Source organism: Streptomyces sp. NPDC025833 (genome assembly GCF_055558055.1).
This window is the reverse complement of record NZ_JBVHNF010000008.1, coordinates 238,495-294,814: the sequence shown is the minus strand read 5'-3', so window position 1 is coordinate 294,814 and position 56,320 is coordinate 238,495. Positions and strand designations below refer to the sequence as shown.

The 56,320-nt window shown below is 73.5% G+C and carries 50 protein-coding genes and 2 tRNA genes (2 of these 52 running past the window's edge); 23 read left to right on the top strand and 29 right to left on the bottom strand.

Features of this window, described 5'->3' with window-relative positions; translation table 11 throughout:
- Nucleotides 1-1,477: the 5' portion of a protein kinase domain-containing protein gene (locus ACZ4K2_RS16610; protein WP_467468348.1), read on the bottom strand. Its footprint begins 215 nt before the window's first position; only the first 1,477 of its 1,692 coding nucleotides appear in the window; its start codon is at nt 1,475-1,477; its stop codon lies beyond the left edge, outside the window.
- A gap of 332 nt (nt 1,478-1,809) precedes the next feature.
- Here ACZ4K2_RS16610 and ACZ4K2_RS16605 point away from each other — a divergent pair, with 332 nt between their 5' ends.
- Nucleotides 1,810-3,438: a protein kinase domain-containing protein gene (locus ACZ4K2_RS16605; protein WP_467468350.1), complete on the top strand. Its 1,629-nt coding sequence runs from the start codon at nt 1,810-1,812 to the stop codon at nt 3,436-3,438.
- A gap of 292 nt (nt 3,439-3,730) precedes the next feature.
- Here the strand turns inward: ACZ4K2_RS16605 and ACZ4K2_RS16600 are convergent, their stop codons facing one another.
- A complete protein-coding gene (locus ACZ4K2_RS16600; protein ID WP_467468352.1) occupies nt 3,731-4,273 on the bottom strand; it encodes a bacterial proteasome activator family protein in 543 nt (180 codons plus the stop codon).
- Nucleotides 4,274-4,446: 173 nt separating this feature from the next.
- Between ACZ4K2_RS16600 and ACZ4K2_RS16595 the strand changes: the two genes are divergently transcribed.
- A complete protein-coding gene (locus ACZ4K2_RS16595) occupies nt 4,447-5,163 on the top strand; it encodes a hypothetical protein (RefSeq protein WP_467468354.1) in 717 nt (238 codons plus the stop codon).
- 37 nt (nt 5,164-5,200) lie between these two features.
- Here ACZ4K2_RS16595 and ACZ4K2_RS16590 read toward each other — a convergent pair whose 3' ends face one another.
- The 7 genes from ACZ4K2_RS16590 to pdhA are packed head-to-tail and all read right to left on the bottom strand — an operon-like array spanning nt 5,201 to nt 13,302.
- A complete protein-coding gene (locus tag ACZ4K2_RS16590; RefSeq protein WP_467468356.1) occupies nt 5,201-6,181 on the bottom strand; it encodes an NAD(P)H-quinone oxidoreductase in 981 nt (326 codons plus the stop codon).
- Nucleotides 6,182-6,210: 29 nt separating this feature from the next.
- Nucleotides 6,211-7,308, bottom strand: coding sequence for a potassium channel family protein (locus ACZ4K2_RS16585; RefSeq protein WP_467468358.1), 1,098 nt, complete (start codon nt 7,306-7,308; stop codon nt 6,211-6,213).
- Nucleotides 7,305-8,717: a molybdopterin molybdotransferase MoeA gene (locus ACZ4K2_RS16580; RefSeq protein ID WP_467468360.1), complete on the bottom strand. Its 1,413-nt coding sequence runs from the start codon at nt 8,715-8,717 to the stop codon at nt 7,305-7,307. Before ACZ4K2_RS16580 ends, ACZ4K2_RS16585 begins: the two co-directional genes overlap by 4 nt.
- Nucleotides 8,714-9,619, bottom strand: coding sequence for an NTP transferase domain-containing protein (locus ACZ4K2_RS16575; RefSeq protein WP_467468362.1), 906 nt, complete (start codon nt 9,617-9,619; stop codon nt 8,714-8,716). The genes ACZ4K2_RS16580 and ACZ4K2_RS16575 overlap by 4 nt, the downstream gene beginning before the upstream one ends.
- Nucleotides 9,620-9,665: 46 nt before the next feature.
- Nucleotides 9,666-11,147 carry a dihydrolipoamide acetyltransferase family protein gene (locus ACZ4K2_RS16570; protein WP_467468364.1) on the bottom strand — a complete coding sequence of 494 codons (1,482 nt, stop codon included), beginning with the start codon at nt 11,145-11,147 and terminating at the stop codon, nt 9,666-9,668.
- Nucleotides 11,147-12,151 carry an alpha-ketoacid dehydrogenase subunit beta gene (locus ACZ4K2_RS16565; RefSeq protein ID WP_467468366.1) on the bottom strand — a complete coding sequence of 335 codons (1,005 nt, stop codon included), beginning with the start codon at nt 12,149-12,151 and terminating at the stop codon, nt 11,147-11,149. Before ACZ4K2_RS16565 ends, ACZ4K2_RS16570 begins: the two co-directional genes overlap by 1 nt.
- A complete protein-coding gene (gene pdhA / locus ACZ4K2_RS16560; RefSeq protein WP_467468368.1) occupies nt 12,148-13,302 on the bottom strand; it encodes a pyruvate dehydrogenase (acetyl-transferring) E1 component subunit alpha in 1,155 nt (384 codons plus the stop codon). The genes ACZ4K2_RS16565 and pdhA overlap by 4 nt, the downstream gene beginning before the upstream one ends.
- A 175-nt stretch (nt 13,303-13,477) precedes the next feature.
- Here pdhA and ACZ4K2_RS16555 point away from each other — a divergent pair, with 175 nt between their 5' ends.
- Nucleotides 13,478-13,978: an Lrp/AsnC family transcriptional regulator gene (locus tag ACZ4K2_RS16555; RefSeq protein WP_467468370.1), complete on the top strand. Its 501-nt coding sequence runs from the start codon at nt 13,478-13,480 to the stop codon at nt 13,976-13,978.
- A 1-nt stretch (nt 13,979) separates the two neighbouring features.
- Here the strand turns inward: ACZ4K2_RS16555 and ACZ4K2_RS16550 are convergent, their stop codons facing one another.
- The gene (locus ACZ4K2_RS16550) at nt 13,980-14,567 is read right to left on the bottom strand and encodes a TetR/AcrR family transcriptional regulator (RefSeq protein WP_467468372.1); all 588 of its coding nucleotides are present in this window, start codon (nt 14,565-14,567) and stop codon (nt 13,980-13,982) included.
- Complete coding sequence (locus tag ACZ4K2_RS16545) at nt 14,564-16,078, bottom strand: 3-hydroxyacyl-CoA dehydrogenase (RefSeq protein ID WP_467468374.1); 1,515 nt, start codon at nt 16,076-16,078, stop codon at nt 14,564-14,566. Before ACZ4K2_RS16545 ends, ACZ4K2_RS16550 begins: the two co-directional genes overlap by 4 nt.
- Nucleotides 16,079-16,225: 147 nt before the next feature.
- Between ACZ4K2_RS16545 and paaN the strand changes: the two genes are divergently transcribed.
- Entirely contained in the window at nt 16,226-17,917 is a 1,692-nt protein-coding gene (paaN, locus tag ACZ4K2_RS16540) for a phenylacetic acid degradation protein PaaN (protein ID WP_467468376.1), read from the top strand.
- Here the strand turns inward: paaN and ACZ4K2_RS16535 are convergent.
- The 3 genes from ACZ4K2_RS16535 to ACZ4K2_RS16525 are packed head-to-tail and all read right to left on the bottom strand — an operon-like array spanning nt 17,914 to nt 20,638.
- Nucleotides 17,914-18,651, bottom strand: coding sequence for a TrmH family RNA methyltransferase (locus ACZ4K2_RS16535; RefSeq protein WP_467468378.1), 738 nt, complete (start codon nt 18,649-18,651; stop codon nt 17,914-17,916). The genes paaN and ACZ4K2_RS16535 overlap by 4 nt on opposite strands.
- Entirely contained in the window at nt 18,648-19,862 is a 1,215-nt protein-coding gene (locus tag ACZ4K2_RS16530) for an HTTM domain-containing protein (protein WP_467468379.1), read from the bottom strand. Before ACZ4K2_RS16530 ends, ACZ4K2_RS16535 begins: the two co-directional genes overlap by 4 nt.
- Nucleotides 19,859-20,638: a DUF5819 family protein gene (locus ACZ4K2_RS16525; protein WP_467468381.1), complete on the bottom strand. Its 780-nt coding sequence runs from the start codon at nt 20,636-20,638 to the stop codon at nt 19,859-19,861. The genes ACZ4K2_RS16530 and ACZ4K2_RS16525 overlap by 4 nt, the downstream gene beginning before the upstream one ends.
- 395 nt (nt 20,639-21,033) lie before the next feature.
- Between ACZ4K2_RS16525 and paaA the strand changes: the two genes are divergently transcribed.
- Genes paaA through ACZ4K2_RS16495 form a run of 6 tightly spaced genes read left to right on the top strand, consistent with a single transcriptional unit; the run spans nt 21,034 to nt 24,877 of the window.
- A complete protein-coding gene (paaA, locus tag ACZ4K2_RS16520; protein ID WP_467468382.1) occupies nt 21,034-22,050 on the top strand; it encodes a 1,2-phenylacetyl-CoA epoxidase subunit PaaA in 1,017 nt (338 codons plus the stop codon).
- Nucleotides 22,047-22,334, top strand: a complete 288-nt coding sequence (paaB, locus tag ACZ4K2_RS16515) for a 1,2-phenylacetyl-CoA epoxidase subunit PaaB (RefSeq protein WP_014673816.1) — start codon at nt 22,047-22,049, stop codon at nt 22,332-22,334. Before paaA ends, paaB begins: the two co-directional genes overlap by 4 nt.
- Nucleotides 22,335-22,360: 26 nt before the next feature.
- Nucleotides 22,361-23,062, top strand: coding sequence for a 1,2-phenylacetyl-CoA epoxidase subunit PaaC (gene paaC, locus ACZ4K2_RS16510; protein WP_467468818.1), 702 nt, complete (start codon nt 22,361-22,363; stop codon nt 23,060-23,062).
- Entirely contained in the window at nt 23,056-23,589 is a 534-nt protein-coding gene (gene paaD / locus ACZ4K2_RS16505; protein WP_467468385.1) for a 1,2-phenylacetyl-CoA epoxidase subunit PaaD, read from the top strand. Before paaC ends, paaD begins: the two co-directional genes overlap by 7 nt.
- Nucleotides 23,589-24,653, top strand: a complete 1,065-nt coding sequence (locus ACZ4K2_RS16500) for a 2Fe-2S iron-sulfur cluster-binding protein (protein ID WP_467468387.1) — start codon at nt 23,589-23,591, stop codon at nt 24,651-24,653. Before paaD ends, ACZ4K2_RS16500 begins: the two co-directional genes overlap by 1 nt.
- A gap of 59 nt (nt 24,654-24,712) precedes the next feature.
- The gene (locus ACZ4K2_RS16495; RefSeq protein WP_467468389.1) at nt 24,713-24,877 is read left to right on the top strand and encodes a hypothetical protein; all 165 of its coding nucleotides are present in this window, start codon (nt 24,713-24,715) and stop codon (nt 24,875-24,877) included.
- Between the two features lie 25 nt (nt 24,878-24,902).
- Here ACZ4K2_RS16495 and ACZ4K2_RS16490 read toward each other — a convergent pair whose 3' ends face one another.
- The 4 genes from ACZ4K2_RS16490 to ACZ4K2_RS16475 all read right to left on the bottom strand — a co-directional run bounded on the left by ACZ4K2_RS16490 (nt 24,903) and on the right by ACZ4K2_RS16475 (nt 28,504).
- On the bottom strand, nt 24,903-25,232 hold the full coding sequence (locus tag ACZ4K2_RS16490; protein ID WP_467468820.1) for a rhodanese-like domain-containing protein: 330 nt from the start codon (nt 25,230-25,232) through the stop codon (nt 24,903-24,905).
- A 71-nt stretch (nt 25,233-25,303) separates the two neighbouring features.
- Nucleotides 25,304-26,116: a hypothetical protein gene (locus tag ACZ4K2_RS16485; RefSeq protein WP_467468391.1), complete on the bottom strand. Its 813-nt coding sequence runs from the start codon at nt 26,114-26,116 to the stop codon at nt 25,304-25,306.
- Nucleotides 26,117-26,467: 351 nt separating this feature from the next.
- Nucleotides 26,468-27,907 (bottom strand): DUF2252 domain-containing protein, encoded by a 1,440-nt coding sequence (locus tag ACZ4K2_RS16480; protein WP_467468393.1) that lies wholly within the window; start codon nt 27,905-27,907, stop codon nt 26,468-26,470.
- A gap of 513 nt (nt 27,908-28,420) precedes the next feature.
- Nucleotides 28,421-28,504 (bottom strand) — tRNA-Leu (locus ACZ4K2_RS16475).
- A gap of 469 nt (nt 28,505-28,973) precedes the next feature.
- On the opposite strand from ACZ4K2_RS16475, the gene ACZ4K2_RS16470 reads away from it, so the two are divergent.
- The 6 genes from ACZ4K2_RS16470 to pknB all read left to right on the top strand — a co-directional run bounded on the left by ACZ4K2_RS16470 (nt 28,974) and on the right by pknB (nt 37,342).
- Complete coding sequence (locus tag ACZ4K2_RS16470; RefSeq protein WP_467468395.1) at nt 28,974-29,840, top strand: FhaA domain-containing protein; 867 nt, start codon at nt 28,974-28,976, stop codon at nt 29,838-29,840.
- A 10-nt stretch (nt 29,841-29,850) separates the two neighbouring features.
- A complete protein-coding gene (locus ACZ4K2_RS16465) occupies nt 29,851-30,381 on the top strand; it encodes an FHA domain-containing protein FhaB/FipA (protein ID WP_467468397.1) in 531 nt (176 codons plus the stop codon).
- A gap of 140 nt (nt 30,382-30,521) precedes the next feature.
- Nucleotides 30,522-32,156: a Stp1/IreP family PP2C-type Ser/Thr phosphatase gene (locus ACZ4K2_RS16460; RefSeq protein ID WP_467468822.1), complete on the top strand. Its 1,635-nt coding sequence runs from the start codon at nt 30,522-30,524 to the stop codon at nt 32,154-32,156.
- A gap of 27 nt (nt 32,157-32,183) precedes the next feature.
- Complete coding sequence (locus tag ACZ4K2_RS16455; protein ID WP_467468399.1) at nt 32,184-33,635, top strand: FtsW/RodA/SpoVE family cell cycle protein; 1,452 nt, start codon at nt 32,184-32,186, stop codon at nt 33,633-33,635.
- The gene (locus ACZ4K2_RS16450) at nt 33,632-35,116 is read left to right on the top strand and encodes a peptidoglycan D,D-transpeptidase FtsI family protein (protein ID WP_467468401.1); all 1,485 of its coding nucleotides are present in this window, start codon (nt 33,632-33,634) and stop codon (nt 35,114-35,116) included. Before ACZ4K2_RS16455 ends, ACZ4K2_RS16450 begins: the two co-directional genes overlap by 4 nt.
- A 195-nt stretch (nt 35,117-35,311) precedes the next feature.
- Complete coding sequence (pknB, locus tag ACZ4K2_RS16445; RefSeq protein ID WP_467468403.1) at nt 35,312-37,342, top strand: Stk1 family PASTA domain-containing Ser/Thr kinase; 2,031 nt, start codon at nt 35,312-35,314, stop codon at nt 37,340-37,342.
- Nucleotides 37,343-37,438: 96 nt separating this feature from the next.
- Here pknB and ACZ4K2_RS16440 read toward each other — a convergent pair whose 3' ends face one another.
- From ACZ4K2_RS16440 to ACZ4K2_RS16420, 5 genes are all read right to left on the bottom strand, one after another.
- A complete protein-coding gene (locus ACZ4K2_RS16440) occupies nt 37,439-38,197 on the bottom strand; it encodes a class E sortase (RefSeq protein ID WP_467468405.1) in 759 nt (252 codons plus the stop codon).
- Between the two features lie 27 nt (nt 38,198-38,224).
- On the bottom strand, nt 38,225-39,532 hold the full coding sequence (locus ACZ4K2_RS16435) for a class E sortase (protein WP_467468407.1): 1,308 nt from the start codon (nt 39,530-39,532) through the stop codon (nt 38,225-38,227).
- Nucleotides 39,529-40,167: an aminodeoxychorismate/anthranilate synthase component II gene (locus ACZ4K2_RS16430; RefSeq protein ID WP_467468408.1), complete on the bottom strand. Its 639-nt coding sequence runs from the start codon at nt 40,165-40,167 to the stop codon at nt 39,529-39,531. The genes ACZ4K2_RS16435 and ACZ4K2_RS16430 overlap by 4 nt, the downstream gene beginning before the upstream one ends.
- Nucleotides 40,164-40,325: a hypothetical protein gene (locus ACZ4K2_RS16425; RefSeq protein ID WP_121787865.1), complete on the bottom strand. Its 162-nt coding sequence runs from the start codon at nt 40,323-40,325 to the stop codon at nt 40,164-40,166. The genes ACZ4K2_RS16430 and ACZ4K2_RS16425 overlap by 4 nt, the downstream gene beginning before the upstream one ends.
- 255 nt (nt 40,326-40,580) lie before the next feature.
- A complete protein-coding gene (locus ACZ4K2_RS16420; RefSeq protein WP_467468411.1) occupies nt 40,581-41,363 on the bottom strand; it encodes a DUF881 domain-containing protein in 783 nt (260 codons plus the stop codon).
- A gap of 152 nt (nt 41,364-41,515) precedes the next feature.
- Here ACZ4K2_RS16420 and crgA point away from each other — a divergent pair, with 152 nt between their 5' ends.
- Nucleotides 41,516-41,770: a cell division protein CrgA gene (gene crgA, locus ACZ4K2_RS16415; protein ID WP_467468413.1), complete on the top strand. Its 255-nt coding sequence runs from the start codon at nt 41,516-41,518 to the stop codon at nt 41,768-41,770.
- A 272-nt stretch (nt 41,771-42,042) separates the two neighbouring features.
- Here the strand turns inward: crgA and ACZ4K2_RS16410 are convergent, their stop codons facing one another.
- Together ACZ4K2_RS16410 and ACZ4K2_RS16405 are read right to left on the bottom strand one after the other, a co-directional pair.
- A complete protein-coding gene (locus ACZ4K2_RS16410) occupies nt 42,043-42,930 on the bottom strand; it encodes a rhomboid family intramembrane serine protease (RefSeq protein WP_467468415.1) in 888 nt (295 codons plus the stop codon).
- A 229-nt stretch (nt 42,931-43,159) separates the two neighbouring features.
- Nucleotides 43,160-43,699, bottom strand: a complete 540-nt coding sequence (locus ACZ4K2_RS16405; protein ID WP_467468417.1) for a peptidylprolyl isomerase — start codon at nt 43,697-43,699, stop codon at nt 43,160-43,162.
- Nucleotides 43,700-43,973: 274 nt separating this feature from the next.
- Here ACZ4K2_RS16405 and ACZ4K2_RS16400 point away from each other — a divergent pair, with 274 nt between their 5' ends.
- Nucleotides 43,974-44,675, top strand: coding sequence for a DUF5324 family protein (locus ACZ4K2_RS16400; RefSeq protein WP_467468419.1), 702 nt, complete (start codon nt 43,974-43,976; stop codon nt 44,673-44,675).
- 505 nt (nt 44,676-45,180) lie between these two features.
- On the opposite strand, the gene ACZ4K2_RS16395 is transcribed toward ACZ4K2_RS16400, so the two are convergent.
- Nucleotides 45,181-45,253 (bottom strand) — tRNA-Ala (locus ACZ4K2_RS16395).
- 183 nt (nt 45,254-45,436) lie between these two features.
- On the opposite strand from ACZ4K2_RS16395, the gene ACZ4K2_RS16390 reads away from it, so the two are divergent.
- Together ACZ4K2_RS16390 and ACZ4K2_RS16385 are read left to right on the top strand one after the other, a co-directional pair.
- Nucleotides 45,437-45,985, top strand: coding sequence for a helix-turn-helix domain-containing protein (locus ACZ4K2_RS16390; RefSeq protein WP_467468421.1), 549 nt, complete (start codon nt 45,437-45,439; stop codon nt 45,983-45,985).
- Nucleotides 45,986-46,119: 134 nt separating this feature from the next.
- Complete coding sequence (locus tag ACZ4K2_RS16385; protein ID WP_467468423.1) at nt 46,120-47,706, top strand: serine/threonine-protein kinase; 1,587 nt, start codon at nt 46,120-46,122, stop codon at nt 47,704-47,706.
- 31 nt (nt 47,707-47,737) lie between these two features.
- On the opposite strand, the gene ACZ4K2_RS16380 is transcribed toward ACZ4K2_RS16385, so the two are convergent.
- A complete protein-coding gene (locus tag ACZ4K2_RS16380) occupies nt 47,738-49,018 on the bottom strand; it encodes a hypothetical protein (RefSeq protein ID WP_467468425.1) in 1,281 nt (426 codons plus the stop codon).
- 318 nt (nt 49,019-49,336) lie between these two features.
- Nucleotides 49,337-49,465 carry a DLW-39 family protein gene (locus tag ACZ4K2_RS16375; protein WP_003999697.1) on the bottom strand — a complete coding sequence of 43 codons (129 nt, stop codon included), beginning with the start codon at nt 49,463-49,465 and terminating at the stop codon, nt 49,337-49,339.
- 347 nt (nt 49,466-49,812) lie between these two features.
- On the opposite strand from ACZ4K2_RS16375, the gene ACZ4K2_RS16370 reads away from it, so the two are divergent.
- From ACZ4K2_RS16370 to ACZ4K2_RS16360, 3 genes are all read left to right on the top strand, one after another.
- Entirely contained in the window at nt 49,813-50,154 is a 342-nt protein-coding gene (locus ACZ4K2_RS16370; RefSeq protein WP_467468427.1) for a DUF6344 domain-containing protein, read from the top strand.
- Between the two features lie 219 nt (nt 50,155-50,373).
- Complete coding sequence (locus ACZ4K2_RS16365; RefSeq protein WP_467468824.1) at nt 50,374-51,165, top strand: glycosyltransferase family 2 protein; 792 nt, start codon at nt 50,374-50,376, stop codon at nt 51,163-51,165.
- A gap of 488 nt (nt 51,166-51,653) precedes the next feature.
- Complete coding sequence (locus ACZ4K2_RS16360; RefSeq protein WP_467468429.1) at nt 51,654-56,024, top strand: nSTAND1 domain-containing NTPase; 4,371 nt, start codon at nt 51,654-51,656, stop codon at nt 56,022-56,024.
- Between the two features lie 147 nt (nt 56,025-56,171).
- On the opposite strand, the gene ACZ4K2_RS16355 is transcribed toward ACZ4K2_RS16360, so the two are convergent.
- Nucleotides 56,172-56,320, bottom strand: partial view of a VOC family protein gene (locus ACZ4K2_RS16355; protein WP_467468431.1) — the 3' portion only. It continues 241 nt past the right edge of the window; only the last 149 of its 390 coding nucleotides appear in the window; its start codon lies off the right edge, out of view; it ends in the stop codon at nt 56,172-56,174.

Here is a 56,320-nt window from a genome sequence, read left to right as displayed (position 1 = left end):
ACTGCGTGGGCTGCGGGTCCGTCGGCTCGTCGGTCGGCGTCGACGGGGCCGTCTGCGACTGGGTGTACGAGGGCTGGGTCGCCGGGGGCCAGTCGGAGCCGGAGCCGGTGCCGGTGTCGGAGCTGCCGGTGTGCTGCCCGGTGTCGGTGGGCTGCTTGGTGTCCTCGGTGGACGGGCTGCTGGAGGGCGACTCGGGCTTCGTGCTCCTGGAGTGCGTCGTCGTCGGCTTGGTGTCGGTGCCGTCGCCACCGCCGCCGCCCGAGCCGTTCATCGCCAGCGCCACACCGCCCGCGATCGCGACGACCGCGAGGACGGCGAGGATCCAGAGCTTGCCGCGCCCGCTGCCCTTGTTGCCGTGCCCCTCGAAGCCGCCGTCGTCGCCGCCGCCGTAGCCCGCGGGCAGGATCGGCTGCGGGATCTGCGCGGTGCCGCCCGCGTCCATGGGGTGCGGCATGACGGTCGTCCCGGCGAAGCCGCCGGCCGGGGTGTGCCGGCCGTCGTGCGCCTGCACCGGGCCGGTGTTCCAGGTGCCGCTGTGGCCGCCCTGCTCGTACAGCATCTGCAGGCCGTACTGGACCAGGCCGCGCATCTCCTCGGCCGTCTGGAACCGGTCGTCGGGCTCCTTGGCGAGGGACCGCATCACCAGGCCGTCCAGCTCCGGCGGGCAGGTCCCGTCGACCACCTGCGACGGCGGCACCGGCATGTCCTGGACGTGCTGGTAGACCACCGACAGCGGGGTCTCGCCGGTGAAGGGGGGCCGCAGCGCGAGGAGTTCGTACAGCAGGCAGCCGGTCGCGTACAGGTCGGAGCGGTGGTCGACGGCCTTGCCGAGCGCCTGCTCGGGGGAGAGGTACTGCGGGGTGCCCATGACCATGCCGGTCTGGGTCATGGTCGTGGACGCGCCGTGCAGGGCGCGGGCGATGCCGAAGTCCATCACCTTGACGGCGCCGCTGTCGGTGATGATCACGTTCGCCGGCTTGATGTCGCGGTGCACGATGCCGTGCTGGTGCGAGTAGGCGAGCGCCTCCAGCACACCGGAGACGATGATCAGGGCCTGCTCGGGGCCCGGCGCCTCGGCGTTCAGCAGCAGGTCGCGGATGGTGCGGCCCTCGACCAGCTCCATGACGATGTACGGCACGGCCTGGCCGCCCACCGTGTCCTCGCCGGAGTCGTACACGGCGACGATGGCATGGTGGTTGAGGCCCGCGACGGACTGTGCCTCGCGGGTGAAGCGCGCCTTGGAGACCGGGTCCTCCGCCAGGTCGGCGCGGAGCAGCTTGACCGCGACCGTGCGGCCCAGGCGGACGTCCTCGGCCGCGAACACCTCGGCCATGCCGCCGCGGCCCAGCCGGTGCGTGAGCCGGTACCGGCCGTCGCCGACGAGCCCGCCGTTGCCCCACAGTTCCGGCCCGTCTGACATGCCGCCGCCAGTCGCCTCGGGGTCGGACGGGCCCTGAGAGCGCTGCGTCTGTGCCATCAGTCCTCGCCGTCGTTTAAGCCCGCGGTGCGCGCGGTGTTGTCACGGTCTCCGTCGGCCACGCTACAGCCTCCGTGGGCGCCGCCGGTTCGGAACGGCCCCCGGGACGGACCGGCCATGAAACCCGCAGCACGCGCTGTCGTGCAAATTCCGTGTGCTGGTCGTACGCACCCGGTAACGCTTGCGCGACGCTTCTTGCGCGTACGGTCACGGAACGGGCACCGAGCTTGACGTGTCGGTGCCCTCGGGCAGACTTGGCCGGTAATGACACATTCGATCAAGGCCTGTTTCGCGGGATGACGGCGCCTGACGGTCAGTGGGGGACGCGGGAGATGAGCCAGGACGGCGCACACGGCCGGTACGCGGGGCAGGCGCTGGCCGGTGGCCGCTACCAGCTTCGCGACTTGCTGGGCGAGGGCGGCATGGCCTCGGTGCACCTGGCGTACGACGCGGTGCTGGACCGTCAGGTCGCGATCAAGACCCTGCACACCGAGCTCGGCCGGGAGCCGGCCTTCCGGGAGCGCTTCCGGCGTGAGGCGCAGGCCGTGGCCAAGCTCACGCACACCAACATCGTCTCCGTCTTCGACAGCGGCGAGGACGAGCTGAACGGCATGGCGACGCCGTACATCGTCATGGAGTACGTCGAGGGCCGGCCGCTGGGCTCGGTCCTGGAGCAGGACATCCGGCAGTACGGCGCGATGCCCGCCGACAAGGCCCTGAAGGTCACCGCCGACGTGCTCGCGGCCCTGGAGATCAGCCACGAGATGGGGCTGGTCCACCGCGACATCAAGCCGGGCAACGTGATGACGACCAAGCGCGGCGTGGTCAAGGTCATGGACTTCGGCATCGCCCGCGCCATGCAGTCCGGCGTCACCTCCATGACCCAGACCGGCATGGTCGTCGGCACCCCGCAGTACCTCTCGCCCGAGCAGGCCCTCGGCCGCGGTGTGGACGCCCGCTCCGACCTGTACTCGGTCGGCATCATGCTGTTCCAGCTCGTCACCGGGCGGCTGCCGTTCGACGCCGACTCCCCGCTGGCGATCGCGTACGCCCACGTGCAGGAGGAGGCGGTCGCGCCCTCCTCCGTGAACCGCGCGCTGCCGCCCGCCGTGGACGCGCTGGTCGCCCGCGCGCTGAAGAAGAACCCGAACGAGCGCTTCCCGACCGCCGAGGCCATGCGCACCGAGTGCCTGCGCGTCGCGGCCTCCCTCCAGGCGGGGGCGCCGAGCATCGTGCCGGGCGCCGGACCGCAGCAGAGCGGCTCGGGGGTCGGCTCCGCGGTGTTCCCGCCGGTCGGCCAGGCACCCCAGCACCCGCAGGGGCAGGTGCGGACGCCGTACCAGCCGACCCCCGCACCGAGCCCGTACGGCGTCCCGACGCCCGCCCCGGCCTACGGCTACCCGCAGCAGGGCGGCTACCAGACGCCTCCCGCCGGGTACGGCCCGCAGACCGCGCCCGGCACCCCGCCGCCGTACACGATCGCCCCGCAGCAGGCCGGGCGCGCCCAGGGCGGCGGCGGCAGGAAGCCGGCGGTCATCGGCTCGGTGGCGGTCGCGGCCATCGTGGTCGCCGGGATCGTCGTCGCGCTGGCCCTCAAGAACACCGGCGGCGGCACCGAGGCCGGTGGCGGCGGCACCAGCGCCTCGTCGTCCACGACCCCGCAGTCGGGCTACCGCGGGCCGGACCACACCCGGCGGATCGACAAGGAGAAGTGCACCGATCCGCAGGAGTCGTGGAAGGACCCGGAGAAGGCGGAGATGCCCGACCTGCGGTACAAGGACATCGACTCGGTCAAGCAGTGCCTCCAGGCCGCGGGCTGGAAGTGGGACATCAAGCGCCAGGCCGACAACACCTGGGGGGACGGGACCGTCCTGAACCAGTTCCCCGCCCAGGGCACCGACATCGACCCCGACGACCCGGGCAGCATCCAGCTCAGCGTGTCGACGGGCAACCCCGAGTGAGACGCGCCCGCGTGCCCACGCCGTAGCCCCCGCCCGGCGGTCGCGGCTCTCCGGCAGGGGACCGGCGCGTCCCTCCACCCGGGGATCGGGTACGGCTCTCCGCCCGAGGGGCGGGTACGGCTCTCCGCCCGAGAGGCGGGTACGGCTCTCCGCCCGAGAGGCGGGTACGGCCGGGGCCCGGCGGTATCCCGCCGGGCCCTCTCGTGTGTCGTGGTCTGTGGGAATCTGTCCGGGTGCGGAGCCGCGGCCGGGGCGGCCGGGCGGGCCGCCCCCGGGTACCGCGGCGGGCCGCCTACAGGTACGGGCCGCCCGAGCGGCCGCCCGTCTGGTGGTCGTCCCCGCCGTCGGGGCCGGCGACGCCCGGCGGCAGCGCCCGGCGCATCTGCTCGAGCTGGGCCCGCGCCGCCATCTGCTGGGCGAACAGCGTCGTCTGGATCCCGTGGAAGAGACCCTCCAGCCAGCCCACGAGCTGCGCCTGCGCGATCCTCAGCTCCGCGTCGCTCGGCGTGCCCTCGTCGGTGAACGGCAGGGACAGCCGCTCCAGTTCCCCGACCAGTTCCGGCGCCAGGCCGTCCTCCAGCTCCTTCACGGAGCTGGCGTGGATCTCCTTCAGCCGCACCCGGCTGGCCTCGTCGAGAGGAGCCGCACGCACCTCCTCCAGAAGCTGCTTGATCATGCTGCCGATCCGCATGACCTTGGCCGGCTGTTCCACCTGCTCCGTCACCGGAATCTCACGGGAGTCCTCCTCCCCGCCCCCGCCGAGCGCCATCCCGTCCTGACCCACGACGAGGATCTGGGGATTCTCGGGCGACCGTTCGTTCCTCGGCATCTCCATGCCGTCATTGTCTCGCACGCCGGTCCCCGCCACCGTGGTGCCCCCTCATAGAGCCGGTCCGCCGGTTAGACCCGACGGCGTAATCCGGAATGCCCGGCGCCACGCGGAATGTGAGGCTTGTTCCCGTCCGTCATCCGCAGGTCACGACATCTGGGCTCCGGGAGGTCACCGACGTGACTCCACGCCTGCGACACACGCTCCGCCGGCTGGGGCTGCTGACCGTCCTGACGGCGGCGGCCCTGCCGGTGGACGGCACCGCCCTCGCGTACGGCGCGACGGCCGCCTACACCGCCGGGCCGGACCCGGTCCGCGCGCCCGGCCCGGGACACGGGGACGATTGGTGGGAGCCCACGCGGCCCGCGTCCCCGCAACACCGGGACCCACCGCACGAGGCGCCGCGGCACCCGGCCCCGGGCCGCGGGCACCCGGATCGGGAGCACCCGGAGCACGACGGGCCGAGCCCGGTGCCGTCGGCCTCCGCCGGCCTGCCGAGCGAGGACTCCGCGGCCCTCGTCCCGGTGCCCTCCGACTCCGCCTCGGCGTCGATCCGCCCCTCCCGCTCGCTCGCCTCCCCGTCGCCCTCCCGGGCGGGCAGTCAGGCCGGTGAGGGACGGATGCGGCCGGGCCGGGCGGAGGGATACGCGTCCGGGGTGGAGGGCGACGACGAGGCCGCCGCCCCCGCCGCGCGGCCGGCGGAACCGGAGACGACGGACCTGCCCACCGACCCCGCCACCCCGGCTCCGACCCCGTCCCGCACGGCCCGGCAGGCGGCCCGGCAGGACGAGGCCGCGGAGCCCGCCCTGCGGATCCTCCCGCTGGGCAGCGGCCTGGTCCTCATCGGACTGGGGCTGGGGCTGGCGATGCTCGGCCTGCGGCTGCGCCGGAGCTGACCGCCGGACCGGCCACCGCCCGGCACCGGCCGCGCCGCTACTCCGCCACCAGCAGCACCTTGCCGATGTGCCCGCTCGCCTCCACCAGCCGGTGCCCCTCGGCCGCCTCGCGCATCGGCAGCTCGCGGTCCACGATCGGGCGGACCCGCCCCTCGGCGAGCAGGGGCCACACGTGCTCGCGCACGGCGGCGACGATGGCCGCCTTCTCGCCCAGCGGCCGGGCGCGCAGCGAGGTCGCGCTGATCGCGGCCCGCTTGTTCAGCAGAGCGCCGATGTTCAGCTCGCCCTTCGCCCCGCCCTGCATGCCGATGATCGCCAGGCGCCCGTTGACGGCGAGGGCCTCGACGTTGCGGTCCAGGTACTTGGCGCCCATGTTGTCCAGGATGACGTCGGCCCCCGCGCCGTCCGTGGCCCGCTTGATCTCGGCGACGAAGTCCTGCTCGCGGTAGTTGACGAGCGTGTCCGCGCCCAGCTCGGCGCAGTAGTCCAGCTTCTCCTTCGTGCCGGCGGTCACCGCGACCCTGGCACCGGCCGCCTTGGCGAGCTGGACGGCCATCGTGCCGATGCCGCTGGAGCCGCCGTGCACCAGCAGCGTCTCGCCGGGACGCAGGTGGGCGACCATGAACACGTTGGACCAGACCGTGCAGACCACCTCGGGCAGTGCCGCCGCCCGGGTGAGGTCGACGCCCTCGGGGACGGGCAGGAGCTGCCCGGCCGGTACGGCGACCTTCTCGGCGTAGCCACCGCCCGCGAGCAGCGCGCACACCTCGTCGCCGACGGCCCAGCCGGAGACGCCGGGGCCGAGCGCGGCGATCCTGCCGGAGCACTCCAGGCCGGGGTACGCGGAGGCGCCGGGCGGTGGGTTGTAGAAGCCCTGGCGCTGCAGGATGTCGGCGCGGTTGACGGCGCTGGCCACCACCTCGACCAGCACCTCGCCCTCGCCGGGCACCGGGTCGGGGACCTCGTCCCACACCAGCGCCTCGGGACCACCAGGTTCGGGAATCGTGATCGCATGCATGCCGGTGACGCTACTCCTGACCGGTCCCGTCATCCGTGTGGCAGGGGGCGGGTGTCCGGGGTGACCCGCGTGGCCGGGGAGGCCCGGACGATGGTGATGAGCCGGTCGGTGAGCTGGAGGGTGCCGACGGCCGGGTCGTCGTAGCCGAGGACCCGGTGCCCGCGCAGGACGCTCACCACGAGGTCGTCCGTCTCGCGCGGCTTCTTGCCCACCTCACGGCGGACGACGGGGCGCTCGATCATGTCCAGCCCGCTGCCCTGCTGGATGAGGTCCTCCATCACCATGCCGGCCGCGGGGCTGAGCACGGACAGGCCGAGCAGCCGTCCGGCCGCTCCGGAACTGGTGATGACGGCGTCGGCGCCGGACTGCTTGAGCAGCGGAGCGTTCTCCTCCTCGCGGACGGCGGCCACGATCTTGGCGCTGCGGTTGAGCTGGCGGGCGGTCAGGGTGACCAGGACCGAGGTGTCGTCCCGCTGCGGGGCCACGATGATCTGCCGGGCCTTGTGCAGCTCGGCCCGCTTGAGCACGTCACTGCGGGTGGCGTCGCCTATGACACCGGCGAAGCCCTCGGCGGTCGCCGCTTCGATCGCCTTTGAGCTGGGGTCGACCACGACGACCTGTTCCCTCTTCAGCCCGGTCGTGCAGACGGTCTGGATGGCCGACCGCCCCTTGGTGCCGAAGCCGATGACGACGGTGTGGTCGCGCAAGGTGGACCTCCAGCGGTTCAGGCGCCATTCCTCCCGGGTGCGTTCGGTGAGGACCTCCAGCGTGGTGCCGACCAGGATGATCAGGAACAGCACGCGCAGGGGCGTGATGACGAGGATGTTGGTGAGCCGGGCACTGTCACTGACCGGGGTGACGTCGCCGTACCCCGTGGTGGAGAGGGTCACGGTCGCGTAGTAGAACGCGTCGAGCAGGTCGACGGGCCCGTCGGAGCTGTCCCGGTAGCCGGCGCGGTCGGCGTACACGACGAACGCGGTGGCGACCAGGACCACCAGGGCCATGACCAGCCGCTTGACGACCTGGCGGATCGGGCGCTCCACCACCTTCCTCGGCAGCTTCACCCGATGGGTCACCAGGTGCTCGCCCGCCTGGCGGGCGATGGCGTCATGACCCGGAAGTTTCACGTGAAACACACCCCGATTCCGGCGGTCGCCCATGGCAGGTCCAGCAGTTCGGCCGCCTCGTCCTGGCGGGCCCCGCCCGGCGGTACGACGGCCAGCGCGTCGGCGGCCGCGACACCGCGCAGCATGGCCGGGCCGTTGTAGCGCAGCGGCACGGCGTGGTCGCCCCGGAGCACCACGGGGATCAGCCGGGTGTCGTACGGGTGCCCCTGCACGGCCTCCCCGAGCGGCAGGGAGTACGGCTCCGGGGCGGGGCGGGCGGCGAGGGTCCGCAGCACGGGTTCGGCCAGCGTGAGCAGGCCGGAGACGGCCGCCAGCGGGTTGCCGGGCAGACCGACGAGGTGCTGGTGGTCCTTGGTGCGCGCCAGCAGCATGGGGTGGCCGGGACGCACCTTGACCCCGTCGACGAGCAGTTCGGCGCCGATCCGCTCCAGCACGGGGTGGACGTGGTCGACGGGCCCGGCGGCGGTGCCGCCCGTGGTGACGATCAGGTCGGCCCTGGACCCGGTGACCGCCCTGCGGAGCGCCTGGGCGTCGTCGCCGATCCGGCGGACGGCGGCGACGTCGGCGCCGAGCGCGCGCAGCCAGGGCGGCAGCATGGGGCCGAGCGCGTCCCTGATGAGTCCGTCGTGCGGCAGGCCCTCGGTCAGCAGCTCGTCGCCGAGGACGAGGACGTCGACCCGGGGGCGGGGCACGACGGTGACCGTGTCGTAGCCGGCCGCCGCGGCGAGGCCCAGGACGGCGGGGGTGACCAGGGTGCCCACGGGCAGCAACTGGTCGCCGCCGCGGCACTCCTGGCCGCGGGGCCGGATGTCCTGGCCGTGGAACATCTCACGGGTCGTGTGCAGCCGGCCCTGGCTGTCGGTCCGGCCGTGTTCGGTGCGCAGGACGGCGGTGGTGTCGGCGGGGATGCGGGCGCCGGTGGCGATGCGGACGGCCTCGCCGTCGGTGAGCGGCTCGGGCTGCGCGTGCCCGGCGAGCGCGCCCTCCTCCCGCACCCGCCAGGGGCCGGGCCCGGCGACCGCCCAGCCGTCCATCGCGGAGGTGTCGAAGGAGGGCAGGTCGGCGAGCGCGTCGAGGGGAGCGGCCAGGACCAGCCCGAGCGCGTCGTCCAGCGGGACGGCGACCGGGGCGCGGCGCGCACCGGCGCCCGGCGCGCCCTTGGCGCCGTGGGCGCGCGCGGCGCGGGCCGCGATCTCGCGGGCCCGGGGCCAGGGGGTGGCCCGGTGTCCCTCGCCGGAGTGCTCCGCCGCGGACCGCGGGGAGGTGCCGGGCAGCCGCCCGGCACCGTCGTCCGCGCCGTCGTCCCGGGTCTCCCGGTGGCCTTCCCTCACCAGCGCCAGGGCCTCCTCGACATCGAGGTCGTCGGTTTCGGCGGCGGGCGACCCGGCCCGGGTGCCGGGGGCGGTCATCCGGCGTCCGGGGCGCTCGGGCCCCCGTCGCCGCCGCCCCCGTCGTTCTCCTCTTCCCACCGCAGGGCCAGCGCGGCGGCCCGGCGGGCGGCCTCGGCCACGGCCTCCGGGCCGCCCTCGCCCTTCGCCGCCGCGTAGCCGACGAGGAAGGTGGTCAGCGGCGCCGCGGGGCGGGCCACGCCGTGTGCGGCGTCCCGGGCCAGGTCGAGCAGGACGCCGGTGTCGACGTCCAGGTCGATGCCCAGTTCGTCCTTGACTGCGGAGATCCATTCATTCAACACACACCCATGCTCCCTGATGCGCGCCCTGGCGTCGGCGATGTCGTCCCAGGTGTCGCAGTCGAAGGAGGCGAGCGGGTCGGGGACACGGGCGAGACGGAGGGCGGCGGTCAGCCCGCGCAGGGGCAGCCCGGCGAGGCCGTCGTGCGCGGCGGCGAGGGCGGCCAGCTCGCGGCGCAGCGCCGCGGTGCGGTAGGCGGCCACCAGTGGCTGGTCGCGGCCGTCGGCGTCGGTGAGCAGCGCGCCGTCGGCGCCGGTGTCCTGAAGGGTAATCAGCAGCCGCTCGACGGTCGGCCGGGCCAGGAAGGGCAGGTCGGCGGAGAGCACGAGGGTGTGCCCGGCGGTGGTGCACCGCAGGCCGGCCTCCAGCGCGGCGACCGGCCCGCCGCCCGGCGGCTCCTCGTGCGTCCAGCGCACCGGCCGTGCGGTGGGCCGGGGTGCGGCCACGACCATGGTCGTCCGGGCGTCCGCGCAGGCCGCGAGCACCCGGTCGAGCAGGGCCCGGCCCCCGACCCGGACGCCGGGCTTGTCGGCCCCGCCGAGCCGCCGGGCGGCGCCCCCGGCGAGCACGACGGCGTCGTACGGCGCGGGCGCCCCGGAGGTGGCGGGTGCGGAGTCGGTCACCCCCCGAGTATGGCCCGTCCGCCCGGCCGTCCGGACCCGCCCCGGGTCACAAGGTGCGCAGCAGCACCGCCGGTTGCTCCACGCAGTCCGCCACGTACCGCAGGAAGCCGCCCGCCGTGCCGCCGTCGCACACCCGGTGGTCGAAGGTGAGCGAGAGCTGCACGACCTGCCGGACGGCGAGTTCGCCCTCGTGCACCCACGGCTTGGGGACGATCCGGCCGACGCCGAGCATGGCCGCCTCCGGGTGGTTGACGATCGGAGTGGAGCCGTCGACGCCGAAGACGCCGTAGTTGTTCAGCGTGAACGTCCCGCCGGTGAGGTCGCCGGGGGTGAGCGTGCCCGTGCGGGCGGCCTCGGTGAGCCGGGTGAACTCGGCGGTCAGGGACTCGGCGTCGCGGCCGTGGGCGTCCCGGACGACCGGCACCACCAGTCCGCGTTCGGTCTGGGCGGCGAAGCCGAGGTGGACCCGGTCGAGCTGGACGACCTCGCGGGCCTCGGTGTCGACGTAGGAGTTCAGCTCGGGGAACCGGGCCAGGGCGGCCGTGCAGACGCGGGCGAGCAGCGCGAGGAGGGAGATCTTCGGGCCGCCCGTCGCGTTCATCGCGGTCCGGGCGCGCAGGAGCTCGGTCGCGTCGGCGTCGACCCAGCAGGTCGCGTCGGGGATCTCCCGGCGGCTGCGGGAGAGCTTGTCGGCGACGGCACCGCGGACGCCCTTGAGCGGGACGCGGACGCCGCCACCGGCACGCGCGGGCGCCCCGTGCGCCGGGGCGGGGGCGGGTGCGGGCTCCCGGCCGTCCGTGCCGAGGGGCGCGGCGGCGGTGCGCAGGGCGGCCTCGACGTCCGCGCGCAGGATGAGCCCCTGCGGACCGGAGCCGGCCAGCCGCCGCAGGTCGACGCCGTTGTCCCGGGCCAGCCTGCGGACGAGTGGGGAGATCACCGGAACCGGCCCGTCGCCCGGCACGGCGGCGGGCACGGCCGAGGGCGGCTCGGCGAGCGCCCGCGCGGCCGTGGACGCCTGAGGCGCCGCGGATGGCTGAGGCGCCGCGGATGGCTGAGGCGCCGCGGATGGCTGAGGCGCCGCGGATGGCTGAGGCGCCGCGGATGGCTGACCGGCCGCGGGTGCCGCGCCGTTCGTGTGGGGCGGCATCGGGACGGTCCCCGGCGCCTGGGCGTGCCCGTCGGCGGGGACGGTGCCCGCCCGGACCCGGCGCCGGCGGGCCGCCGGGGCCTGGGTGCCGTAGCCCACGAGGACGTTGCCCGAGCCCTCCGGCTCCGCGGCGGACTCCCCCACCGCGACCGTCAGGAGCGGGGCGCCGACGGGCAGCTCGGTCCCCTCCTCGCCGAAGCGGGCGGTGATCACGCCGCCGTAGGGGCAGGGCACCTCGACCATCGCCTTGGCCGTCTCGACCTCGACCACCGGCTGGTCGACGGTGACCACGTCGCCGACCTGGACCAGCCAGCGGACGATCTCCGCCTCGGTCAGTCCCTCGCCGAGGTCGGGCAGTCTGAACTCCAGCACCTGAGCCATCAGCCCTCGGCCTCCCACTGCAGCCGGGCCACGACGTCCAGGATGCGGTCGACGCCGGGCAGGTGGTGCCGCTCCAGCATGGGCGGCGGGTACGGGATGTCGAAGCCCGCGACGCGCAGCACCGGTGCCTCCAGGTGGTGGAAGCAGCGCTCGGTGATCCGGGCCGCGATCTCGCCGCCCGGCCCGCCGAACCCGGTGGCCTCGTGGACGACGACCGCGCGCCCGGTGCGCCGGACGGCCGCGCAGACCGTCTCGTCGTCGAACGGCACCAGGGAGCGCAGGTCGAGGACCTCCAGGTCCCAGCCCTCCGCCCGCGCGGCCTCGGCGGCCTCCAGGCAGACCGGCAGCGAGGGGCCGTAGGTGATCAGCGTGGCGCTGCTCCCGGGGCGGCGCACCACGGCGCGGCCGACGGGGTCGACGTCCGTCGGCCGCTCGGGGTTCCAGGTGTCCTTCGACCAGTACAGCCGCTTGGGCTCCAGGAAGACGACCGGGTCGTCCGAGGCGATGGACCGGCGCAGCAGCCCGTAGGCGTCGGCGACGGTGGCCGGGGTGACCACGTGGAGGCCGGGCGTCGCCATGTAGTAGGCCTCGGAGGAGTCGCTGTGGTGCTCGACGCCGCCGATGCCGCCCCCGTAGGGGACGCGCACGGTGATCGGCAGGGGCATCCGGCCCCGGGTGCGGTTGCGCATCCGCGAGACGTGGCTGATCAGCTGCTCGAACGCCGGGTAGGCGAAGGCGTCGAACTGCATCTCCACCACCGGCCGCAGGCCGTACATCGCCATGCCGACGGCGGTGCCGAGGATGCCGGCCTCGGCGAGCGGGGTGTCGGTGCAGCGGTCCTCGCCGAACTCCTTGGCGAGCCCGTCGGTGACGCGGAAGACCCCGCCGAGGGCGCCGACGTCCTCGCCCAGGACGTGCACGGTGGGGTCGGCGGCCATGGCGTCGCGCAGCGCGCGCGTGAGGGCCTGCGCCATGGTGGCGGGCTTGACGGCGACGGTCGTCATCGGGCGCCGCCTTCCGGCGTTCCGTGCTGCTCCCGCTCGGCGTCCAGCTCGGCCCGCAGCAGGGCCCGCTGCTCGCGCAGTTGCGCGGTGCTCTCGGCGTAGACGTGGTCGAAGAGGTCCATGGGGTCGAGTGCGGCGTCCTGGTTCATGCGCTCCCGCAGGGCGGCGGCCATCGTCTCGGCGTCCTGCCGGGCGGCCTCGATGCCCGCCTCGTCCAGCAGCCCGCGCGTGGTCAGTTCGCGTTCCAGCAGCTTGATCGGGTCGTGGGCGCGCCACGCCTCGATCTCGGCGTCGCCCCGGTACCGGGTGGCGTCGTCGGCGTTGGTGTGGGCGTCGATGCGGTACGTCACGGCCTCGACGAGGGTCGGGCCGCCGCCCGCGCGCGCGTGGCGCACGGCGTCGCCGAGGACCTCGTGCACGGCGGCTGCGTCGTTGCCGTCGACCAGTCGGCCCGGCATGCCGTACCCGACGGCCTTGTGGGCCAGGGAGGGCGCGGCGGTCTGCTTGGCGAGCGGGACGGAGATGGCGAAGCCGTTGTTCTGCACGAGGAAGACGACCGGTGCCTGCCAGACGGCGGCGAAGTTCAGCGCCTCGTGGAAGTCGCCCTCGCTGGTGCCGCCGTCGCCGACCATGGCGAGCGCGACCACGTCGTCGCCCTTGAGGCGGGCGGCGTGGGCGAGGCCGACGGCGTGCGGGAGCTGGGTGGCCAGCGGGGTGCTGAGCGGGGCCACGCGGTGGGCGTGGGGGTCGTAGCCGGTGTGCCAGTCGCCGCGCAGCAGGGTGAGCGTCTCGACCGGGTCGACGCCCCGGGCGACGACGGCGAGCGTGTCCCGGTAGCTGGGGAAGAGCCAGTCACGCTCCTCGAGGGCCAGCGCGGCGGCGACCTCGCAGGCCTCCTGGCCGGTGCTGGACGGGTAGACGGCGAGCCTGCCCTGTTTGGTCAGGGCGGTGGCCTGCGTGTTGAAGCGGCGGCCGCGCACCAGCTCGGCGTAGAGCCGGCGCAGCAGGCCGGGGTCGGCCTTGCCGGCCGTCTCGGTGCCGAGGACGCGGTAGGGCTCGGCGTCGGGCAGCAGCGGCGCGGGGTCCGTACGGGGCTGCCAGGCGGGCGGCGGCGATGGCCGGTAAGCGCCCCGCTGCTCCAGAACCGTCATGACGGCACCTCCTCGTGGGAGTGGCTACGGGAGGCGTGTCGGCTGTGACCCGCCCCACCTACCGATTGTTCGGTCGTCGGCACATTTTGGCTACAGGCACCTCCAGGCTGTGGACAAACGGTTCTCCACAGCCTGGAATGAACGCAGGACGTCCACGGCGGAGGAGCGGGGGGACATGGAGCCTGAACAAATGGCCGAGGGGCCGCCGGAAGGTGTCGTGCTCCCGCCCCCGCGGCCGCTGGACGCCATCGACCAGGACATCCTGCGGATCCTCCAGGCGGACGGCCGCGCCTCGATACGCTCCGTCGCCGACCGCGTCCACGTCTCGCGCGCCAACGCCTACGCCCGCATCAACCGGCTCGTGGAGGACGGGGTGATCCGGGGCTTCAGCGCGCGCGTGGACCACGAGCGGGCGGGGCACGGCACGTCGGCGTACATCACCCTGAAGATCGTCCAGAACACCTGGCGCACGGTCCGCGAGCAGCTCAGGCAGCTGCCCGGGGCCTCCCACATCGCTCTGGTGGGCGGCGACTTCGACGTGCTGCTGATGGTGCACACGCCCGACAACAGGGCCCTGCGCGAGCTGGTGCTGACGCGGCTCCAGGCCATCCCCGAGGTGCTCAGCACCCGCACGCTGCTGGTGTTCGAGGAGGAGGATCTGGAGCCGGACGGCTGAGTCAGCCCCGGCGCAGTCCGGAGAAGACCAGCCGGGCGACGGCGTCGGCCACCTCCCGGTCGGTCGCGCCCCGCGCGTCCGGCCGGTACCACTCCACGATGGAGTTGATCATGCCGAAGACCAGCCGGGTCGCCAGCCGGACCTCCATGTCGGGGCGCACGTCCCCGTCGGCCGCCGCCGCCTTCAGCAGCTCGGCGACCCGGTGGTCGAAGTCGCGGCGGCGCTCCAGCGCCCACCGCTCGGTCTCGGTGTTGCCGCGCACGCGCAGCAGCAGTGTCACGTAGGGCAGTTCGGATATGAGCACCTCGACCATGCGGCGCACGACGTGCTCCAGCCGGTCCACGGCCCGCCCCGCGCGCGCGTGCTCCTCCTCCAGGATGGCGAACAGGCCGTCCAGGGCGCGGCTGACGGCCCGGCGCAGCAGCTCCTCCTTGCCGCTGACGTGGTGGTAGATCGACGACTTGGAGATGCCGGCCGCCCTGGACAGGTGCTCCATGGAGGTGCCGTCGTAGCCGCGCTCGTTGAAGACCCGCACGGCGACGGAGAGCAGCGTCTCGGGGGTGTACGTGTCGCGCCTTGCCGTGGTCATGAGGTGCTCTCCCGCTTGTCGTTGGCGTAGGCGTGCCGGTAGAGCGCGAGGGAGGGCGCGTAGCGTCCGGACGGGTCGCGCTCGTGCATCTCGTCCAGGACGTCGAAGGCGAAGTCGCGGCCGAGCCGGCGGTCCCACTCGAAGGGACCGAGCGGGTAGTTCACACCCAGGCGCATCGCGGTGTCGATGTCCTCCTCGGTCGCCACGCCCTTGGCGACGGCGTCGTGGGCGAGGTCGACGATCCGGGCGACCGTGCGGGCGACGATCATGCCGGGGACGTCGCCGATGACGCTGACGTCCTTGCCGAGCGCCTGGAACAGGCCGGTGGCCTCGGCGAGGGTCTGCGCGGAGGTGTCCTGGGCGGCGGACAGGGCGATCCGGGTGGCCGTGCGGTAGTCCAGGGCGAGGTCGAAGTAGACGACGTCCCGGAACTCCGCGGAGGTCTGGCCGTCGGCGAGGACCAGCTGGCCGCCGCTGGGCAGCACCAGGCGGGTGCCGTTGTCCTCGTCCTCCCGGCGGACCCGGATGCCCGCCTCGCTGATCATGGCGAGCAGTTCGGCGGCCGGGCCCAGGCCGCCCTCGGCGATGACGTAGGCGGGCGGCTTCTCCGCGTCGGCGGTGTGCGGCTCGGGCGCCTCCGCACCGTCGGCGTAGTCGTACCAGCCCTGCCCGCTCTTGCGGCCGAGCCGGCCGGACTCCACCAGCCGGCGCTGGGCCAGGGAGGGGGTGAAGCGCACGTCCTGGAAGAACGACCGCCACACGGAGTGGGTGACGGACTCGTTGACGTCCTGGCCGATCAGGTCGGTCAGTTCGAAGGCGCCCATCTTGAAGCCCCCGCACTCGCGCAGGACCGCGTCGATGGTCGCCGGGTCGGCGGCCTGCGCCTCGTGGACGGCGAACGCCTCGGCGTAGTAGGGGCGGGCGATGCGGTTGACGATGAAGCCCGGTGTGTCCGCGCAGGCCACCGGCTTCTTGCCCCAGGCGCGGGCGGTCTCGTACGCGCGCGTGGCCGACGTGACGTCGGTGGCGGACCCCGAGACCACCTCGACCAGCGGCAGCAGCGGCGCCGGGTTGAAGAAGTGCAGGCCGACGAAGCGGCCCGGGTGACGCAGGGCGCCGCCGACGGCCGTCACCGACAGCGAGGAGGTGTTGGTGGCGAGCAGGCAGTCCTCGGTGACGATCTCCTCCAGCTCGCGGAACAGCTCCTGTTTGACGTCCAGCCGCTCCAGGACGGCCTCCACCACCAGGGTGCAGTCGGCCAGCTCCGTGAGGGCGTCCGCGGGCCGGAGCCGGGCGCGGGCCGCGTCCCGTTCCGCCGCGGCGAGCCGGCCCTTGTCCACGAGCCGGTCCAGGCGGGCGCCGATCGCTTCGGCCGCTTCCCTGGCCCGTCCGGCGACGGCGTCGTAGAGCCGCACGGGATGGCCGGCGACCAGCGCGACCTGGGCGATTCCCTGCCCCATGGTGCCGGTGCCGACGACGGCCACGGGGCTGCTGAGGTCGAGTGCTGTCATGTGCGCGATCCTCCCGCACGACGTTGTCCACAGATGCGCCGGACCCCTTGTCCCGACCGATCGTTCGGTTACTCTATCCCTGACTGGCAGCCCCTGCCCAGGTCACGGACTCGACGAAGAGCTCTCCAGACGAGGAGTTGGTCCCGCATGGCCGCCGAACTGACCGCCCACGAGCTGATCGAGAAGCATCGGCCCACCCTGGACCAGGCACTGGAAGCGATCCGCACCCGCGCGTACTGGTCGCCGCACCCCGAGCACCCGAAGGCCTACGGGGAGAACGGCAGCCTGGACGCGGCGGCCGGCAAGGCCGCCTTCGACGCCCTGCTGGGCACCCGGATCGACCTCGGCCAGCCCGGCACCGACGACTGGGTGGGCGGCGAGGTCTCGCCGTACGGCACCGAGCTGGGCGTGACCTACCCCCACGCGGACGTCGACGTGCTGCTGCCGGCGATGCGGGCCGGCCGGCGGGCCTGGCGCGACGCGGGCCCCGAGACCCGTGCCGTGGTCTGCCTGGAGATCCTCAAGCGGATCAGCGACCGGACCCACGAGTTCGCGCACGCGGTGATGCACACCAGCGGGCAGGCGTTCATGATGGCGTTCCAGGCCGGCGGCCCGCACGCCCAGGACCGCGGCCTGGAGGCGGTGGCCTACGCGTACGCGGAGCAGGTCCGCACGCCGGGGACGGCGGAGTGGACCAAGCCCCAGGGCAAGCGCGACCCGCTGACCCTCACCAAGCGGTTCACCGCCGTCCCGCGCGGCATCGGCCTGGTCGTCGGCTGCAACACCTTCCCGACCTGGAACGGCTACCCGGGCCTGTTCGCCTCCCTGGCCACCGGCAACGCGGTCCTGGTCAAGCCGCACCCGCGCGCGGTGCTGCCGCTCGCCCTGACCGTCCAGGCCGCCCGGGAGGTGCTGGCCGCGGCCGGCTTCGACCCGAACCTGGTGGCCCTGGCCGCCGAGCGCCCCGGTGAGGGCATCGCCAAGTCCCTCGCCACCCGCCCCGAGATCCGGATCATCGACTACACCGGTTCGACGTCCTTCGGCGACTGGCTGGAGGCCAACGCCCGCCAGGCGCAGGTCTACACCGAGAAGGCCGGCGTCAACACGGTGATCGTGCACTCCACGGACGACTACAAGGGCATGCTCTCCAACCTGGCCTTCTCGCTGTCCCTGTACAGCGGCCAGATGTGCACCACCCCGCAGAACCTGCTCGTCCCCCGCGAGGGCATCGCCACCGACCAGGGCCCCAGGACCTTCGACGAGTTCACCGCCGACCTCGCCCGCGCGGTCGACGGCCTGCTCGGCGACGACGCGCGCGCGAACGCCCTGCTGGGCGCGATCGTCAACCCGGACGTCAAGGCCCGCCTGGAGGCCGCGGCCGGCCTCGGCGAGGTCGCGCTGGCCTCCCGCGAGATCACCAACCCGGACTTCCCGGACGCGGTGGTCCGCACCCCGGTCGTCGTCAAGCTGGACGGCGCCAAGCCGGACGACGAGGCCGCCTACATGAGCGAGTGCTTCGGCCCGGTCTCCTTCGCGGTCGCCGTCGACTCGGTGACGGACGCCGTGGAGCTGCTGCGCCGCACGGTCCGGGAGAAGGGCGCGATGACGGTCGGCGCGTACACCACGGACGCGGAGACCGAGCGGGCCGTCGAGGAGGTCTGCCTGGAGGAGGCCGCCCAGCTCTCCCTCAACCTCACCGGCGGGGTCTACGTGAACCAGACGGCGGCCTTCTCCGACTTCCACGGCTCGGGCGGCAACCCGGCGGCGAACGCGGCCCTCACCGACGGCGCCTTCGTCTCCGGCCGCTTCCGCACGGTCGAGGTCCGCCGGGACGTCTAGGCGCTCGCGCTCCAGTGGTACAGGGCCATCGCCACGCTGGTGGCCAGGTTGTAGCTGGAGACCTGGGGGCGCATCGGCAGCCGCAGCAGGTGGTCGGCGCGGGCGCGCAGCTCCGCCGACAGGCCGGTGCGTTCCGAGCCGAAGGCCAGCACGGCGTCGTCGGGCAGCCTGGTGCCGCGGATGTCCTCGCCCTCCGGGTCGAGCGCGAACAGCGGACCGGCGGGCAGCCCGGCGACGTCGAGGCGCTCCACGGCGGTCGCGAAGTGCAGCCCCGCGCCGCCGCGCACCACCGTGGGGTGCCACGGGTCGAGCGGGCCCGTGGTGACCACGCCGGTCGCCCCGAAACCGGCGGCCAGCCGGATCACGGCGCCGGCGTTGCCCAGGTTGCGGGGGTGGTCCAGGACCACGACGGGGGTGGTGCGGGGCGTACGGGCGAGCGTGCGCAGGTTGGCCTCGCGGGACGGCCGTACCGCGAGGGCGGCCACGCCGGTCGGATGGGGGCGCGGCACGACGGAGGCGTACGCCGGCCCGGAGACCTCCGTCAGGAGGGCGTCCAGGGTGCCGCGCACGTCGTCGGCCAGTTCCCCGGCGAGGGCCAGTGCGGCCGCCCGGTCGGTGGTGACCGCGACCGGCACCTCGGCGCCGAAGCGCAGCGCGTGCTTCAGGGCGTGGAACCCGTCGAGCAGGACGGCCCCCTCCGCGTGGGCGTGCCATCGGCTCAGCGGGTCGGTCATGCCGTGAACCCTACGTGCTCGGCCGGTTCCCCCTCCGGGGAGCGCGGCCCCGGGACCGCGGGGACGCCGGCGCGCCGGACGAACCGCCCGCCCGCGCGTGCCGCCAGGCCGCCGACCCGGCGCAGGAACGACGTGGGCAGGAAGACGGCGTCGGCGGCGATCATCGCCAGCGAGAAGAACGGCAGGCCGAGGACGACCGCGATCACCGCGTGCTCGGTCATCATCAGCACCAGCAGGACGTTCTTGGCCCGCCGATTGAGCAGGGTGAAGGGGAAGGCGATCTGCACCATGACCGTCCCGTAGGCCACGATCATCATGATCGTGCCGCTGGCGGACATCAGGTCGGCCAGCGCCGGCCAGGGGGAGAAGTAGTCCAGGTGGAGCGGGTAGTAGACGGCGGTGCCGTCCTGCCAGCGGGAGCCCTGGATCTTGTACCAGCCGGCCGTGGCGTAGATCAGGCACGCCTCGGCCATGATCACGGCCAGGGCGCCGTTGTGCAGGATGTTGGCGGCGACGTCCAGCAGGGCCCGGGGCTCGTGCCAGGCCGCCCGGCGCCCGACGGCCCACCACAGGCCGTGGAGGACCCAGGCCGTCCACAGCAGCGCCGGGATCTGCCAGCCGTTGTCGAACCGCCCGGTCAGCGTCGCCGTGCCGAGCGCCAGGCCGAGCACCGCCCACAGCACCGGGCCCACCCGGTCGGCGGGGACGCCCTCGCCGCGCGCGCGTGCCGCGGCCGCGCGGCCCGCCCGGCGGGCGTCGAGGGACCACACCTGCCCGCAGCGGGTGAACACCAGGTAGATGGACATCAGGTGCAGCACGTTGTCGCCGCCGTCGCCGACGAAGACACTGCGGTTCTGCAGCGACAGGACGCCCACCATGAACAGCAGGGAGGCGGTCCGGGTGCGCCAGCCGAGCACCAGCGCGGCGGCGGCGAGGACGGCGAGCGCGTAGCAGATCTCGAACCACAGCTGACCGTCGGACCACAGCAGCGCCGTGAAGGCGTGGTTGTCGGCGGTCAGCTGCTTGGCGAGGTTCCAGCCCCACGGTCCCGAGGGCCCGTACAGCTCCTGCCGGTGGGGGAACTCGCGCAGCAGGAACAGCAGCCAGGTCGCGGCGAAGCCGATCCGTATCACGGCGCTCTGGTACGGCCCGAGGACCGCTCCGGTGACCCGGGCGACGCCGCGCGACAGCGTCGGGGAGAGACCGTTCACCGCACGCCTCCCGCGGCCTCGTCGGACGTCAGGGACCACCAGGGCATCAGGCGGAGGACCGGCTGGGTGGAGACCCGCTCGCGGCTCCACGACGGCGGCGGCACGTTGGTCGTGCTGGCACGGACCTGCACCCGCTGGATCACGCCCGCCCGGCTCGTCGGGTCGTCCCGGTACAGGCGCATCACCACGATGCGCCGCAGGTACTGCTCGGACAGCGCGCCGCGCATGCCCACGGGACGGTTGTCGCCGCCGTGCGTGGCGGCGAAGAAGTCCCAGGCCCGGCGCAGCTCGTTCTGCTGGGTGTGGCTGGGCACCGGGTTGCCGTCGATGGCGGCGCCGTCCTGGGCGGACAGGTCGGTCCACCCGGTGGTGCGCAGTGCGCCGTCGCGCATCCGCACCTCGGCCCGGACCTGCACGGCGATGTTCTGCTGGAGCGGGTTGGGGGCGAACAGCTTCCAGTTCTGCTCGAACTCCGGGTACACCCAGTCCTGGACCGCCTGGCCGTGCTGCTTCGTCACGGTGTTCGCCGGCGCGAGGCTGAGGAACACCATCAGCAGGTGCACGCCGGCGGCCACGGCGACCACCGCGAGCGCCAGGGCCGCGGCGACCTGGTAGCGCGGCGAGAGCGCGGCGACGCCGGTGCGGGGCGGGGACGGCGGCCGGGGGTCCGGCGGTTCCTCCGGGAGACGCGTCCCGGCCGGCCCGTCGGGTGCCTGTGGCTCCCGCGGGCCCTCGTCGTGCGCGTCCATCGCGTCCCGTCCCCCGTTTCGGCTCATGCGGTCGGCTCGTCGTCCGGCTCGGTCCTCCGGCCGGTGTCCGCCCGGCCCGGCGGACCGGACCGGTGGCGCGCGCCCGTGGACGGGCGGCGCGGGCTTCGCGAACGCCAGGTCCCGCCGCCCGGACGGAACGGTACTCAGCCACGGGCACCGCGCGCAGCCCCGGGTACGGGCTCGGAAGGTGGCCCTCGCCACGCCGTTCGGCCGCGGGCGCCCGGCCACCTGCCCCTCCGCCCCGCCACGGGCGCCGTCCACAGGCGGTGCCGGTGAGTTTTCCACAGCGGTTGACACCCCGCAGCGGCCCGGCACACCATGGATGCGCACGGACCGAACGATCGGTCGGCTCAGCATCCACGGACAGCGCCCACCGCAGGGCCCGAGGTCAGGGGGACCGCATGGCCACAGCAGCCGCGCAGCGCACGGCCCGCACACCCGCGGACGGCGCACCGGACGCCGCCGACACGGCGGCCCGCCAGCGCGCCTTCGACGCGGCCGTGGCCGCCGACGAGCGCATCGAACCGCGCGACTGGATGCCCGACGCCTACCGCGCCACCCTGGTCCGGCAGATCGCCCAGCACGCGCACTCCGAGATCATCGGCATGCAGCCGGAGGCCAACTGGATCACCCGCGCGCCCTCCCTGCGCCGCAAGGCCATCCTCATGGCCAAGGTGCAGGACGAGGCCGGCCACGGCCTGTACCTGTACAGCGCGGCCGAGACCCTCGGCACCGGCCGCGACGAGCTGCTCGACAAACTGCACTCCGGCCGCCAGAAGTACTCCTCGATCTTCAACTACCCCACCCTGACCTGGGCCGACGTCGGCGCCATCGGCTGGCTCGTGGACGGCGCCGCGATCACCAACCAGGTCCCGCTGTGCCGCTGCTCCTACGGCCCGTACGCCCGCGCGATGGTGCGGGTCTGCAAGGAGGAGTCCTTCCACCAGCGCCAGGGGTACGAGTTGCTGCTGGCCCTCAGCCGGGGCACGCCGGAGCAGCACGCCATGGCCCAGGACGCGGTGGACCGCTGGTGGTGGCCGTCGCTGATGATGTTCGGGCCGCCCGACGACGAGTCCCAGCACTCCGCGCAGTCGATGGAGTGGAAGATCAAGCGCCACTCCAACGACGAACTGCGCCAGCGCTTCGTCGACATCTGCGTCCCGCAGGCCGAGTCCCTGGGCCTCACCCTCCCCGACCCCGAACTGCGGTGGAACGAGGAGCGCGGGCACCACGACTTCGGCCCGATCGACTGGGCGGAGTTCCGGGACGTCCTCAAGGGCAACGGCCCCTGCAACGACCAGCGGATCACCCAGCGCAGGCGCGCCCACGACGAGGGCGCCTGGGTACGGGAAGCGGCCGCGGCCTACGCGGCCAAGCACACCGGCGACACCGGTGAGACGGGAGCGACGCGAGCATGAGCACCACCGACTGGCCCCTGTGGGAGGTCTTCGTGCGCTCCCGGCGCGGCCTCTCCCACACCCACGCCGGCAGCCTGCACGCGCCCGACGCCGAACTGGCCCTGCGCAACGCCCGCGACCTGTACACCCGGCGCGGCGAGGGCGTCTCCATCTGGGTCGTCCCGGCCGCCGCGATCACCGCCTCCTCGCCGGACGAGAAGGACCCCTTCTTCGAGCCGGCCGCCGACAAGCCCTACCGGCACCCGACCTTCTACGAGATCCCGGAAGGGGTGAAGCACCTGTGACCGCCACCGGCCCCGCCACGGTTGCGGTGACCGCCGCGCTCGCCCTCGGCGACGACGCCCTGGTGCTCTCCCACCGCCTCGGGGAGTGGGCCGGGCACGCCCCCGTGCTGGAGGAGGAGGTCGCCCTCGCCAACATCGCCCTGGACCTGCTCGGTCAGGCCCGGGTGCTGCTGTCGCTGGCCGGCGACGAGGACGAGCTGGCCTACCTCCGCGAGGAGCGCGCCTTCCGCAACCTCCAGCTGGTCGAGCAGCCGAACGGCGACTTCGCGCACACCATCGCCCGCCAGCTGTACTTCTCCACGTATCAGCAGCTCCTGTACGCCGAACTCGCCGCGACGGGCGGTCCGTTCGCCCCACTGGCCGCCAAGGCGGTGAAGGAGGTCGCCTACCACCGCGACCACGCCGAGCAGTGGACGCTGCGGCTGGGCGACGGCACGGAGACCAGCCACGAGCGGATGCGGCGGGCCGTCGACGCGCTGTGGCGGTTCACCGGGGAGATGTTCCAGCCGGTGGAGGGCCTGGACGCCGACCCGGCCGCGCTGGAGGCCCGTTGGCTGGAGTCCGTCACCGACGTGCTCGGTCGGGCCTGCCTGACCGTGCCGGAGGGCCCGCGCACCGGCGCCTGGTCCGCGGGCGCCGGCCGGCAGGGCCTGCACACCGAGCCGTTCGGCCGGATGCTCGCCGAGATGCAGCACCTGCACCGCAGCCACCCGGGGGCCTCATGGTGACCGCGACCGCCCTGGAGGCGGAGCTGCTGGAGCTGGCCGGCTCGGTACCGGACCCCGAACTGCCCGTGCTCAGCCTGCGCGAGCTGGGTGTGCTCCGCGCGGTGCACGTGCACGGCGCCGGCGCGGTGGAGGTCGACCTGACGCCCACCTACACCGGCTGCCCGGCGATCGAGGCGATGAGCGCCGACATCGAGCGGGTGCTGCGCGCCCACGGCATGCGCGAGGTCACCGTCCGCACGGTGCTCTCCCCGGCCTGGTCGACCGACGACATCACCCCCGAGGGCCGGGAGAAACTGCGGGAGTTCGGCATCGCTCCCCCGCGCGTGCGGCACGACGGCGGTCCGGTGCCGCTGGCCCTCGGCCCGACCCGCGCCCGGGACGCGGAGGCGGAGACCGAAGCGGTGCGCTGCCCGCACTGCGGCTCGGCCTCCACCGAGCTGCTGAGCCGGTTCTCCTCCACCGCCTGCAAGGCGCTGCGCCGCTGCCTGTCCTGCCGCGAACCGTTCGACCACTTCAAGGAGTTGTGATGGCGCGCTTCCACCCGCTCCCGGTGGCCGCGGTCGACCGGCTCACGGACGACGCCGTCGCGCTCACCTTCTCCGTCCCGCCCGGACTGCGCGAGGAGTACCGGCACGCGCCCGGCCAGCACCTCGCCCTGCGCCGCCGGGCCGACGGCACGGAGGTCCGGCGCACCTACTCGATCTGCTCGCCCGCCCCGGACCCGGCCGGCGAGGGCCCGGCCTTCCTCCGCGTGGGGGTGCGACTGGTCGAGGGCGGCGCCTTCTCGGTGTACGCGCTCAAGGAGATCAACGTCGGGGACGAACTGGACGTGATGACCCCGGCGGGCCGCTTCACGCTGGAACCGGCGCCCGGCCTGTACGCGGCGGTGGTCGGCGGCAGCGGCATCACCCCGGTGCTGTCGATCGCCGCCACCCTGCTGGCGCGCGAGCCCGCGGCCCGGTTCTGCCTCATACGCAGCGACCGTACGGCCGCGTCCACGATGTTCCTGGAGGAGGTCGCCGACCTGAAGGACCGCTACCCGCAGCGGTTCCAGCTGGTGACCGTGCTGTCCCGGGAGGAGCAGCAGGCGGGGCTGCCGTCGGGCCGGCTCGACCGGGAGCGGCTCACCGGGCTGCTGCCGGCGCTGCTGCCGGTGGAACGGGTGGCGGGCTGGTTCCTGTGCGGGCCGTACGGGCTGGTGCGGGGCGCCGAGCAGGCGCTGCGCGAGCTGGGCGTGGCGCGGGCCGGGATCCACCAGGAGATCTTCCACGTGGACGCGGGGACGGCCCCGGCGGTCCGGGCTCCGGCGCCCGCGCACAGCACCGTCACCGCCCGTCTCGACGGCCGCGGCGGCACCTGGCCGGTGCGGGACGGCGAGTCGCTGCTGGAGACCGTGCTGCGCAACCGGCCCGACGCGCCCTACGCCTGCAAGGGCGGGGTGTGCGGGACCTGCCGGGCCTTCCTGGTCGAGGGCGAGGTGCGCATGGACCGCAACTTCGCGCTGGAGACGGAGGAGACGGAGGCCGGTTACGTGCTGGCGTGCCAGTCGCACCCGGTGACGGAGCGGGTGGAGCTGGACTTCGACCGCTGAGACTCCCACCAGGGGCCCTCAGGAGCCCGCGGGAGACCGCCGCGGCGGTGGCGAGGGGGATGGTGCGGACGGCGCGGCACCCGCACGGCGGGTCCGGCGCGGACACCGACCACCCGCTGCACCGGGCCCACGCCCGGGCCAGGCGCCTGGAACCGGCGCTCGGCCCGGCGGCGGCGTACGCGGAGCGGGAGGGCGGCCTGCCGGCCGCCCGTGCCCTCGGCTGACGCCGGTCCGGCCGGCGGGGACCCGCTAGAGGACGAAGCCGGGCTTGCCCTCGTCGGTGACGACCGGGCGGCCGGTCTGCTGCCAGTGCTGCATGCCGCCGTCGACGTTCACCGCGTCGATGCCCTGCTGGACCAGGTACATGGTGACCTGGGCCGAGCGGGCGCCCGAGCGGCAGATCACGTGCACCCGGCCGTCCTGCGGGGCGGCCTCGGTCAGCTCGCCGTAACGGGCCACGAACTCGCTGATGGGAATGTGCAGCGCTCCCTCGGCGTGGCCCGCCTGCCACTCGTCGTCCTCGCGGACGTCCAGCAGGAAGTGGCCTTCCTCGACATCCGTGACCTGGACCGTGGGCACACCAGCTCCGAAATTCATGACACCGACGCTACCCGACGCGGCGGGCGTCCCACCCCGCTCCGGCAGCCGGTTCAGGACTCCCCGCGCAGGCCCGCCAGCTCCGTCTCCCGCTGGGCGATGTCGGAACGCAGCCGGGCGGCGATCTCGTCGAGCAGGCCGTCGGGGTCGTCCGGCGCGAGCTGGAGCAGGCCGGCGATCGCGCCCTCCTCCAGCTCGCGGGCGACCAGGGCGATCAGTTCCTTGCGCTGGGCGAGCCATTCGAGGCGGGCGTACAGCTCCTCGGCGGGGCTCGGCAGGCGCTCGGGCGGTACCGGACCGGCGGCCCACTCGGCGGCCAGCTCCGTGAGAAGGGCCTCGTCACCGCGGGCGTAGGCGGCGTTGACCCGGCTGAGGAACTCCTCGCGCCGCTTGCGCTCCGCCTCCTCCTGCACGAGGTCCGGGTGGGCCTTGCGGGCGAGGTCGCGGTAGAGCTTGCGCGCCTCCTCGCTGGGCCGCACCCGCTGCGGAGGCCGGACCGCCTGATCGGTGAGCATGGCGGTGGCCTCCGGGAACAGGCCGTCACCGTCCATCCAGCCGTGCAGCAGCTCCTCCACGCCCGGCATCGGCATCACCCGGGCACGGGCCTCGGCGGCCCGGCGGATGTCCTCGGGGTCGCCGGACCGGGCCGCCTTGGTCTCGGCGATCTCCGCGTCGAGTTCCTCGATCCGGACGTAGAGCGGGCCGAGCCGCTGCTCGTGCAGGCGGGAGAAGTTCTCGACCTCGACGCGGAACGTCTCCACGGCGATCTCGTACTCGATCAGCGCTTGCTCGGCGGCCCGTACGGCCCGTTCCAGCCGTTCCTCGGGTCGCGGCGGCTGGGACCGGTCGGCTTCGGGGGTCGTCACCCGCCCAGCGTAGCGCTGCGCTCGGCCTGGGCCGGAGTGAGTGCGTCCGGTGCGGTGAGGAGTGGGTGTTCCTCCGTGCCGATGCGGTGCCCCTTGCCGGGGGGTGCGGGTCTTCTGCCGGGTGCGGGTTCGTCGTGGCCGGTCGCGCAGTTCCCCGCGCCCCTGACACCGCCCAGCCGGGGCACGCGAGCTTGTGCCCGGTGCGGGTTCGTCGTGGCCGGTCGCGCAGTCCCCCGCGCCCCTGGCGGCGCTGCCCGGCCCGCTCACCGAGACGCCACCGTACGGACACGGGCCCGCTCACCGAGACGCCGCCGTACGGATACGGGGCGTCCGCTGTGCGGGGGCCGGGGGTCAGGCTTCCGTTTCGGCGCTCAGGCGGCCCGTGCGGATGCCGGTGAGGAGGTCGGTGTGGTCCGCTTCGGTGCGGTCGGCGTAGGCGACGGCGAACCCGGCGATCGCCTCGTCCAGCTCCTCGTTCTTGCCGCAGTACCCGGCGATCAGCCGCGGGTCGACGCTGTGGCAGTGGGCGCGGGCCAGCAGGGCGCCGGTCATGCGGCCGTAGTCGTCGAGCTGGTCCGGGGCCAGGGCGGCCGGGTCGACGCTGCCCTTGCGGTTGCGGAACTGGCGCACCTGGTACGGGCGCCCCTGGACGGTGGTCCAGCCGAGCAGGATGTCGCTCACGACCTGCATCCGGCGCTGACCGAGGACCACCCGGCGGCCCTCGTGGGCGACCGGCTCGGTCGGGAAGCCCGCCGTGGCCAGGTGCGGGATGAGCGCGGACGGGCGCGCCTCCTTCACCTGGAGGACCAGGGGCTCCCCGCGGTGGTCGAGCAGCAGGACGACGTAGGAGCGGGTGCCGACGCTGCCGGTGCCGACCACCCGGAACGCCACGTCGTGCACCGCGTGGCGGGCCAGCAGCGGGTGGAGGTCCTCGCCGAGCGTGGCGGCGTAGGACTCCAGGGACGCGACGACCGCCGCGGCCTCGGTGTCCGGGACGGGGCGCAGCACCGGCGGCGCGGGCACGAAGCGGCGCCCGCCGTCCTCGGTCGCCTCGGTCGACTTCGCCGCGAACCGGCCGCTGGTGTTGGACCGGGCCTTCTCCGAGACCCGCTGCAAGGTGCCGAGCAGGTCGTGGGCGTCGGTGTGGGAGACCAGCTCCTCGTCCGCGATGGCGTTCCAGGCGTCGAGCACGGGCAGCTTCGCCAGCAGCCGCATGGTGCGGCGGTAGGCGCCCGCCGCGTCACGGGCCGCCGCACGGCAGGTGTCCTCGTCGGCGCCCGCCTCCCGGCCGGCCAGGACCAGCGACGCCGCGAGCCGCTTCAGGTCCCACTCCCAGGGGCCGTGCACGGTCTCGTCGAAGTCGTTGAGGTCGATGACGAGGTCGCCGCGGGCGTCGCCGTACAGCCCGAAGTTGGCCGCGTGCGCGTCCCCGCATATCTGGGTGCCTATCCCGGTCGTGGGGGTGCGCGCGAGGTCGTAGGCCATGAGTCCGGCCGAGCCGCGCAGGAAGGCGAACGGGCTCGCCGCCATCCGGCCCACCCGCAGCGGGGTCAGCTCGGGGATGCGGCCGGCGTTGGACTCGGTCACCGCGCTCACCGCGTCGGGACGCGCGGCGTCGTGATCGAGGGCGGCGTGGGCGGAGCGGGGCACGCTCGTCCGCAGCGCCTTGCCCTCCCGCTTCGACGAGCCCCGCGAGTCCCGCCGCGGCCACTCCGCGAATCCCCGCACCCGGGGCAGCCTGCGCGTGCCCCGGTCCGCCGCGTCCGCCGCCCCCACACCGGTTCCGGTCACCGGGACCGCCTCCCCCCGTACCGCCCGCGCGCCCTCGGACGGGCGCCGGTGCGAACATCAACTCGGGGAGACCGTACAACCGGTGGCCGAAACGCGTCAGGCCCTGTGGACAACTCCGCCGGGCCGGTGCCCGGAAGCGTCCCGCGTCGGCCGCGGGTGCCGGCCGGCGGTCCCGAAGCGGCCGGACCCGGAGCCGGGTTGGCGGACCGCGGAATCGCGGTGACCCGGCCCACACGCCCCGGCGGCCACCCGCCCCGGGAGACGAACCTGCCCTGTGATTCCGGTCATGTGACGGGCGCCATGGGCGGGTGCGCGCCGGACGGCCCGCCGTCCCCGCACGCGATCTCCGCCCGCCCGGGGTCAACAGCCCGGGAACCACGATGTGGTGGAGGGACCGTCAGCGCACACCCCCCTGGGGCCTGAGAGCTTCCTCACACGGGAGCCTCGCACCGCAGTCCCGCGCGCATACGACTGAGGGCCCATCGTTTTCACGATGGGCCCTCAACCTCACTGTGCGCGAGGGGGGAGTTGAACCCCCACGCCCTTTCGGGCACTGGAACCTGAATCCAGCGCGTCTGCCTATTCCGCCACCCGCGCATTGGGTGTGTCTTCCGCTTCCGGCCCTTTCGGGCTGGCCCCTTCCGACATCGAGAACATTAGCACGTCGTACGGGGTGGACTCACATCGCTGCCCGGCCGCCCGCTCCGCCCGCCCGCGCCCTGGGGCCACCGCCGCGGCACCGCCGCGCCACCACCACGGCCGGCCCGTGCCGCCCCGCCCGCACCGCGCGTATCGAGGAGACTCGCCTCACGTATCAACCTCGTACCGGTCCGGGCCATCTCTCCATGAGGCGGGCCGGTCCGCAGCCGGGTGCGGGACACTGGTCTCCACCCGCCTCTACGATCCATGGCAGCAGGACACGCGCCAGGAGTTCGAAGGGGAGCCGCTGGGGGAACCGGCTGATTGGCGGGCGCGTAGATACGATCAGTGAGCAGTACCGGTAGTACCCGGCACGGCAAGCGGAACACAGCAGGCAAGACGACGGCAGGGACGGAGGAGGTGCCCCATGGGAGTCCTGAAGAAGTTCGAGCAGCGTCTCGAAGGTCTGGTGAACGGCACCTTCGCCAAGGTTTTCAAGTCCGAGGTCCAGCCCGTGGAGATCGCCGGAGCGCTCCAGCGGGAGTGCGACAACAACGCCACCATCTGGAACCGGGACCGCACCGTCGTTCCCAACGACTTCATCGTGGAGCTGAGCGCGCCCGACTTCGAGCGGCTCAGCCCCTACTCCGGGCAGCTCGGCGACGAGCTGGCCGGCATGGTGCGGGACTACGCGAAGCAGCAGCGCTACACCTTCATGGGACCGATCAAGGTCAACCTGGAGAAGGCGGACGACCTGGACACGGGTCTGTACCGGGTGCGCTCGCGCACCCTCGCCTCCTCCAGCAACCAGCAGGAGGCACCGCAGCCCCCCGGCGCACCGGCGGCCGGCCGCCCCGGCCAGAGCGCCCCCGGCGGCTACGGCTACCCGCCGGCCGCCCCCGCCGGCGCGCCCCCGATGCCGTCCGCCCCGCCGCCCGGCGCCCGCCCCGGCGGCTACGGCTACCCGCAGCCCGCCACCCAGCGGCCGGCCGCGCCCCCGATGAGCGGCGCGCGCACCCGCTACTGGATCGAGATCAACGGCACCCGCCACCAGATCTCCCGCGCGACGCTCGTACTGGGCCGCAGCACCGACGCCGACGTGCGGATCGACGACCCCGGCGTGTCCCGCCGGCACTGCGAGATCCGGACCGGAACGCCCTCGACGATCCAGGATCTCGGCTCCACCAACGGCATCGTGGTGGACGGGCAGCACACCACCCGCGCTACGCTCCGCGACGGCTCGCGGATCGTCGTGGGCAGCACCACCGTTATCTATAGGCAAGCCGAAGGGTGAAGCGGGGGCAATGTCAGAGCTGACCCTCACGGTCATGCGGCTGGGTTTCCTGGCCGTACTGTGGCTGTTCGTGATCGTGGCCGTGCAGGTCATCCGGAGCGACCTGTTCGGTACGCGCGTCACCCAGCGCGGATCGCGTAGGGAAGCGTCCCGGCCCCAGCAGTCGGGCCGGCAGCAGGCCAGGCAGCAGCAGGCCGCTCCGCCCCCGCAGCGCGGCCAGCAGGGCGGCGGCCGGCGCGGCCGCAACGCCCCCACCAAGCTCGTCGTGACCGAAGGCACATTGACCGGCACCACCGTGTCGCTCCAGGGCCAGACGATCAGCCTGGGCCGGGCGCACGACTCCACGATCGTGCTGGACGACGACTACGCCTCCAGCCGCCATGCCAGGATCTACCCGGACCGCGACGGCCAGTGGATCGTCGAGGACCTCGGCTCCACCAACGGCACCTACCTGGACCGGTCCCGGCTGACGACCGCCACCCCGATCCCGCTGGGCGCGCCGATCCGCATCGGCAAAACCGTCATCGAGCTGCGGAAGTAGTGCTACGTCATGAGTGAGCGTGAGCGGAGCGAGCACGCAGCGGCAGGCCGCCACCCGGTCACCGGCGCGCTCCCGACCGGAGGGTGGGCAGTGTGGCTCGACACGACCGGCTGTACCCGGAGCCGACGGGCGAGGTGGGCATGAGTCTGTCACTGCGCTTTGCCGCCGGATCGCACAAGGGCATGATCCGGGAGGGCAACGAGGACTCCGGTTACGCCGGTCCGCGGCTGCTCGCCATCGCCGACGGCATGGGCGGCCAGGCGGCCGGCGAGGTCGCCTCCTCCGAGGTGATCTCCAACCTGGTCACGCTCGACGACGACGTGCCCGGCTCCGACATCCTCACCTCCCTCGGTGTGGCCGTGCAGCGCGCCAACGACCAGCTGCGCGCCATGGTCGAGGAGGACCCCCAGCTCGAAGGCATGGGCACGACCCTCACCGCACTGCTGTGGACCGGGCAGCGGCTCGGGCTCGTGCACGTCGGCGACTCGCGCGCGTACCTGCTCCGCGACGGCGTGCTCACCCAGATCACCCAGGACCACACCTGGGTGCAGCGGCTCGTCGACGAGGGCCGGATCACCGAAGAGGAAGCCACCACCCACCCGCAGCGCTCCCTGCTGATGCGCGCCCTCGGCAGCGGCGACCACGTCGAACCCGACCTGTCGATCCGCGAGGTCCGGGCCGGCGACCGCTACCTGATCTGCTCGGACGGCCTGTCCGGCGTCGTCTCCCACCAGACGATGGAGGAGACCCTCGCGAGCTACCAGGGCCCGCAGGAGACCGTGCAGGAGCTGATCCAGCTCGCGCTGCGCGGCGGCGGCCCCGACAACATCACCGTGATCATCGCCGACGTGCTCGACCTGGACACCGGGGACGCCCACGGCGGGCAGTTCTCCGACCAGCCGGTCGTGGTCGGCGCGGTCGCCGAGAACCAGCAGCTCCACCCGCACGACAACGGCATCATGCAGACCCCGGCCGGCCGCGCCTCCCACCTGGGCCGCCAGGGCCAGGGACACGGCGGCGGCGAGTTCGGCCCGCTCGGCTCCGGCGACAGCCCGGGGTACGCCCCGGCCGGCGGCTTCGACGAGTACGCCGACGGCGACTTCACCAAGCCGCGCAAGCGGCGCAGATGGCTGAAGACCTCGCTCTACGGCGTCCTCGCCCTCGCCGTCGTCGGCGGCGGTCTGTACGGCGGCTACCGCTGGACGCAGACGCAGTACTACGTCGGCATCAAGGACGAGCACGTCGCGCTTTACCGCGGGATCAGCCAGGACCTGGCCTGGGTCTCGCTGTCGAAGGTGGAGACGGACCACCCCGAGATCGAACTCAAGTACCTGCCTCCGTACCAGCAGAAGCAGGTGAAGGCCACGATCGCGGAGGGCGGCCTGGACTCGGCCCGGACGAAGGTCCGGGAACTGGCCGTGCAGGCGTCCGCCTGCCAGAAGCAGGCCGAGCGCAAGGCCGCCGACGAGGCCCGGCGCAACGCCAAGAACGGCCAGCGCAGGACCACCGGCACCGGCACCGGCACCGGCACCGCCGACGGTACGGGTGCCGTCACGCACACCGCCGCCGTCACGCACACCGCCGCCCTCGCGCACACCGCCGTCTTCGCCACGGCCTCCCCGACGCCGCACTCGACCCTGAACCCGCCGGCCTCGAAGACGTCCCCGACGTCCCCCTCGAAGTCGCCGTCCACGACCCCGTCCGCGACCCCCAGCCCCGGCCCCACCCTCTCGGAGGATGAGCAGAAGGTCGTCTCGCTGTGCGGTAAGCAGTAGGCAAGCCGTGAGAGGCCCTGTCACACGATGAGCAGTACTACGAACTCACCGACGCACCACACGTCCACGATCGGTGCCATCGGCGCGCCGAGCCGCCGCAACACCGAGCTGGCCCTGCTGGTCTTCGCCGTGGCCATCCCGGTGTTCGCCTACGCCAACGTGGGCCTCGCCCTCGACGACCAGGTGCCGTCCGGTCTGCTGACCTACGGACTGGCCCTGCTCCTGCTGGCCGGCGTGGCGCACCTCGCCGTACGGAAGTTCGCGCCGTACGCCGACCCGCTGCTGCTGCCGCTGGCCACCCTGCTCAACGGGCTCGGACTGGTCGTGATCTGGCGGCTGGACCAGTCCAAGCTGCTCCAGTCGCTGCGGGGTTTCTCCCCCTCCGCGCCACGCCAGCTGCTGTACACCGCGCTGGCCATCGCCGTGTTCACCGCCGTGCTGTTCTTCCTCAAGGACCACCGGGTCCTCCAGCGGTACACGTACATCTCGATGTTCACCGCCCTGGTGCTGCTCATCCTGCCGCTGGTGCCGGGCCTCGGTGCCAACATCTACGGCGCGAAGATCTGGATCCGGATCCCCGGCCTCGGCTCCCTCCAGCCCGGTGAGTTCGCGAAGATCGTGCTCGCGGTCTTCTTCGCCGGCTACCTGATGGTGAAGCGCGACGCCCTGGCCCTCGCCAGCCGCCGCTTCATGGGCCTCTACCTGCCGCGCGGCCGCGACCTCGGCCCGATCCTGGTCGTCTGGGCGATCTCGATCCTCATCCTGGTCTTCGAGACCGACCTCGGCACCTCGCTGCTGTTCTTCGGCATGTTCGTGGTCATGCTGTACGTGGCCACCGAGCGGACCAGCTGGATCGTCTTCGGCCTGCTGATGTCCGCGGTCGGCGCGGTCGGCGTGGCGAGCTTCGAGCCGCACATCCAGACCCGGGTGCAGGCCTGGCTCAACCCGATGGGCGAGTACGAGCTGAGCCGCAAGATCACCCACGACGGCATCCTCCACTCCGACCAGCTGCAGCAGTCCCTGTGGGCGTTCGGATCCGGCGGCACCCTCGGCACGGGCTGGGGCCAGGGCCACTCGGACCTGATCAAGTTCGCCGCCAACTCCGACTTCGTGCTCGCGACGTTCGGCGAGGAGCTGGGCCTGGCCGGCGTCATGGCGATCCTGCTGATCTACGGCCTGATCGTGGAGCGCGGCCTGCGCACGGCCCTCGCGGCCCGCGACCCGTTCGGCAAGCTGCTCGCCGTCGGCCTGTCCGGCGCCTTCGCCCTCCAGGTCTTCGTGGTGGCCGGCGGCGTCATGGGCCTCATCCCGCTGACCGGTATGACCATGCCGTTCCTCGCCTCCGGCGGTTCCTCCGTGCTGGCCAACTGGGCCCTGATCGGCATCCTGATCCGCATCAGCGACACCGCCCGGCGCCCGGCGCCCGCCCCCGCCGGCAACCCCGACGTCGAGATGACCCAGGTGGTCCGCCCGTCATGAACAAGCCCCTGCGCCGGATCGCGATCTTCTGCGGTCTCCTCATGCTGACCCTGCTGATCCGGGACAACTGGCTCCAGTACGTGAAGGCCGACGCCCTCAAGAGCGACACGAGCAACCGCCGCGTCACCATCGCCCGCTACGCCACTCCGCGCGGCGACATCATCGTCGACGGCAACCCGATCACCGGGTCCGCGGAGAACGGCAAGGCCGGCCTGAACGACCTCAAGTACAAGCGGACCTACAAGAACGGGCCCATGTGGGCGCCGGTCACCGGGTACGCCTCGCAGGCCTTCGGCGCCACCCAGCTGGAGTCCCTGGAGGACGGCATCCTCACCGGTGACGACGACCGGCTGTTCTTCCGCAAGACCCTCGACATGATCACCGGCAAGGAGCAGCAGGGCGGCAACGTCGTCACCACGCTCAACGGCGCCGCCCAGAAGGCCGCGTTCGACGGCCTGAAGAAGCAGGGCGGCAAGGGTGCCGTGGTCGCCCTGGAGCCCTCCACGGGCAAGATCCTGGCGCTGGCCTCCTACCCGTCGTACGACCCCTCCTCGTTCGCGGGGAACGGCGACGACGACGCGGCGGCCTGGAAGAAGCTCCAGAAGAAGTACGACCCCCGCGACCCGATGCTGAACCGGGCGCTGCGCGAGACCTACCCTCCCGGCTCCACCTTCAAGGTGGTCACCGCCGCTGCGGCGCTGGAGAACGGCAAGTACACCTCGGCCGACCAGCCGACGCAGACGCCGCTGCCGTGGACCATGCCGGGCACCACGACCGAACTGAAGAACGAGGGCGCCCTCCCCTGCAAGGACGCGACCATGCGGGTCGCGCTGCAGTACTCGTGCAACACGGTCTTCGGCAAGATCGGCGCCGACCTCGGCAACGACAAGATGCTCGCCGAGGCGAAGAAGTTCGGCTTCGGCGCCGAGCAGTTCACCCCGACCCGCGCCAACGCCTCGGTGTTCTCCGACGACATGAACCAGTCGCAGACCGCGCTGTCCTCCATCGGCCAGTACAACACCGCCGCCACCCCGCTCCAGATGGCCATGGTCGCCTCCGCGGTCGCCAACGACGGCAAGCTGATGAAGCCGTACATGGTGGACACCCTGCAGTCCTCGAACCTGGACCCGGTCGCCAAGACCGACCCGGAGGAGCTGAGCCGGCCGCTGTCCGCGGAGAACGCCCAGATCCTGCAGTCCATGATGGAGACGGTGGTCGAGAAGGGCACCGGTACCAACGCGAAGATCAGCGGCGCGAAGGTCGGCGGCAAGACCGGTACCGCGCAGCACGGTGTCGAGAACAGCGAGAACCCCTACGCCTGGTTCATCTCCTACGCCAAGCTCCCCGACGGCAGTTCGCCCGTCGCCGTGGCCGTGGTGATCGAGGACGACCAGGCCAACCGCGACGACATCTCCGGTGGCGGCCTGGCCGCGCCGATCGCGAAGAACGTCATGGAGGCGGTCATCGACTCCAGGAGGTGACCGGCACCGACCACCGGGAGTGAAGCCGCTCACATCCCCTTCACATCGTTGCACGTTGCGAAACCGGTCCTGTATCGGGTTACGGACTTGGCCAGGTCACGCATGAGGAGCCGGGTACGGTAGGCCCGGACGGCAGCCTCCGGCCGCGCACACGGGTGCGCGGCCGAGACCGACGGAGAGGGCTGGTAGGTAGCTATGGAAGAGCCGCGTCGCCTCGGCGGCCGGTACGAGCTGGGCCAGGTGCTCGGCCGCGGTGGCATGGCGGAGGTCTACCTCGCGCATGACACACGGCTCGGCCGCACCGTGGCGGTGAAGACGCTGCGCGCGGACCTCGCGCGTGATCCGTCCTTCCAGGCCCGGTTCCGCCGGGAGGCCCAGTCGGCCGCCTCGCTCAACCATCCCGCGATCGTCGCGGTCTACGACACGGGCGAGGACTACATCGACGGGGTCTCCATCCCGTACATCGTGATGGAGTACGTCGACGGGTCCACGCTCCGCGAGCTGCTGCACTCCGGCCGCAAGCTGCTGCCCGAGCGTTCGATGGAGATGACCATCGGCATCCTCCAGGGCCTGGAGTACGCGCACCGCAGCGGCATCGTCCACCGTGACATCAAGCCGGCCAACGTCATGCTGACGCGCAACGGCCAGGTCAAGGTGATGGACTTCGGCATCGCCCGTGCGATGGGCGACGCCGGCATGACGATGACCCAGACCGCGGCGGTCATCGGCACGGCCCAGTACCTCTCGCCGGAGCAGGCCAAGGGCGAGCAGGTCGACGCGCGGTCCGACCTCTACTCGACCGGCTGCCTCCTCTACGAACTGCTGACGGTGCGGCCCCCCTTCGTGGGCGACTCCCCGGTGGCCGTGGCCTACCAGCACGTGCGGGAGGAGCCCCAGGCCCCGTCGGTCTTCGATCCGGAGATCACGCCCGAGATGGACGCCATCGTCCTCAAGGCGCTGGTCAAGGACCCGAACTACCGCTACCAGTCGGCGGACGAGATGCGCGCCGACATCGAGGCGTGCCTGGACGGCCAGCCGGTCGCGGCCACGGCCGCGCTGAGCGCGGTGGGCTACGGCGGCTACCCCGACGAGCAGGCGACCACCGCCCTGCGGTCGGACGCGGGCGCGGGCGCGACCACCATGCTCCCGCCGATGAGCCCCGACGACGGCGGCTACGGCTACGACGACCGCCCGGACCGCCGCCGCCAGCAGAAGAAGAAGTCCCACACCTCCACGATCCTCCTGGTGGTCGCGGGACTGCTGCTGCTGGTCGGTGCGATCCTGATCGGCAAGTCGTTCTTCGGCAGCAAGCAGGACAACACGTCGTTCAAAGCGCCGAACTTCGTCGGGCACACCCTCGCCGAGGCGCAGAAGATGGTGGAGAACTCCGAGCTGAAGCTGGCCCCGCCCGCCCACAAGGAGTGCGACGACCAGCCCAAGGGCAGCGTCTGCACCCAGGACCCCGAGGCGGGCACGGAGGTCGAGAAGGGCGACACGGTCACCCTGGTGGTGTCCTCCGGCGCGCCGAAGGTCGAGGTGCCGGACGTCCTCGGTGCCCAGTTCGAGCAGGCGGAGGCCCAGCTCAAGGACAAGGGCTTCGCGGTCGAGCAGAAGACCGAGGTGTCGGACCGCACGCCCGGCGTGGTCACCGGCCAGGACCCGCAGGGCGGCACCAGCGAGGAGAAGGGCACGACGATCACCCTCACGGTCGCCAAGCCCGAGGAGAAGGTCGCCGTCCCCGACGTCACCGGCAAGTCCTGTGACGAGGCGAAGGCCGCGATCCAGGCCCAGGGCCTGGCGCCCAGCGCGAGCTGCACCGAGACCCCGGTCACCGACCCCGCCCAGGACGGCAAGGTGCAGAACACCAACCCGCCGGCGGGCCAGGAAGTCGTCAAGAACACCACTGTGGTGATCAACGTCGGTAAGGCCCAGCAGCAGCAGACGCCGGTGCCGAACGTCGTCGGCCAGCGGGTGAAGGACGCCAGGGACATCCTCCAGAAGGCCGGCTTCAACAACATCCAGTTCGCGCCGGACAGCTCCCAGGACGACAACGCGTTCGTCACCAAGCAGGACCCGGCGGCGAACACCGGGGCCGACCCGGCCGGCACGACGATCACGCTGACCACGCTCGACTTCGGCGGCGGCAACCACGGCAACGGGAACGGGAACGGGAACGGCAACAACGACAACGGCGGGCCGAACATCATCGGCGGCCTGGGCGGCTGACGCCCCACCGCACCGCGTCCGCGGGCCCCGGCCGGAGACTTCCGGCCGGGGCCCGCGCCGTTGCGGACCGGGAGGGGGACCGCGCGTGGCGCGGTGTCAGCCGCGCAGTTCCCGGGGCGGCGTCCGCTTGCCGTCGACCTTCTCCACCCGGACCAGTTCGCCCCACACCACGTACCGGTAGCGGGAGGTGTAGACGGGCGTGCAGGTCGTCAGGGTGATGTAGTGGCCGGCCTTCGCCCTGCCGGACTCCTCGGGCACCGGCGACAGCACCTCGACGTTGTACTTCGACGTCTCGGGGAGCACCGAGTAGACCTTGTACACGTACCAGTCGTCCCGGGTCTCGAAGACGATCGGGTCGCCCTTCTCCAGCTTGTCGATGTCGTGGAACTTCGCGCCGTGGCCGTCCCGGTGGGCGGCGACGCTGAAGTTGCCGGTCCTGCCGGTCATGGGCAGCGTGGCCTTGACCGGGTCGGTGTAGTAGCCGGCCACGCCGTCGTCGAGGACGTCCGTGCCCGTGCCCTTCTCGACCAGCACCTCGCCGTTCCCCATCGCCGGCACGTGCAGGAAACCGATGCCGTCCTTGGTGTCGAGCGCGCCGGGACCGGAGGAGTCCCGCTGCCGCGCCCAGTGGTCGCGCACCTTGTCCGCCTGCCGGTCCGCCTTGCGGTCCGCTATCACGTTGGTCCACCACAGCGAGTAGACGACGAAGAGGCCGAGCAGCACACCCGCGGTGATGAGGAGTTCCCCGAGGAAGCTGACCGCCAGCGCGATACGTCCGGGGCGCCGGCGGGGCGCCGCCGGGTCCGGTCGGGACGCGCCCGTGGTCTCTTCGGTGTCGCCGGCGGTCGCTGCCACAGTTCCTCTGCCCTTACTCGGTGAGCCCTACTCGATGAGCGCGTCCGGTTTGCCCTCGCTGCGCGGCCGTTCCTGGACCATCTTGCCCCAGACGATCAGCCGGTACTTGCTGGTGAACTCGGGCGTACAGGTGGTGAGCGTGATGTAGCGGCCGGGCCCGGTGAGACCGGAGCCCGGGGGGACGGGATCCAGCACGCCCGTATTGGACGGCGGGGTCACGGGAAGCGTGGAGGTCACCTTGTACACGAAGTAGGTGTCCTGCGTCTCGACGACGACCGGGTCGCCGGCCACGAGCCGGTTGATGTACCGGAACGGCTCGCCGTGCGTGTTGCGGTGGGCCGCGAGGCCGAAGTTGCCGGTCCTGTCCTGGGGCATCGCCGTCTTCAGCGGCGCCTCGCCGTAGTGCCCGACCATCCCCTTGTCAAGCACCTTCTTGTTGCTGACGCCCTCCGCGATGGGCGCCACCACGTCCAGCTTCGGGATGTGCAGGATGGCGAAGCCCTGCCCCGGCTCGAAGACACCCGGGTTCCGCCTGCCGCTCGCCCAGTCGTCCTGGAGCTGGTGGGTCTCGCTGCCGGCCTGCGCGTGCGCGCGGACGTTGGTCCACCAGAGCTGGTAGGTGACGAACAGCAGCATCAGCACGCCGGTGGTGATGAACACCTCGCCGATCGCCCGGCTCGCGACGGTCGCCGGGCCCGGCTTGCGCAGCCGGGCCTGCCGCCGGGCCTCCACCCGGCTCAGGGGGCGCCGCGGGTCCCGCGGCGCGGGCGCGGGCACCGTCTGCCGGGCGCCGCCGGTGCGCCGGGCCCCACCGCGGTGCTTGGCGGCCTTTCTGCGGGCCGCACGGCCGCCCGGCGCGGCGGCGGGCGCGGGTGTTCCGGCCGCGGCCGCAGCGGCGCGTGTGGCGCCGTCCCGCGGCCCCGGGTGTCCCGGCCGCGTGACGCGCAGGGCCATCGTCTCGTCGTCGCCGGGGGGTGGCGGCGCCGGCCGCGGCGCCGCGGAGGTCTGCGCCGGCCGCGGCGCCGCGGAGGCCTGCGCCGGCCGCACGGGCCGCCCCTCCCGGTCCAGCCGGGGCAGCGGAGCCGTCCGGTCTCCCCCCGTCACCCGGGGCAGTGGCGCCGTGCGGCCCTCCCCGGTCACCTTGGGCAGGGGCGCGGTCAGGTCCTCCCCGGTCACCCGGGGCAGCGGTGCCGTCAGGTCCTCGCCCGTCACCCGGGGCATCGGTGCCGTCGGCGGGTCCTGCCGGCGTCCCCCGTACGACCGCGCACCGCCGGAGGACTCGTACGGTCTCTGGCCGCCGTGCAAGTCCTCGCGCTCGGGGCGCAGGGCGGTCACGCCGTGGCCCTGCCCACCACCGGGGCAAGCCCCGCCGACCTCGCCACGGCACCGTGGTCACCGCACTCCACCAGCCAGTTGGCCAGCATCCGGTGCCCGTGTTCCGTCAGCACCGACTCGGGGTGGAACTGCACTCCCTCGACCGGGAGTTCCCGGTGCCGCAGGCCCATGACGATGCCGTCGTGGGTGCGGGCGGTCACCTCCAGCTCGGCCGGTACCGTGGCCGGCTCGGCGGCCAGGGAGTGGTAGCGGGTCGCCGTGAAGGGCGAGGGCAGGCCCGCGAAGACGCCCTTGCCCTCGTGCTCCACCGGCGAGGTCTTGCCGTGCAGCAGCTCGGGCGCCCGGTCGACCACACCGCCGTACGCCACCTGCATCGACTGCATGCCGAGGCACACCCCGAAGACGGGCACCCCGGTCGCGGCGCAGTGCCGGACCATGTCCACGCACACCCCGGCCTGCTGCGGCGTTCCCGGACCGGGCGAGAGGAGCACGCCGTCGAAGCCGTCCTGGGCGTGCGCCGTCGACACCTCGTCGTTGCGCAGCACCTCGCACTCGGCACCCAGCTGGTACAGGTACTGGACGAGGTTGAAGACGAAGCTGTCGTAGTTGTCGACGACGAGAATCCGTGCGCTCACTGGTTGTCCACCGTCACATCGTTGAAGGGCAGCAGCGGCTCGGCCCACGGGAAGACGTACTGGAAGAGGACGTAGACCACGGCCAGGACCAGTACCAGCGAGACGAACGCCCTCACCCACGCGTTACCCGGCAGATGCCGCCAGATCCAGCCGTACATGCCGTCGCTTGCCGTCCTTTCCGTGTCCCTACGGCACCGGACCACGCCGTACCCCACCAGATTAGCGGCGCGGCGCCCCCGGTACGCCTGACTCCACGGGCTGGCTGGAATCCGGGCGCGCCCAGATGATCAGCCAGTGGCCGTGCCTCGGTCGATCCGGTACGTGAACCAGGTCGCGCCGTCCGTGAGCACCACCGCGGGTCCGTTTTGTTCCACGTGAAACCGAGCCGCGGTACGTACGCCTACCGGGTCTGCCTACCCCACCGGCTTCGCGTAGTGCAGGTCCACCGTGCCGGAGTAGCCGGGCAGCGTCACCGTCCCGTCGTCGGCGACTTTCCAGCCGAGGCCGTAGACGTTGACGTAGACCATGTACGTCTGGATCTCCTTGCTCTCCGCGAGCGCCTGCTTGAGCCGGTCCGGGTCGCCGACCGCGGTGATCTTGTACGGCGGTGAGTAGACGCGGCCCTGGAGGATCAGCGTGTTGCCGACGCAGCGGACGGCGCTGGTGGAGATCAGGCGCTGGTCCATGACCTTGATGCCGCGGGCGCCGCCCTGCCACAGCGCGTTCACCACGGCCTGGAGGTCCTGCTGGTGGATGACCAGGTAGTCGGGCTGCGGCTCGGGATAGCCCGGGAGCTTGGCGGTGGCGTCGGGCGGCGCGTCGTTCAGCGTGACGGTGACGGCCTTCCCGGACAGCGGCCGGGTGCCGGCCCGCGTCTCCAGCCCGCCGAGCTCGTCGTTCTCGGCCTTGCTCCGGCCGTTGTCGCTCTCGGCGAGCGACTCGACGCTGCCGCGCAGCGCCGCGTTGGACTCGTCCAGCCCCTTGTTCTTGCGGCTGCGCTGCTGGATCAGGTCGGACAGCTTCAGCAGGGAGCTGTCCTGGCGGATGTCGGTGCCCTTGGCCGTATCGAAGCTGGTGAAGAAGATGAGCCCGGCGAGGGCGAACACGGCGGCCGTGAGGATCCGCACCGGTCGCAGACGCGGGCGGCGGCCGGAACCCGTTGCTCCCGTCCCATGGGAGTCGGCAGAATTGCTCAACGTACCCTTATCTCCTTCGACGCCACGGAAGCACTACGCTAACGGACGCCCGGGGGAGCCTACAGAGTCGTCGTGTTGCCCCTTTGTCCGCTGTCCCGAGCCCGACCCAGTTCCCTGCGCGGCCACGCAGCGCATCGACAGGAGAGACCCTCGTGCCGAAGTCACGTATCCGCAAGAAGGCCGACTACACGCCGCCGCAGGCGAAGCAGGCGCAGGCCATCAAGCTGACCAACCGGGCCTGGGTCGCGCCGGTCATGCTGGCCATGTTCCTGATCGGCCTGGCCTGGATCGTCGTCTTCTACGTGACCGACGGCTCCCTGCCGATCGACAGCCTGGACAACTGGAACATCGTGGTCGGCTTCGGCTTCATCGCCGCCGGGTTCGGTGTCTCCACCCAGTGGAAGTGACTGGGGCGGAAACAGCTCTGCCCAGGGCTATCCACTGAGTTATCCACAGCGGTTTTCCACAGTGGGGAAAAAGAACGACGATCTGTGGATAACCCGTCGGGTGTTGACGCCGGTGTGACTGGTACACCGGCCCTCAGACATCTGTTCGCCCCCTGCCCTACCTGCGGAAACGCATCCCAGCGGCAGGGGGCACAGCTGTGTCCGCACCGTATGCACAAGATCGGGCACACGCTGTGGACAACGGTTCGGAAACAGCCTGTTCCCCGGCCCGGTCAGGTGAGCTGGGCGGTCCTGACCAGCACGAGGGCCACCGAGAGGGCGAGGACGACGGCACAGGTGCCGTACTGCACCAGCGACCGCCGCTCGCGCGGGGCGTGGACCATCGCGTAGCCGGTGACGACACCGGCGACGAGCCCGCCGATGTGCGCCTGCCAGGCGATGCTCATGGCCGGGTTGAAGGTGAAGATCAGGTTGATCACCAGCAGGGCGACGACCGGCCGCATGTCGTAGTTGAGCCGGCGCATCAGCACGGCGGTGGCGCCGAAGAGGCCGAAGATCGCGCCCGAGGCGCCGAGCGAACCGGTCGTCGGGGAGGTGAGCAGGTACGTCAGCGCACCGCCGGCCAGCCCGGAGACGAAGTAGACGGCGAGGTAGCGGGCCCGGCCGAGAGCCGCTTCCAGCGGGCCGCCGACCCACCACAGGCTCAGCATGTTGAAGCCGATGTGCCAGTACTGCTCGTGCGCGAACATCGACGTCACGAAGCGGTACCACTCGCCGCCGGCCACGCCCGAGGTCGGTGCGAACGGCTTCGGCGGCCAGGCGCCGTAGAGGACCACGTCGTCCAGGAGCGAGCGGTCGGCCTGGATGGCGATGAACAGCGCGAGGTTGAGCCCGATCAGGATCTTGGTGAGCAGCCGGGGGTCGGCGGTGACGGTGCCCCCGGCGAGCGTCCGCGGCCGGGACGCCCGCGGCGCGGGTCCGCCGCCCGCCGTGCCGCGGACGCAGTCCGGGCACTGGAAGCCGACCGAGGCGCTGACCATGCACTCCGGGCAGATCGGCCGTTCACAGCGGGTGCAGTGCACGCCGGTCTCACGGTCCGGGTGCCGGTAGCATCCGGGCCCGCTGCGGGCGTCCTGCGCGCTCCCTGCGGCCTGCTCCATCGGATCCCCTTGCTCGTCGCCACACTGTCTGACAGGACTATCCTGCCCCGCTCGCCCCCACGGCCGAAGGGGGTGCCCGGTTCCCTCCGGAAATTCCGTACCGGGAGCCGCGGACGGACGGGCCGACGGGCCGGACGTGCCGAGCGGGACCGGCGTGCCGAGCGGGACCGGCGTGCCGGGCGGGACGGACGTGGCGGACGGGCGCGGCGACCGGGCCGGACGGGCGGGCTCAGTCCTCGCGCGTCTCGCGCGTCTCGACGGTGACCGTCTCGATGACGACGTCGACGAGCGGCCGGTCGTTGCGGCCGGTCGGCACGCGCGCGATGGCGTCGACGACCTTCCGGCCGGCCGGCGCGGTGACCTCGCCGAAGATGGTGCGCTTGCCGTTCAGCCAGGTGCTCGGGGTGACGGTGATGAAGAACTGCGAGCCGTTGGTGCCCGGTCCGGCGTTGGCCATCGCCAGCAGGTACGGGATGTCGAAGGCCAGGTCGGGGTGGCACTCGTCCTCGAACCCGTAGCCGGGGCCGCCGAGGCCGTTGCCCAGGGGGTCGCCGCCCTGGATCATGAAACCGCCGATCACGGAGTGGAAGACCGTGCCGTCGTACAGCCGGTCCCGGCTCCTGACCCCGGTCCCGGGGTGGGTCCACTCGCGTTCACCGCGGGCCAGCTCGACGAAGTTCCGGACCGTGACGGGCGCGAACAGCGGGAAGAGCCGGACCTCGATGTCGCCGAGCGTGGTCCTCAGGGTCGCGTAGAGCTGTTCGGCCACGGTCCGCCTTCCGTCGTCGTCCGCCGCGCCACGTCGATCCTTCCACGCTCCCGGGCCGCGCGTCGCCCGGCGGCCGCGTCTTCCACCGGGGCGAGGGGCGCGCGCCGGCGATCCGTGGCAGTGTCGACGACGGGGCCTCGTGCCGCGGAGGCCGCCGGAGGGGGTGATCGGCACCCGAATGCCCGTCCTCGCATGCCGCGACGGCCCCGGGCAGGCATGATCCGGTAAAGGGTGGAAAGTCGAATTACCGTACGCCACCGAGGAGGAGGAACCCGTGACCCGCATCGACAGCGTGCGCGCCGCGACCGGCTCGGCGAAGGACAGCGTGCTGCACGCCGCGGAAGTGGTGGCGCCCTACGCCGACACGGCCAAGGAGCGTGCCTCGTTCTACGCGCAGGAGGCACGCGTACGGCTGGCGCCCGTGGTGTCGCAGGCCGCAGAACAGGCCCGCGTGCAGTACGACGCCCGGCTCGCCCCGCGCCTTGAGCAGGCTCGAACGCATGTACCACCGAAGGTGGACCAGGCGGCCCAGGAGGCCGCCGTCCGCACCCGCAAGGCGGCCCGGCAGGCCGCGCGGTACTCGCGCCCCCGGATCGAGCAGGCCGTGGCCGCCGCGACACCGGTCGCCGACGAGGCCGCGGCGCGCGGTGCCGCCGCCCTGGCCGCGCTGCGCGGTCAGGTCTCGGCCGAGGACATCCGCAAGCTCGCCCGGCGCAAGCAGCGGCGCTGCCGCTCCGGCCGCGCCCTGAAGGCGGCCGCGGTGCTGACCGCCCTCGCGGGCGGCGCCTATGCCGCGTGGAGGTGGTGGGACAGGCAGGCCAACCCCGACTGGCTGGTCGAGCCGCCCGAGGCGACGGAGGTGCCCGACTCGCCCCACCTGACCTCCGTGGACGGCACCGGCCCCACCGGCCTGGACCCGGAGGTGCAGGCCAAGCAGGCGGAGGAGGACGAGACGGACGGCCACGAGCAGCCCTGAGCCGGCCCGCGGAACCCCCCGCACGCGCGTTCCCGCACGAGCCCTCGCCGGTCACGTCCCCGGACCGGCGGGGGCTCTTCGGCTGCCCGTTCACGGCAGCAACGCCGACACCGGCGTTCCGGGCTGCGCGCCCGACGCGAAGACCTGCGGATGCGAAGCCGCGGTGAACATCCGGAACACCCGCGGACGCGAGGACGGCACCGGACGGCGTCGGCGCCGGGGTACGGAGAGGGCCCGGGGTGGGCTCCGGGCAGCGGGCGGCCGGCCGGCGGGGCCCGGGCCCGGCGGGCCGCGGGGAGCACCGCGACCGCGGGGAAGCGCCGGCCCGGCCCGGCCGCGCGGGGTGCGCGCGGGCCTTCCGGCGAACGGCACCCGGCGGGCGGGCGCGCGGCAACGCACGGGGCGGCAGGAGGCGTTGGGACGGCGCCGCCCCACGCGCGGCGGGCCGTACGCACAGAAGACCCCTCCGCCCACGTTTCCGCAGGTCAGAGGGGTCTGACAAGAGTGGAGCCTAGGGGAGTCGAACCCCTGACATCCGCCATGCAAAGACGGCGCTCTACCAACTGAGCTAAGGCCCCGGGAAGAAGCCCCCGGCCGGACGGTGTGCGTTCCGGCGGGTGCCGCAGACCAGAGTACCGGGTCACCCCCCGTATCCCGCAAAAAGATTGGGGGTCCCCGTCGATGACCACGCTCCGTAAGATGCTCGTCGTGGTTCGCTACAGCGAACCGCGGTTTTTCAGGGGAAGCGATGGGGAGACGCAATGGACGCCGCACAGCAGGAAGCCACCGCCAGAGCGCGGGAGCTGCAGCGGAACTGGTACGGGGAGCCGTTGGGGGCGCTCTTCCGCAAGCTCATCGACGATCTCGGGCTGAACCAGGCGCGGCTCGCGGCGGTCCTGGGGCTGTCCGCGCCGATGCTGTCGCAGCTGATGAGCGGCCAGCGCGCCAAGATCGGCAACCCGGCGGTGGTCCAGCGGGTGCAGCTGCTCCAGGACCTGGCCTCCCAGGTGGCGGACGGCAGTGTGAGCGCCGCCGAGGCGACCGACCGGATGGACGAGATCAAGAAGTCGCAGGGGGGCTCCGTGCTCAGCAACACCACCCACACCACCACCAGTTCGGGCGCGCCCACGGTCAAGCGGGTGGTGCGGGAGATCCAGTCGCTGCTGCGCTCGGTGGCCGCCGCGGGTGACATCATCGACGCCGCGGACGCCCTCGCCCCGAGCCACCCCGAACTCGCGGAGTTCCTCCGCGTCTACGGCGCCGGCCGCACGTCCGACGCCGTCGCGCACTACCAGTCCCACCAGAACTGATCCGCGGGCCGGGTCACCGGGGGTGGCCGGCCTGGTCGTACCGCCCGTCTCCTGGGTAGGGAGGGGGGCGGGGGAGCCAAGGGGGACGTGGGGTCCGGGGGGCTCCACGGCCAGCGGGAGGAGCGGCGGCTGCCATGGGTGAGGTCTTCGCCGGCCGGTACGAACTGGCCGACCCGATCGGGCGCGGGGGCGTGGGCGCGGTCTGGCGTGCCTGGGACCACCGCCGACGGCGCTACGTGGCCGCCAAGGTCCTCCAGCAGCGCGACGCCCACTCCCTGCTCCGGTTCGTCCGGGAGCAGGGCCTGCGCATCGACCACCCGCACGTCCTCGCCCCGGCGAGCTGGGCCGCCGACGACGACAAGGTGCTGTTCACCATGGACCTGGTCGGCGGCGGCTCGCTGGTCCACCTGACCGGGGACTACGGCCCGCTGCCGCCGGCGTTCGTGTGCACCCTGCTCGACCAGCTGCTGTCCGGGCTGGCCGCGGTGCACGCGGAGGGCGTGGTGCACCGGGACATCAAGCCCGCCAACGTGCTCCTGGAGGCGACCGGTACCGGACGGCCGCGGCTCAGGCTGTCCGACTTCGGCATCGCCATGCGGCTCGGTGAACCCCGGCTGACGGAGACCAACCTGGTGGTGGGCACGCCCGGTTACCTCGCGCCCGAGCAGATGCTGGGCGCCGAACCCGACTTCCCGGCCGACCTGTTCGCCGTCGGCCTGGTCGCCCTGTACCTTCTCGAAGGCGCCAAGCCCGACGCGAAGGCGCTCGTGCAGCACTTCCTGGAGCACGGGACGCCGGGGCCGCCCAAGGGCGTTCCGGAACCGCTGTGGCAGGTCGTCGCCTCACTGCTCCAGCCCGATCCGGCGGACCGTTTCCGCACGGCCAACGGGGCGCGCAAGGCGCTCGCCACCGCGGCGGAACTCCTGCCGGAACCGGACGTCGACGACGAACGCATCGAGATCTTCGACCAACTCGGGCCCCTGCCACCCGGATTCTCCCCGGACGGCCCCCTCCGGCTGGCCACCGGCGTGGCCCCGGACCGGGCGCCGGACACGTCGTCGGCGACGACCCTGCGCGCGGCCCCGGGCACGGGCGCCGGCCTCGACCCGGGCTCAAGCGGGCCGTTCGGCAAGGGCGTTGCCGGTGGTTCCGGCGCGGGCACGGGAGCGGAGGGGAGTGCGGGCGCGCACGCGGGCGGCGGTGCGGGTACCGGTACGTCCACCGGCACCGGCTCGATGTCGGACACCGGAAGCTTCCGGCTGCCGCCGCCCCAGTGGTCCGCGCCGCCCGCCCCGGCCCCTCTCCCGCCCCTCGCCCAGGAACCACTGCCGCCCGCCGCCCCGGCACCAGGAGCCACAACGGGACCAGCGTCAGGGCCGGTACCGGAATCGGCACCAGAACCAGTACCGGGACCGGCACCAGGACCGGTGCCGCACCAGCCCCCGGCCCCGGCCTCGCCCCCGGCACCCGCCTCGTCCGGGGTCCCGGCCCCGCACCGCGACACCGCGACCGCCGCGTACACCGCCCGCGACCGGCAGGCGGCGCCCCGGACCGCGCCCGCACCCCCGCCTTCGCCCTCACCCACGCCCGCGAGCGCCCCGCGCGCCCGGGGCCGGCGGGCGCGCCGCCGGCCCGGCCCCCCGGCGAAGGCCGCGATCCCGATCCTGCTGCTGGCGCTGGTGTGCTACGCGGTGGGCATCTGGGCGCTCCTGCAAGGCTGAGCGCCGGCCCGTCAGCGCCTGGCCCGGCCCGTCAGCGTCCCCGCGCCCGGGTGCGTGCCGACCGCCGGGCCGCCACCGTCCAGACGCCGAGGACGAGCAGCAGGGCGGTTCCGGAGCCGATGCCGCCGACGGCGACCAGCCGCATCGTCCGCGTGTCGTCGCCGTCCCCGGTGCCCACGGTGCCCCCGGTGAGCGAGGTCCCCCAGCCCTGGTCGGTGGGGGTGAAGAGGCCCCCGGGCGCGGGGCTGCCGGCGTAGCCGGGACCGGAGTGCGCCCGTCCGCCGACCCGGACCCGCAGGGTCACCTCGAACGGCCCCTGCCCGAACGTGCGGGCCAGCTGGGTGCTGAGGTGCACGACGAGGTAGTAGTCGCCGGCGAAGCGGACGGAGGTCTCCGCGGCCGGGACGGCGTACCGGTTGGCGTACTCCACCGGCGGCAGCGAGGTGAGCGCGGTGGTCCTCGCGACGCCGGTGTAGCCGAGGGAGCTGTCGTCGACGCGTCCGCGCACGGGGTTGTGCAGGGCGAGGCTCAGGGCGCCGCCGACATAGCCGCGCCCCGGGGCGCCGCCCAGCTCGGCGGAGGCGTGCAACTGCCGTCCCCAGTCCAGCGGCACCTTGTAGAACCGGGTGTCGCCGGGCGCGAGTGAGGTCCGCCAGACGCCCCGGCCGAGCGGGCGCGCCCCGGCGAAACCGGTCCCGCCCGAACGCTCCCGGGGCCGGCCGTCGAGCGGCTCCGGGCTGGCGGAGTCCCAGGCCGGCGGCGGGGTCGTGGGGCCGGTCCGGGCCGGGCGCGGTTCGGTGGCGGGCGCGATCTCCAGGTCCCACCGCTCGGCCGGGGCCGCCGTGCCGGACCCCTCGGCGTCGAGCCGTTCGACCAGCAGGTAGTAGGTGCCCGCGCCCTGGCACAGCGCCTTGCCCACCTCGCGCTGCCCCAGGGCCGTGACCGGGCGCGGACTGAGCCCGGCACCGAAGCGTGCGGAGTCGTAGGAGCAGGAGGTGCCGGCCGCGTCCCGGAGCGAGACGCGGATGCCGTCGGTGGCGGAGACGGTGGCGTCCCCGGGCGGTACGGCGGTGACGGGGACGTAGGCCGTGTCCGCGGCGGCGAGCCGGAGCCGGTAGTAGAGCCGGCCGCCGTGCGGGAGGGTGCCGCGGTAGGTGTGGCCGGCCTCCAGCGGTTCGGCGTCCGCGGTGGCCTCCGCGCCCACGACGGTGCGGGCACCGGGCGTGAAGCCGTAGGTCTCCGCCCGCGTGGCGGCGGCCGGGGCGCCGGCCGGCAGGGCCGCGGTGACGCAGAGTCCCAGCAGCGTGATCACGGCGCACCGGGTGCCGCCGGACCACCGTCCCGTCCGCGCCGTACGCCTTCGCCGCCCCCGCACGCGCCACCACCCCCAGTCGCCGGACCCGCCGTACCGGACCGCAGGACCCATCCTGCCCCGGCCGGCCCCGCACCGTCCGGGCGATGCGCACGGCCGGCCGGATCGCCCGGTACCGTCCGGCGGCGTCCACCGCACCGTCTACCGCACCCGGCGGGACCCCGCAACAGGAGGGGCGGTGCGTACGTGCGGCCCCGGAGAACGCGAAACCCCGACCGCGATGGCGGCCGGGGTCTGTTCAGATGTGGGTGTCGGGACTCACGAACCCGTGGGCACGGAGTCAGTCGCCTCCGTCCACAGGTCCTGCTCGGCGCGATCCGCCTGGATCTGGCGGTACACGAGGAGCCCGCCGATGGCGGCCAGTGCGACCAGGAGCAGCTTCTTCACCGCGCGACCTCGTCTTTCCTTGACGTAGGGGACCTCTGGCGCCCGACTATACACACCGACCGATACCGATCGGTGACCTGCGTCGGGGCCCAACTTCCGCCCCCGGCAGCGCTCCAGGCCAGGTCGGAGGACGGTCGGACCGGAGGGTGACGGTGCCCGCACGGACGGTTACTTTGCTCCCCCTTCGCTCATGTCGGCGTGATTTGCGGCTTTTGTGGGCCCTTGCGGCCATACGAGTGGTGTTCATCGGAACATCGCCGCGCCACGGGCGGAGGTCCACCACTTCGCGATCCACATACACATCATGAGCAAAGTACGCAAATCGCCCAACCCGAAAGTGAGGGGCCATGACCCAGAACAAGGTCATGAAGCTGTGGACCGCCATCGTCACCGCCTTCCTCGCGCTGTGCACGGCGCTCGGACTCACCGCCGCCGGCACCGCCACCGCCGCCGCGGCCGGACCCCGGACCGAGAGCCCCGAGACCGGCACGGCGCTGCGCACCACCCCGACGATCCCGGCGCAGTACCACTGGACCTGGTCCCACACCAGGGCCCTGCCCCCCACGATGAAGCAGCGGATCAGGGCCGAGGCCCACGGAAAGTCCCCGAGCTGCCGGCACCGGCCCCTGAAGGAGACGCAGGCGGAGGCCCAGGCCCCCGGCGCCACCTCGCCGGAGCTCGACTGCTGATCCTCAGCCCCCACGCAGTACCGCAACGTCTCGACACCAAGGCGACTTGCGTACGCACCAGTCGAAACGGAAAGACCCCCGGCCGGGATCGGCCGGGGGTCTCGCGCTTTTCCGGGGGTCCCCGGGGGACTCGCGCCTTTCCGCGGATCGCCGTGCGCCATGCTGGCGGCGACGGACGCGAAAGCACGTCCCGCCCACGGAAAGGTGGTGAGCGCAGCCGTGAACCGGCGCGTCACCGTTGTCACCGCTGTCCACGGCCCGTCCGCCCGGTTCCTGCCGGACGCCCACGCGTCCCTGTGCGCGCAGCGGCTGCCCGCCGGGTGGGAGTGGGAGTGGGTCGTCCAGCAGGACGGCACGACGGACGACGTCCGCCCGTACGTTCCGGCGGACTCGCGCGTGACGTTCCGCCAGGGCCGGGCGGGCGGCCCCGGCGTGGCCCGGACGATCGCGCTGGCACGCGCCAAGGGGACGTACGTCAAGGTCCTGGACGCCGACGACCGGCTCACCCCGGGCGCGCTCGCCCGCGACCTGGCCGTGCTGGAGGCGGACCCCACCATCGGGTGGACGACGTGCCGCGTCCTGGACCTGCTGCCCGACGGCTCCACGGCCGGCTTCCCCGGCGACCCCGGTGACGGCCCCATCGAGCGCGGCACGGTCCTCGACCGCTGGCGGCGCGACGGCTTCCGCGCACCGGTCCACCCGGCGAGCCTGTGCGTACGGCGCGAGCTGCTGGTCGCCCTGGGCGGCTGGATGGCGCTGCCGGCCTCCGAGGACACCGGTCTGCTGCTGGCGCTGGACGCGGTGAGCCGCGGCTGGTTCTCGGCCGAGGCCGGTCTGCTGTACCGCAAGTGGGAGGGCCAGGTCACGGGCCAGGCCGCGCACGTCGACCCCGCCGAGCTGGACGCCCGCCGGTCGGTCACGGAGGCCCGGGCCCGCGCGCTCGCCGGTTTCGGGTGGGCCTGCCCGCCCGTCCCACCGGCCCCCGCGCCCGCCGACTCCCCCGGCCGGTGAGCTCGTCGAGCCGGTCGGTCAGGGTGCGGACGCCGTGGCGGACGGAGTGTCGAAGAGGCTCCAGGCGCCGTCCTCGGGGTTCGGCCGTCGTCCTCGGGGTCCGGGCGTCCGGCCGGGCGGTGTATCCCGACCGTCCGGCACCGGTCCCTCCCCTCGTGGGGACCGGTGCCGGACGGTGCGAGGCCGTGGACCCGCACCGTGTCGGCGGTGCGGCGCGGGTCAGAGGACGGGGCCGGATCTCCCCCGGGGCGCGGGCTCATCCGCCGGGTGCGGCACGAATTGACGGAATCTGGCCGAGATCGTGCGGTTCCATGGACTGCCTCTCCGGGCACTGAGCCGGTGGCCTGTCCGGACGGTGTGTGACGAGTCCGCTACCGGGTTCGAATCCTGCCATCTGTGACCCCCGGCGAGGAGGTTCCGGTCTCCGGTCGACCCCTTCTTCGCAGGTCAGACGTATAGGGTGAGTTTTCCGGTCCGGACGTCCGCGCATGGGGGGAGTAAGGGGTGGAACCTTGAGTTCCGACTCAGGGGCGCGTACAGCCTTCGCCGAGCGGCTCGCGCTGCTGTACAAGGAGGCCGGAAATCCTCCCCTCAAGAGCGTCGCCGAGGGGATCGTACGGCTGCAGCGCGTCGACGAGCGCGGCCGGCCGGTACGGGTGTCCGCCCAGCGGATCAGCGACTGGCGCCGGGCCAGGAACGTGCCCGCCCAGTTCGCCGCCCTCGCCGCGGTGCTGCACATCCTGATCCCGGAGGCCCGGCGGCTGCGCCCGGTGCCCGTCTCCGCCGGCCTGTACGACCTCGCCCACTGGCAGCGGCTGTGGGAGCTGGCCCTGACCGGTCCGGTCGGCGACCGGACCGCGCCGCCCGAGGAGGAGAACCGCCGGCCGCCCGCACAGGCCCCGCCCGTCACCGGGGGCGTGTGCCCGTACCGTGGGCTCGCGCCGTACCGGCGGGAGGACGCCCGCTGGTTCTTCGGCCGGGAGCGGAGCACGGACACCCTCGTCGCCCAGCTCCGCGCGGCCGAGCGGTCGGGCGGCCTGATCATGCTGGTCGGAGCCTCGGGGGCCGGGAAGTCGTCCCTGCTCAACGCCGGTCTGGTCCCGGCGATCCGGGGCGGCGCCCTGCGGCCCGGGACCGGCGCCGGGCGGAACGGCCGGAAGGCACCGCCCGCCGACGCGGACCCTCGCCACCGGCCCCGGCCGGACACGGCGGCCCGGATCCGCCAGGAGCGGGAGCGGGAGCAGCGGCCGCGGCAGGAGCGGGACGGCACCGTCGGAGCGGACCGGTCGCCGCGGGCGCTCGCTCCCGGTCAGGCGCTCCTGGCCGACCAGCCCCACCCGTCACATCCGTCACACGCGTCCCCCGCGTCGCTTGCGCCGTTCCCGGCCCAGACCGGTACACCGCGCCGGACCACGGATCCCGCGCATACCGCCGCCGGCCCCCCGCGCACTGCCGAGCCCCCCGGCCCCGTCCTCCAACTCGTCCCCGGCGCCTACCCGCTGGGCGAGCTGATCCGTCAGATCCCGGGACTCGCCGTCGTCGCGGGCGAGGCCCTGCGGGCCGAGCGGGAGGCCTCGCGGAACCCGGCCCTGCCCGGCTGCGACGACCCGCGGATCACCGGCGCCGTACGCGAGGCGGTCACGGCCTGGGCCGTCGGCGCGGACGCCCCCGACCGGCCGGTCGTCATCGTGGACCAGTTCGAGGAGGCGTTCACCCTCTGCTCCGACGAGGCCGAGCGGCGCACCTTCATCCACTTCCTGCACGCCGCCTGCACCCCGCCCCCCGGCTCCGGCGGGCCCGCGCCCGTCCGGATCGTCCTCGGCATCCGCGCCGACTTCTACGAGCAGTGCCTCGGCTACCCGGAGCTGTCCGACGCGCTCCAGCACCGCCACATGGTGCTCGGCCCGCTCACCAGCACCGAGCTGCGCGACGCGGTGACCGGCCCGGCCAAGGCCGTGGGCCTGGAGCTGGAACCGGGACTCGCCGAGCTGATCGTGCGCGAGGTCAGCGCGGACGGCCCGCGCGGCGCGCACGACGCGGGCGTGCTCCCCCTGCTCTCGCACGCCCTGCTCGCCACCTGGCAGCGCCGCAAGGCCGGACGGCTGACGCTGGCCGGCTACCGCGCGGCGGGCGGCATCCAGGGCGCCGTCGCGGCCACCGCCGAGCGCGCCTGGTCCGGCCTGGACCCCGCGGCCCGCGCCGCCGCCCGGCTGCTCCTGCTGCGGCTGGTCCGGCTGGGCGAGGACACCCAGGCCACGCGGCGCCGCGGCACCCGGCGGCAACTGGCGGCGGAGGCCGCGGACCCCGGCAAGACCGAGGAGTCGCTGGAGGTGCTGGTCCGGGCGCGGCTGGTGACCCTGGACGCCGACACCGTGGAGATCACCCACGAGGCGCTGCTGCACGCCTGGCCCCGGCTGCGGCACTGGATCGACGAGGGCCGGGGCGACCATCTGCTGCGCCAGCGGCTGGAGGAGGACGGCCGTTCCTGGGAGGACTCGGACCGGGACAGCTCGCTGCTGTACCGCGGGTCCCGGCTGGAGCAGGCCCGCACCTGGGCCCGGTCGGCCGGCGACACCTACCTCACCCGCGGCGCGGTGGAGTTCCTGGCCGCCTCGGTACGGCTGCGCAAGCGCTCGGTGTGGCTGAGCCGGGCCGCGGTGGCGGCGCTGGTGGTGCTGGCCGTCCTCGCCGCAGGCACCGCCGTGATGGCCTTCAAGCAGCGCGACGACGCCGTGTTCGAGCAGGTGCTCGCCGAGGCCGACCGGGTCCAGCACACGGACCCGTCGCTGGCCGCCCAGCTCGACCTGGTCGCGCACCGGCTGCGCCCCGGGGACGAGGACACGTACAGCCGCCTGATCTCGATCGTGAACGCGCCGCTGGCCACCTCGCTGCCCGGCCACCGGGGCGCCGTCTACCTCACCTCGTTCAGCCCGGACGGCCGGACGCTGGCCACGGCCGGCTACGACCGCACGGTCCGGCTGTGGCGCGTGACCGCCCCGAACCGCGCGGCCCCGCTCGGCCGGCCCCTCACCGGCCACACCAGCTGGGTGAGCAGCGCCGTCTTCAGCCCCGACGGGCGCACCCTGGCCACGGCCGGCGACGACGGCACGGTCCGGCTGTGGGACGTCACCGACCCCGCGCACCCGGTGCCGCTCGGCCCGCCCCTCGCCTCCCGGCAGGGCACGATCTACCTGGTCGCGTTCGGCCCGGACGGGCGCACCCTGGCCACGGCCGGCGAGGACCGCACCGTACGGCTGTGGGACGTGGCCGACCCGCGCCGGCCCGCCCCGCTGGCCACCCTGCGCGGCCACGGCGCCGCGGTGCGCTGCGTGGCGTTCAGCCCGGACGGGCGGACGCTCGCGACGGGCGGCGACGACAACAGGATCCGGCTGTGGGACGTGTCCGCGCCGCGCCGGCCGGAGCCGGTGCGGACGCTGCGCGGGCACACGGACCTGGTGCACTCGGTCGCCTTCGGCCCCGACGGGCGGACGCTGGCCAGCGGCAGCGCGGACGACACCATCCGGCTGTGGGACGTGCGCGCCCCCCGCCGCGCGGCACCGATCGGCGCCCCGCTGACCGGGCACACCGGACCGATCTGGTCGGTGGCGTTCAGTCCCGACGGGGGCCGGCTGGCCGCCGCGAGCGCGGACAGCACGGCGAGCCTGTGGAACATCAGCGACCCCGCCTCCCCGTCCCGGGTCGGCGAGCCGCTCGCCGGCAGCAGCGGCGAGATGTACGCCCTCGGGTTCAGCCCGGACGGCCGGACCCTCGCCACCGGTGCCGGGGACGGCAAGGTGCGGCTGTGGTCGGTGCCGACCTCCGACATGATCGGCCGCAGCGGTGCCTTCCGCCCGGACGGACGGGTCATGGCCACCGCGGCCCGGGACGGCAGGCTGCGGCTGTGGAACGTGACGCGGCCCGGCCGGCCCGTCCCGCTCGGCAGACCGTTCATGCGCGACGACGGTGACCAGCGCTCCCTGGCGTTCTCCCCCGACGGACGCGTCCTCGCCGTGCTCACCGGTGTCCGGACGGTGCGTCTGTGGAACGTCTCCGACCCGGCCCGGCCCGTGGCCGCCGGCCCGCCGCTGATCCTGCGGACCCGCTTCATGGGCGCCGACGCGCTCGCCTTCAGCCCGGACGGGCGCACCCTCGCCACCGCGTACGACGACCGCACCGTCCGGCTCTGGGACGTCACCGACCCGGGGCACGCCGTACCGCTCGGCAAGGAGATCACCGGCCACCGGGGCTACATCAACGCCCTCGTGTTCAGCGCGGACGGCCGCACCCTGGCCAGCGGCAGCGCGGACAGCACGATCCGGCTGTGGAACGTCACCGACCGGACGCACGCCGTACCGCTCGGCAAGCCCCTCGCCGGGCACGACGGCCCCGTCAACGCGCTCGCCCTCAGCCCGGACGGGCGCACGCTGGCCAGCGGCGGCGACGACGACACCGTCCGGCTGTGGAACGTCGCCGACCCCGCCTCGGCCCGCGCGCCGGGCCGCCCGCTCACCGGGCACACCGAGGCGGTCACGTCCCTGACGTTCAGCGCCGACGGCCTGACCCTGGCCAGCGGCGGCAACGACAACACCGTCCGGTTGTGGGACGTCACCGACCCCGCCTCGGCGACCGCGATCGGCCAGTCGATGAGCCCCAACGCCAAGACGGGCAACTTCCTCGCCTTCAGCCCCGCCGGCCACGTCCTCGGCGTCTCCAGCGGCGCCGACACGGTCCGCCTGTGGAGCCTGGACGCCGGCGCGGCGATCCGCCACATCTGCTCGGTCACCCGGGGCGTCCTGACCCCCGCGCGGTGGGACGAGTACCTGCCGCGCCTGTCCTACGACCCCCCGTGCGGTCGATGATCGGCCAACGTGCCTGATTGGCGCCGGACTTGGCCCCACGCGACCGGCAACCTTGTTACCCTTGGCCATGGCCCGACCGCTGGTGCATCCCCCGTCGCCAGCGGTCGGGTCTTCTCGTTGCCGAGGGGTGCTCCCCGGCGGCGCGGGTCAGCCCAGGTAGTGCGTGCGTCCCTCGTCGTCGAGCTCGAAGGGGCCGTCGGGGATGATGCAGAACTCGTTGCCCTCGGGGTCGGCCATCACCAGGAACCCGCCGTCCGCGTACTCCTCCAGCCTGCGCCCGCCGAGCGCCTCGACCC

Bases quoted from the DNA above. Each gene is read 5' to 3' on its own strand.
- ACZ4K2_RS16605 (WP_467468350.1), top strand. From the start codon at position 1,810: ATGAGCCAGGACGGCGCACACGGCCGGTACGCGGGGCAGGCGCTGGCC.
- ACZ4K2_RS16600 (WP_467468352.1), bottom strand. From the start codon at position 4,273: ATGGAGATGCCGAGGAACGAACGGTCGCCCGAGAATCCCCAGATCCTC.
- ACZ4K2_RS16590 (WP_467468356.1), bottom strand. From the start codon at position 6,181: ATGCATGCGATCACGATTCCCGAACCTGGTGGTCCCGAGGCGCTGGTG.
- ACZ4K2_RS16580 (WP_467468360.1), bottom strand. From the start codon at position 8,717: ATGACCGCCCCCGGCACCCGGGCCGGGTCGCCCGCCGCCGAAACCGAC.
- ACZ4K2_RS16570 (WP_467468364.1), bottom strand. From the start codon at position 11,147: ATGGCTCAGGTGCTGGAGTTCAGACTGCCCGACCTCGGCGAGGGACTG.
- ACZ4K2_RS16565 (WP_467468366.1), bottom strand. From the start codon at position 12,151: ATGACGACCGTCGCCGTCAAGCCCGCCACCATGGCGCAGGCCCTCACG.
- pdhA (WP_467468368.1), bottom strand. From the start codon at position 13,302: ATGACGGTTCTGGAGCAGCGGGGCGCTTACCGGCCATCGCCGCCGCCC.
- ACZ4K2_RS16555 (WP_467468370.1), top strand. From the start codon at position 13,478: ATGGAGCCTGAACAAATGGCCGAGGGGCCGCCGGAAGGTGTCGTGCTC.
- ACZ4K2_RS16550 (WP_467468372.1), bottom strand. From the start codon at position 14,567: ATGACCACGGCAAGGCGCGACACGTACACCCCCGAGACGCTGCTCTCC.
- ACZ4K2_RS16545 (WP_467468374.1), bottom strand. From the start codon at position 16,078: ATGACAGCACTCGACCTCAGCAGCCCCGTGGCCGTCGTCGGCACCGGC.
- paaN (WP_467468376.1), top strand. From the start codon at position 16,226: ATGGCCGCCGAACTGACCGCCCACGAGCTGATCGAGAAGCATCGGCCC.
- ACZ4K2_RS16535 (WP_467468378.1), bottom strand. From the start codon at position 18,651: ATGACCGACCCGCTGAGCCGATGGCACGCCCACGCGGAGGGGGCCGTC.
- ACZ4K2_RS16525 (WP_467468381.1), bottom strand. From the start codon at position 20,638: ATGAGCCGAAACGGGGGACGGGACGCGATGGACGCGCACGACGAGGGC.
- paaA (WP_467468382.1), top strand. From the start codon at position 21,034: ATGGCCACAGCAGCCGCGCAGCGCACGGCCCGCACACCCGCGGACGGC.
- paaB (WP_014673816.1), top strand. From the start codon at position 22,047: ATGAGCACCACCGACTGGCCCCTGTGGGAGGTCTTCGTGCGCTCCCGG.
- paaD (WP_467468385.1), top strand. From the start codon at position 23,056: ATGGTGACCGCGACCGCCCTGGAGGCGGAGCTGCTGGAGCTGGCCGGC.
- ACZ4K2_RS16500 (WP_467468387.1), top strand. From the start codon at position 23,589: ATGGCGCGCTTCCACCCGCTCCCGGTGGCCGCGGTCGACCGGCTCACG.
- ACZ4K2_RS16495 (WP_467468389.1), top strand. From the start codon at position 24,713: ATGGTGCGGACGGCGCGGCACCCGCACGGCGGGTCCGGCGCGGACACC.
- ACZ4K2_RS16470 (WP_467468395.1), top strand. From the start codon at position 28,974: ATGGGAGTCCTGAAGAAGTTCGAGCAGCGTCTCGAAGGTCTGGTGAAC.
- ACZ4K2_RS16465 (WP_467468397.1), top strand. From the start codon at position 29,851: ATGTCAGAGCTGACCCTCACGGTCATGCGGCTGGGTTTCCTGGCCGTA.
- ACZ4K2_RS16460 (WP_467468822.1), top strand. From the start codon at position 30,522: ATGAGTCTGTCACTGCGCTTTGCCGCCGGATCGCACAAGGGCATGATC.
- ACZ4K2_RS16455 (WP_467468399.1), top strand. From the start codon at position 32,184: ATGAGCAGTACTACGAACTCACCGACGCACCACACGTCCACGATCGGT.
- ACZ4K2_RS16450 (WP_467468401.1), top strand. From the start codon at position 33,632: ATGAACAAGCCCCTGCGCCGGATCGCGATCTTCTGCGGTCTCCTCATG.
- pknB (WP_467468403.1), top strand. From the start codon at position 35,312: ATGGAAGAGCCGCGTCGCCTCGGCGGCCGGTACGAGCTGGGCCAGGTG.
- ACZ4K2_RS16425 (WP_121787865.1), bottom strand. From the start codon at position 40,325: ATGTACGGCTGGATCTGGCGGCATCTGCCGGGTAACGCGTGGGTGAGG.
- ACZ4K2_RS16410 (WP_467468415.1), bottom strand. From the start codon at position 42,930: ATGGAGCAGGCCGCAGGGAGCGCGCAGGACGCCCGCAGCGGGCCCGGA.
- ACZ4K2_RS16390 (WP_467468421.1), top strand. From the start codon at position 45,437: ATGGACGCCGCACAGCAGGAAGCCACCGCCAGAGCGCGGGAGCTGCAG.
- ACZ4K2_RS16385 (WP_467468423.1), top strand. From the start codon at position 46,120: ATGGGTGAGGTCTTCGCCGGCCGGTACGAACTGGCCGACCCGATCGGG.
- ACZ4K2_RS16370 (WP_467468427.1), top strand. From the start codon at position 49,813: ATGACCCAGAACAAGGTCATGAAGCTGTGGACCGCCATCGTCACCGCC.
- ACZ4K2_RS16360 (WP_467468429.1), top strand. From the start codon at position 51,654: ATGGGGGGAGTAAGGGGTGGAACCTTGAGTTCCGACTCAGGGGCGCGT.